General features: G+C 48.1%; 37 protein-coding genes and 2 tRNA genes. 26 read left to right on the forward strand and 13 right to left on the reverse strand.

The features are described 5' to 3' along the window. Positions 1-36 precede the first annotated feature (36 nt). The gene (locus ACQ661_RS11195; RefSeq protein WP_431668345.1) at positions 37-1,617 is read right to left on the reverse strand and encodes a serine hydrolase domain-containing protein; all 1,581 of its coding nucleotides are present in this window, start codon (positions 1,615-1,617) and stop codon (positions 37-39) included. A 110-nt stretch (positions 1,618-1,727) separates the two neighbouring features. Here ACQ661_RS11195 and ACQ661_RS11200 point away from each other — a divergent pair, with 110 nt between their 5' ends. After that, on the forward strand, positions 1,728-2,399 hold the full coding sequence (locus tag ACQ661_RS11200; protein WP_431668346.1) for a DNA-3-methyladenine glycosylase I: 672 nt from the start codon (positions 1,728-1,730) through the stop codon (positions 2,397-2,399). 51 nt (positions 2,400-2,450) lie between these two features. Here the strand turns inward: ACQ661_RS11200 and gorA are convergent, their stop codons facing one another. Next, on the reverse strand, positions 2,451-3,806 hold the full coding sequence (gorA, locus tag ACQ661_RS11205) for a glutathione-disulfide reductase (protein ID WP_431668347.1): 1,356 nt from the start codon (positions 3,804-3,806) through the stop codon (positions 2,451-2,453). A gap of 131 nt (positions 3,807-3,937) precedes the next feature. Here gorA and ACQ661_RS11210 point away from each other — a divergent pair, with 131 nt between their 5' ends. Beyond that, entirely contained in the window at positions 3,938-4,681 is a 744-nt protein-coding gene (locus ACQ661_RS11210; protein WP_431668348.1) for a M48 family metallopeptidase, read from the forward strand. 7 nt (positions 4,682-4,688) lie between these two features. On the opposite strand, the gene ACQ661_RS11215 is transcribed toward ACQ661_RS11210, so the two are convergent. Further along, complete coding sequence (locus ACQ661_RS11215) at positions 4,689-6,989, reverse strand: S9 family peptidase (RefSeq protein ID WP_431668349.1); 2,301 nt, start codon at positions 6,987-6,989, stop codon at positions 4,689-4,691. Between the two features lie 114 nt (positions 6,990-7,103). Here ACQ661_RS11215 and prlC point away from each other — a divergent pair, with 114 nt between their 5' ends. Then, on the forward strand, positions 7,104-9,182 hold the full coding sequence (gene prlC, locus ACQ661_RS11220) for an oligopeptidase A (RefSeq protein ID WP_431668350.1): 2,079 nt from the start codon (positions 7,104-7,106) through the stop codon (positions 9,180-9,182). A 58-nt stretch (positions 9,183-9,240) separates the two neighbouring features. Here the strand turns inward: prlC and ACQ661_RS11225 are convergent, their stop codons facing one another. Both ACQ661_RS11225 and ACQ661_RS11230 read right to left on the reverse strand, forming a co-directional pair. Then, on the reverse strand, positions 9,241-9,459 hold the full coding sequence (locus tag ACQ661_RS11225) for a DUF2970 domain-containing protein (RefSeq protein ID WP_153827081.1): 219 nt from the start codon (positions 9,457-9,459) through the stop codon (positions 9,241-9,243). A 19-nt stretch (positions 9,460-9,478) separates the two neighbouring features. Continuing rightward, complete coding sequence (locus tag ACQ661_RS11230; protein ID WP_110075477.1) at positions 9,479-9,778, reverse strand: hypothetical protein; 300 nt, start codon at positions 9,776-9,778, stop codon at positions 9,479-9,481. Between the two features lie 202 nt (positions 9,779-9,980). Here ACQ661_RS11230 and rpe point away from each other — a divergent pair, with 202 nt between their 5' ends. From rpe to ACQ661_RS11270, 8 genes are all read left to right on the forward strand, one after another. Further along, the gene (gene rpe / locus ACQ661_RS11235; protein ID WP_431668351.1) at positions 9,981-10,649 is read left to right on the forward strand and encodes a ribulose-phosphate 3-epimerase; all 669 of its coding nucleotides are present in this window, start codon (positions 9,981-9,983) and stop codon (positions 10,647-10,649) included. Positions 10,650-10,676: 27 nt separating this feature from the next. Next, a complete protein-coding gene (gene trpS, locus ACQ661_RS11240; RefSeq protein ID WP_110075475.1) occupies positions 10,677-11,681 on the forward strand; it encodes a tryptophan--tRNA ligase in 1,005 nt (334 codons plus the stop codon). A gap of 29 nt (positions 11,682-11,710) precedes the next feature. Beyond that, positions 11,711-12,322, forward strand: a complete 612-nt coding sequence (locus tag ACQ661_RS11245) for an anthranilate synthase component II (RefSeq protein ID WP_110075474.1) — start codon at positions 11,711-11,713, stop codon at positions 12,320-12,322. A gap of 181 nt (positions 12,323-12,503) precedes the next feature. Continuing rightward, positions 12,504-13,718, forward strand: a complete 1,215-nt coding sequence (locus tag ACQ661_RS11250; RefSeq protein WP_431668352.1) for an aspartate aminotransferase family protein — start codon at positions 12,504-12,506, stop codon at positions 13,716-13,718. Between the two features lie 18 nt (positions 13,719-13,736). After that, positions 13,737-14,762: an arginine N-succinyltransferase gene (gene astA / locus ACQ661_RS11255; RefSeq protein WP_153827086.1), complete on the forward strand. Its 1,026-nt coding sequence runs from the start codon at positions 13,737-13,739 to the stop codon at positions 14,760-14,762. Next, the gene (astD, locus tag ACQ661_RS11260) at positions 14,762-16,231 is read left to right on the forward strand and encodes a succinylglutamate-semialdehyde dehydrogenase (RefSeq protein ID WP_431668353.1); all 1,470 of its coding nucleotides are present in this window, start codon (positions 14,762-14,764) and stop codon (positions 16,229-16,231) included. The genes astA and astD overlap by 1 nt, the downstream gene beginning before the upstream one ends. A 48-nt stretch (positions 16,232-16,279) precedes the next feature. After that, a complete protein-coding gene (locus tag ACQ661_RS11265) occupies positions 16,280-16,681 on the forward strand; it encodes an OsmC family protein (protein WP_431668370.1) in 402 nt (133 codons plus the stop codon). 3 nt (positions 16,682-16,684) lie between these two features. Beyond that, positions 16,685-17,536 carry a 23S rRNA (adenine(2030)-N(6))-methyltransferase RlmJ gene (locus tag ACQ661_RS11270; protein ID WP_431668354.1) on the forward strand — a complete coding sequence of 284 codons (852 nt, stop codon included), beginning with the start codon at positions 16,685-16,687 and terminating at the stop codon, positions 17,534-17,536. Here the strand turns inward: ACQ661_RS11270 and ACQ661_RS11275 are convergent. Together ACQ661_RS11275 and ACQ661_RS11280 are read right to left on the reverse strand one after the other, a co-directional pair. Then, complete coding sequence (locus ACQ661_RS11275) at positions 17,529-18,419, reverse strand: phosphoribulokinase (protein ID WP_153827089.1); 891 nt, start codon at positions 18,417-18,419, stop codon at positions 17,529-17,531. The genes ACQ661_RS11270 and ACQ661_RS11275 overlap by 8 nt on opposite strands. A gap of 86 nt (positions 18,420-18,505) precedes the next feature. Beyond that, entirely contained in the window at positions 18,506-18,739 is a 234-nt protein-coding gene (locus tag ACQ661_RS11280) for a SlyX family protein (RefSeq protein WP_153827090.1), read from the reverse strand. Between the two features lie 86 nt (positions 18,740-18,825). Here ACQ661_RS11280 and ACQ661_RS11285 point away from each other — a divergent pair, with 86 nt between their 5' ends. Continuing rightward, positions 18,826-19,620, forward strand: coding sequence for an FKBP-type peptidyl-prolyl cis-trans isomerase (locus tag ACQ661_RS11285; protein ID WP_153827091.1), 795 nt, complete (start codon positions 18,826-18,828; stop codon positions 19,618-19,620). Positions 19,621-19,646: 26 nt separating this feature from the next. On the opposite strand, the gene rsd is transcribed toward ACQ661_RS11285, so the two are convergent. Then, entirely contained in the window at positions 19,647-20,117 is a 471-nt protein-coding gene (rsd, locus tag ACQ661_RS11290) for a sigma D regulator (protein WP_110075466.1), read from the reverse strand. Between the two features lie 88 nt (positions 20,118-20,205). Here rsd and nudC point away from each other — a divergent pair, with 88 nt between their 5' ends. From nudC to ACQ661_RS11310, 4 genes are all read left to right on the forward strand, one after another. Further along, on the forward strand, positions 20,206-21,024 hold the full coding sequence (nudC, locus tag ACQ661_RS11295) for an NAD(+) diphosphatase (RefSeq protein WP_153827093.1): 819 nt from the start codon (positions 20,206-20,208) through the stop codon (positions 21,022-21,024). Between the two features lie 61 nt (positions 21,025-21,085). Next, on the forward strand, positions 21,086-22,150 hold the full coding sequence (gene hemE, locus ACQ661_RS11300) for a uroporphyrinogen decarboxylase (protein WP_153827094.1): 1,065 nt from the start codon (positions 21,086-21,088) through the stop codon (positions 22,148-22,150). A 108-nt stretch (positions 22,151-22,258) separates the two neighbouring features. After that, entirely contained in the window at positions 22,259-23,314 is a 1,056-nt protein-coding gene (locus ACQ661_RS11305; protein WP_110075464.1) for an efflux RND transporter periplasmic adaptor subunit, read from the forward strand. Between the two features lie 3 nt (positions 23,315-23,317). Continuing rightward, positions 23,318-26,419 (forward strand): efflux RND transporter permease subunit, encoded by a 3,102-nt coding sequence (locus tag ACQ661_RS11310; protein WP_431668356.1) that lies wholly within the window; start codon positions 23,318-23,320, stop codon positions 26,417-26,419. Positions 26,420-26,447: 28 nt separating this feature from the next. On the opposite strand, the gene ACQ661_RS11315 is transcribed toward ACQ661_RS11310, so the two are convergent. Genes ACQ661_RS11315 through rsgA form a run of 3 tightly spaced genes read right to left on the reverse strand, consistent with a single transcriptional unit; the run spans position 26,448 to position 29,154 of the window. Beyond that, complete coding sequence (locus ACQ661_RS11315; RefSeq protein WP_153827096.1) at positions 26,448-27,176, reverse strand: glycerophosphodiester phosphodiesterase; 729 nt, start codon at positions 27,174-27,176, stop codon at positions 26,448-26,450. A gap of 41 nt (positions 27,177-27,217) precedes the next feature. Next, positions 27,218-28,087, reverse strand: coding sequence for an archaetidylserine decarboxylase (asd, locus tag ACQ661_RS11320; RefSeq protein ID WP_416380906.1), 870 nt, complete (start codon positions 28,085-28,087; stop codon positions 27,218-27,220). Continuing rightward, positions 28,084-29,154, reverse strand: a complete 1,071-nt coding sequence (gene rsgA, locus ACQ661_RS11325) for a small ribosomal subunit biogenesis GTPase RsgA (protein WP_313933319.1) — start codon at positions 29,152-29,154, stop codon at positions 28,084-28,086. The genes asd and rsgA overlap by 4 nt, the downstream gene beginning before the upstream one ends. A gap of 94 nt (positions 29,155-29,248) precedes the next feature. Between rsgA and orn the strand changes: the two genes are divergently transcribed. The 6 genes from orn to arsJ all read left to right on the forward strand — a co-directional run bounded on the left by orn (position 29,249) and on the right by arsJ (position 33,210). Beyond that, positions 29,249-29,797: an oligoribonuclease gene (orn, locus tag ACQ661_RS11330; protein WP_110075459.1), complete on the forward strand. Its 549-nt coding sequence runs from the start codon at positions 29,249-29,251 to the stop codon at positions 29,795-29,797. A 131-nt stretch (positions 29,798-29,928) separates the two neighbouring features. Continuing rightward, positions 29,929-30,004: transfer RNA gene (locus ACQ661_RS11335), tRNA-Gly, on the forward strand. Positions 30,005-30,016: 12 nt separating this feature from the next. Continuing rightward, positions 30,017-30,092: transfer RNA gene (locus ACQ661_RS11340), tRNA-Gly, on the forward strand. Between the two features lie 161 nt (positions 30,093-30,253). Then, a complete protein-coding gene (locus tag ACQ661_RS11345) occupies positions 30,254-31,006 on the forward strand; it encodes a metalloregulator ArsR/SmtB family transcription factor (protein ID WP_153827098.1) in 753 nt (250 codons plus the stop codon). Next, positions 31,003-31,998, forward strand: a complete 996-nt coding sequence (locus ACQ661_RS11350; protein ID WP_431668358.1) for an ArsJ-associated glyceraldehyde-3-phosphate dehydrogenase — start codon at positions 31,003-31,005, stop codon at positions 31,996-31,998. The genes ACQ661_RS11345 and ACQ661_RS11350 overlap by 4 nt, the downstream gene beginning before the upstream one ends. Beyond that, the gene (gene arsJ, locus ACQ661_RS11355) at positions 31,999-33,210 is read left to right on the forward strand and encodes an organoarsenical effux MFS transporter ArsJ (RefSeq protein ID WP_431668360.1); all 1,212 of its coding nucleotides are present in this window, start codon (positions 31,999-32,001) and stop codon (positions 33,208-33,210) included. It begins immediately after the preceding gene. Here arsJ and ACQ661_RS11360 read toward each other — a convergent pair. Next, positions 33,193-33,672: a hypothetical protein gene (locus ACQ661_RS11360; protein WP_431668361.1), complete on the reverse strand. Its 480-nt coding sequence runs from the start codon at positions 33,670-33,672 to the stop codon at positions 33,193-33,195. The genes arsJ and ACQ661_RS11360 overlap by 18 nt on opposite strands. Next, on the reverse strand, positions 33,672-34,043 hold the full coding sequence (locus ACQ661_RS11365; RefSeq protein WP_153827101.1) for a DUF423 domain-containing protein: 372 nt from the start codon (positions 34,041-34,043) through the stop codon (positions 33,672-33,674). Before ACQ661_RS11365 ends, ACQ661_RS11360 begins: the two co-directional genes overlap by 1 nt. Positions 34,044-34,089: 46 nt before the next feature. Here ACQ661_RS11365 and ACQ661_RS11370 point away from each other — a divergent pair, with 46 nt between their 5' ends. From ACQ661_RS11370 to maoP, 4 genes are all read left to right on the forward strand, one after another. Further along, entirely contained in the window at positions 34,090-35,373 is a 1,284-nt protein-coding gene (locus ACQ661_RS11370) for an acetyl-CoA hydrolase/transferase family protein (RefSeq protein WP_431668363.1), read from the forward strand. Positions 35,374-35,594: 221 nt separating this feature from the next. Further along, positions 35,595-37,691, forward strand: a complete 2,097-nt coding sequence (locus ACQ661_RS11375; protein ID WP_431668365.1) for a cytochrome D1 domain-containing protein — start codon at positions 35,595-35,597, stop codon at positions 37,689-37,691. A gap of 2 nt (positions 37,692-37,693) precedes the next feature. Then, positions 37,694-39,868 (forward strand): TonB-dependent receptor domain-containing protein, encoded by a 2,175-nt coding sequence (locus ACQ661_RS11380; RefSeq protein ID WP_431668367.1) that lies wholly within the window; start codon positions 37,694-37,696, stop codon positions 39,866-39,868. A 127-nt stretch (positions 39,869-39,995) separates the two neighbouring features. After that, positions 39,996-40,361, forward strand: coding sequence for a DUF413 domain-containing protein (gene maoP, locus ACQ661_RS11385; protein WP_431668368.1), 366 nt, complete (start codon positions 39,996-39,998; stop codon positions 40,359-40,361). The last annotated feature ends 22 nt before the right edge of the window (positions 40,362-40,383 follow it).

A 40,383-nucleotide genomic window follows, 5' to 3' on the forward strand; every position in this document is an offset into this window, starting at 1 on the left:
GCCATTTGGGCCCGTTTTTTTATCCCCCATAAGGGTTTAATGAGTTAACAGTTGTAGTGCTTGTTCATTCACTGAGGTGGCTTGGTTATTCAGTACTACCACGCCTTTAGAACCATCTAGATAAAAGCCCACAAAACTACTAAAGCCACCGGTTTGGCCATTGTGCCAAGCATAAGGGCGCTGCTCGTCGTCGTAACTTATCATCCATCCTAGTGCTTGCGCACAACAGCTACTTTGCTGCAGGCGTGGTTGTAGTAAGTTCATTACGATAGGGTCTTGGTTGGCAGATTTAGCCATTAAAAATTGCACATAGCGGCTCATGTCTTCGACCGTTGCCAGTACTGCTCCGGCCCCAGCTAAGCTCTGGAAAGTCCAGTGCGGTACTACCTGGCCCAAGCTATTATGGCCCTGCGCTAGGTTTAACGCGGGTGGGCTATCGGCTAAGGCTAATTGAGCGTGAGTCATGCCAGCTGGGGTAAATAAGACTTGCTTAAGCAAGATAGCTAAGCTGGTTTGTTGCCGCTTCGCAATAGCTTCGGCCAGCACACCATAAGCAAAGTTCGAATAGAGATGGCTGCCATCCGTGAGTTCTACCTCAGCTAAAGCTTCGGTTAATTCAGTCAGACCGTAGTGGGCATATGGATTGGTTGCCGCAGCACCATCAAAAAGATTTGCTGGCAGCCTTGGCAAGCCGCTGGTGTGGGTTGCCAGTTGTTCTAGCGTGATAGTACTGGGTGCTTGGCTAAAAATACTCTGTAATTTGGTCTTAGCTTGTACGCTATCGCTAGCAATGGCATCTGCCAATAAGTAGCTCACCATGGTTTTGCTCACCGAGCCTATTTCGTACAAGGTGGTCGCGTTGTGATTGCCGTAGAAAGTAGGTTTGAAGCCACTGGCGGTGACGATAGCAGCAGCTCCGCCTTGCTCTCCAAAACTTGGTTGCTGATAATCTTGATTGTTGGCAGCCACATTTTTTAGGAGGGTAAGCGGTAAGGTCGCACCCTGTTTAAATTCGCCTTGGTAACCACCACGAATGGCGCTACCGCGATAACTAGCTTGCAGCATTGGCGAGTTGAATTGTAGGGCCTCATCACTGATCTGTAAATTGCTGACGGGGATACCATAACTTTGCTGGCGCGGACTATCTAAGGTAGCGAGATAACCTTCAGCGAGCACTGCAACATGAAGCACCAACGGCAGTTGCGTCTCCTCATCAATCGCGAGATTGCCCCGATAGGCACCTTCAAAGTTCAAGCGATTGATAGCATCACCGGTTAGCTTATAAAAGGTGATGTCGTGATTTCGGCCTTGTTTAAATTGCCCGCTAAGGTTGCCATTCACAAGGTTGCCGGTAAAACTCAGGCTGGCACGGTCATCAGCAAAACTGACACTGGTAGCGGATAGGTTGGTGCGAGTAGGCTTGATATCAAACGCACCTTGGTTAGGACTATCGTAATATAACTGATTATCTCGTATGGTTAAGCCGAGGGTGATAGCAACTCCTGGTTGCACTTCTAATTTGGCGCGCCAGATACCATCAAGGTTGTTTGCTTGGGCGGGAGTACTCGCAGCAACCAACAGCGCCACAGCAATGAAAACTTGCAGCAGTTTACGCATAACACAGACTCTTTAGTTATTGTTAGAAAGTGAGTGTGATAGTTTATCCTAATGCTGATAGCAAAAGAGTCAACTTAACAGCTAGATTAGCTAACTTTGCAGAAAAACCAATGAACTTTACTTACTTTTACGAACAGGCCGTAAAGCGGCACGGTAAACCACTAGTGCAGCAGCGATTGCCAAAGGTAGCAACTGCTGAGCAATTAGTTGCTAGGTCTGATAATGATTATCTTGCAGAAATCACGCGTTGTGTGTTTCGAGCGGGCTTTGCATGGCAAGTTATTGAGCGAAAATGGGCGGGCTTCGAGGAGGCTTTTGCCGGCTTTTTGCCGCTTTATTGGCAGCAGGTGCCGCCAGAGCGCCTCGATGCACTTGCACAAGATGAGCGTATCGTGCGCAATCCACAGAAAATCGCCACGGTACCGGTAAATGCGCGAATGTTAGTCGACATAGCGGAGCAGCATGGCAGCTTTGGTCAGTTTCTAGCAAACTGGCCGAGCGCCGAACAGCATCTGTTACTCGCCTATTTAAAGCGGCATGGTGCCCGTTTAGGTGGCACTGCGGCCCAGCATGTGCTCAGACGAGTGGGGTGGGATGGGTATATTCTTACTCCCGATAACCTGACCGCGTTGAAAAATCATCGGTTACTGGATGCATCGCCTTACAGTAAACGTGGCGCGGCCCAAATACAGCATTGGTTTAATCAATGGCATGAAGCTACTGGATTACCTTATAGTCATCTATCGCGAATTCTGTCGATGAGTATTGATGTGCGGGGCTAATCGTTGAAGTGAGGCCAGGGGAGTATCCACTGGCCTCGCGGTTGTTCTGTATTAACCTCTCAGGGTGACAAACTCTTCAGCACTGGTTGGGTGCAGAGCGACGGTAGCATCAAAATCAGCTTTGGTTGCGCCCATTTTCATCGCCACGGCAAAGCCCTGTAAGATCTCGTCCATGCCTTCGCCAATGCCATGAATACCGATGACGCGCTGCTCTTTACCTACACAGATAAGCTTAAAAGTACTGAGTGCCCGATGTGGGGTAATGGCGTTATACATAGCAGCAAACTGTGAACGATAGACAGTAATATCATCGCCATGTACCTCGCGCGCTTCGGCTTCGGTAAGCCCAACCGTGCCAATTGGAGGGTGACTAAAGACGATGGTTGGTATTTGACTGTAATCCATGTGGGCGTCAGGTAAATCAGGATTAAACAGCCGCTCCGCTAGCAGCCGCCCGGCTTTAATGGCGACAGGCGTGAGTTGGGCTTCGCCAGTAATATCACCAACGGCGTAGATACCAGGAACATTGGTATTTTGATATTTATCGGTACGAATAAAACCCTGCTCATCGGCGTTAACGCCAGCGGCAGCTAAGTTAATCTTATCGGTTGCCGGAACACGTCCGATGGCCCAAATTAAACAATCGACATCAGCTAACTGACGGCCGTCTTCGCAATGCACCGTGAGTAAACCATCGGCTTGTTTTTCAACTTTAGCGACAATACAACCCGTGTGTAATTGCAGTTGATCTTGTTGCATGCGCTCTAACAAGGCATCGGTAATATCTTTATCAAAGTAGCGCAAAGGACGATCGCCACGCACTAATAAATGGGCGTCACTCCCAAGGGCGTGTAATACTCCGGCAATTTCAACGGCAATGTAGCCAGCACCAACGACCACGGCTTTTTTAGGGCGTTCTGTTAAGGCAAAAAAGCCGTCTGAATCTATCCCATGTTCAGCGCCTTCAATGGCTGGAATAAGCGGTCTGCCGCCAACGGCGATGGTGATATGGTCTGCAGTAATACGCTCACCATTTACCTCAACGGTGTTGGCATCGACAAAGGTAGCAAAGCCTTCAATGAAGTCGACCCCATTGCTCGCAAAACCACGTTGGTAGCCGCCATGAATACGCTCGATGTAGGCTTCGCGATTAGTCACTAGGGTTTGCCAGTCAAAACCTTGCTGCTTCACATCAAAGCCATAGGCTGAGCTATATTTGAGGGCTTCGGCGATATGGGCGCCATACCACATGACTTTTTTAGGTACACAGCCTACGTTAACACAAGTGCCACCTACGGCTTTCGCTTCGATAACAGCGGCTTTAGCACCGCGAATAGCGGCACGGTTGGCTGAAGCTATGCCGCCACTGCCGGCGCCGATGGCAAGGTAATCGTAATGTCGAGTCATGCGGGTACTCCTAATTCATGCAAGATTGCTGCTTTAATGATACAAATGAATGCTATGATCGCTGAAATTGTGGCAAGGTGCAATGCAAGGCGTACAGCAATTCACTCCTTAACAAGGAATTACGTAATCTCGTGTCAGTTCAGTCGTTACCAGCAACACAAAAACTGCCCAGCTACCAATTAGTGCGTAGCAAAAAACGCCGTTCTATCGCAATCAAAGTGGTACATGGGCAGGTACAGGTGCGGGCGCCGCAGCGGGTCAGCGACGCTGAAATAAACCGCTTGGTGCAGGCGAAAGCAACCTGGATTGCTGAGCACGTTGAGCGCCAGCAACAGCAACTGCAAGGGCTGGCGCCACGCCTGTGGCAATCGGGTGAGCGCCTGCGCTGGTTGGGGCAACCGCTGCAGCTCAAAGTAAGCCAAGCTGGGCGTAAAACCTGTGAGCGCTATGGCCGCGAATTATTTGTGACGGTAACTGCGCGCAGTAATTCGCAGCAGGAGCCCCGACGCACTGTTATCGCATGGTATCAACGACAGGCACTGCAATGGTTAGACGATTTTTTTGCACACTGGCCGGCTGAGCATGGCCTGCAGCCACAAAGTTGGTCGGTTGGTGATTTTACCAGTAAATGGGGTCATTGTACGCGGCAGCATCAGCTGCGCTTTAGTTGGCGATTGTGGATGGCACCTGCATGGATCGTGACCAATGTGGTGATTCATGAACTGTGCCATCTGCAAGAATTTAATCACAGCAAGGCATTCTGGCAGTTGGTGGCAAAACATTCAGCAAGCTACCAAGAAGCCGAACAATGGTTGCGCACTTACGGTAGTACGCTTATGCACAACCACTATTTAGACTACATCGATGCTGATTAGCACCAAGCTAGCGAGCTCCAGCGGGCAGGTGCTCTTGTAAAAACTCAGCCATCATGGTGCGTAAATGCAAGGTGGTACCAGCACCTTCGTAGATACCATGCGAGCGATTTGGATAAGCAAAATAGTCAAATTGTTTACCATGCTTAATCAGCTCATTAACGAGGCGTTCGCTGCCTTGAAAATGCACGTTGTCATCGCCGGTACCATGCACCAATAAGAGCTTTCCTTGTAAATTAGCAGCATGAGTAAGGGCGGACGTTTCACGATAGCTGGCCGCAGCCTCGGGTAGGAGACCAGAGTAACGTTCCTGATAAATAGTGTCATACAAAGTTAAATCAGGGACTGGTGCTAACGCCATCCCCAGGTGGTAGGATTCTGGGTAGCGGAATAACGCATTCAAGGTTTGCGACCCACCACCACTGTGACCCCAGATACCAACGCGGTCAGCATCAATAAAAGACCAACGTTCGAGCATCGCTTGTAAGGCATCGTGCTGATCGCGTACCGTGACTACTCCTAGTTGTTGATAAATCGAACGCCGCCACTCATAGCCTCGCGGTGAACGAGTTCCACGGTTATCAATAGAAGCAACTAAGTAACCTTGTTGAGCTAAATAGTTATGGAATAAAAAGCGTTCACCACCCCAACTATTGCTTACGGTTTGGCCCCACGGCTCACCATAGACATAGAACAAAATTGGATATTTTTTGCTTGGATCAAAATCTGCCGGCTTGATTAAGAAGCCATCGAGCAGCAAGCCATCTTGGGCGGCAACTTGAAAGAACTCAAAGTCACCGCGCTGCAGTTGGTCGAAGTTTTGCTGAGCGCTCTGATTGTCTTTGATAATACGCAGCGATTGGTGTTCAGGCAGCTTGATCATATCCACGACCGGCATGGTGTCGATATCTGAAAAAGTGTGCACCGCGTAGTTCGCATCCGCTGAAAGTTGATAGCTGTGGGTGCCAGGCTGAGCAGGTGTAAGGCGCTCAAGTTTACCACTGCCGTCTAAGCTGGCGCGGAACAAATAGCGTTCTAATGGGGTGTCAGGAGACGCAATAAAGTAGACCCAGCCACTAGTTGGATTAATTTGCAGCACTTCAATAACATCCCACTGCCCGCGAGTGATGGTACGAAGTCTACCCGTGTCACGTTGTACGACGTAAAGGTGACGGAAACCACTACGCTCACTTAGCCACGTAAATGCAGAGCCTTCATCAATAAATTGCACATCGTCTACATATTCAGCCCAGCTTTCTGTGGTTTCATCAAGCAGTTTCTGGACGGCACCGCTGTTAGCATTGGCGAGAAAAACAGTATTAACTGCTTGTGACCGAGTTAATTGTTGAATTAATAGTGAATCACTATTACCAGCCCACTGCATGCGGACTAAATAATGTTGGCGTGGATCACCTGGTACATTCATCCAAGTAGTGTTGCCGCCGCTAGCAGGCATCACCCCAATACGCATGGCGGCATTGGTTTCACCCACCTTAGGGTAGGGGAATTGCTTCAGTGTGGGATACAGGCTATCGGTATTATTGATCATGGTAAATAAGGGGGTGCCGGCGGTATCTAACTGCCAGTAGGCGATGGATTGGCCATCTGGACTCCACCGAAAACCATCACGTAAAAAGAATTCTTCTTCGTTGACCCAATCAAAGGTACCGTTAACGATCGTGTCGTTGCCGTCTTTGGTTAAAGCCGTTATCCGCTTGCTAGCAAGATCTTCGACGTAAATATTATTCTTCATCACGTAGGCCACCCGCTTAGCTTGCGGGTCAAACTTAGCGAATTGCAGTGTTGATGGCTCAGCGTTACCTCCAAGCTGCTGTAACTGCTTGGTCTTTAAATCAAACACCCAATAATCGCCCAACGTATGAGTGCGCCATGAGCGTTTGGTGTTGGTGAAGATGAGCAGCTTTTGGCCATCTTCAGACCAGCTGTAATCAGCAATGCTAAGAGGTTCTGCGTCGGTACTAGGGCGCAAATCTGCAGCTGCAACAAGCAGGGTGCGTTGTTGGGTTTCAGGATGGTATCGAACTAAATCTTGCCCCCCATCGGTGGCATTTTCAAGCACCGTGTAACCACTGCCGTCGGCTAACCAACGAGTAGGGCCGACGCCACGAGCTGCATAGTCAGAACTGTTATATAGCCGCTCAAACTGAATTTGCGAGCCATCTTCGGTAGCAACAACCGGGGCTGGTTGAGTGCTATCGCTTGGTAAGGAGCTACAGCCGGCAGCAATAAATATACTGGTTAATGCGATGACGCCGTGGCGTATCCAAGCACGAGAACTGCTATGTGTCATACGGACTTCCTGTTATTGTTAGGCCTTGTTAAATGCGCCAATCATCCCTACATAAGGATGATGAAACATCAACGACGCGAATTATTTATACAGCATTATTCAAGAGGATGCGCTATGAGTCAAAACCCTTTGCTCAGTGATTACCATTTACCGCCTTTTAGCAGCATTAAAGCGGAGCACATTGTACCGGCTATCACTCAGCGTATTGCAGACTGCAAGGCAACTATTGAGGCTGTATTAGGGCAACCTGAACGCACTTGGGAGGCTTTAGTAGCGCCACTCGAAGAGGTGGATGACAAGCTTGAGCGTAGTTGGGCACCGGTTTCTCATTTGAATGCCGTGGTAAGCTCAGCCGAGTTGCGTAGTGCCCACGATCAATGTTTACCGCTGCTCTCTGAATATGGCACCTATGTCGGCCAACACGAAGGCCTGTATCAAGCTTTTAAAACCCTAGCAGATAGCGCCAGTTTTACAGAGCTTAGCCAAGCCCAGCGTAAGGTTATTACCGATACTTTACGTGATTTTGAGTTGTCGGGGGTGGCGTTAACAGGAGCAGCGAAACAACGCTATGCTGACATTCAAGCAAGGCTTTCCGAATTATCCTCACAGTTTAGCAATAACTTACTAGATGCGACTGATAATTGGCATTTTTTAGTGACGCCAGAACTGCAACAGCAAGCCGACTGGTTAGCTGGGCTACCTGAAAGTGCGGTCGCTGCTGCGGCGGCAGCTGCGGCCGAGCACAATCAACAAGGCTGGCGCTTTGGTCTCGATATCCCCAGCTACCTGCCAGTAATGACGTATGCCGATTATGAACCGCTTCGACAAACCATGTATGAAGCCTTCACTACGCGGGCGTCGGATCAAGGGCCACAAGCTGGTCAGTATGATAACTCCGAACTGATGGATGAAATTTTGGCATTGCGGCATGAGTTGGCACAATTGCTTGGTTTTTCGAATTATGCCGAATTATCCCTTGCCACCAAAATGGCGGATAGCCCGGCTCAAGTTGAAGGCTTTTTGCAAGACCTAGCAGAGAAATCGTTACCTCAAGCTAAACAAGAGTATCAGCAGGTAGTTGAGTTTGCTGCGCTGCAAGGTAAGACTGACCTAGCAGCTTGGGATGTGGCTTATTACAGCGAAAAGCTGAAACAACAAGAATATGCTATCTCCGACGAAGAGCTACGGCCTTATTTTCCTGAGCAGCAGGTTATCAATGGTTTATTCCGCGTGGTTGAAACGCTGTTTGGATTAAAGATAGAGGCCAGCCAAGCTTTTGAAGGTTGGCATGAGCATGTACGCTATTACCAAATCAGTGACAATAATGGCGATCTGCGTGGTAGTTTCTTCCTTGATCTTTATGCGCGAAGCGGTAAACGCGGTGGCGCTTGGATGGCTGACTGTGCGGTACGCAGGATAACCACCCAGCAATCATTGCAACTACCGGTAGCCTTTTTAACCTGTAATTTTAATAAGCCCGTAGGTGACAAACCGGCCCTGTTTACCCATGACGAAGTGCTCACTCTGTTTCATGAATTCGGCCATGGTCTGCATCATATGCTGACCAAAATAGATGTTGCTGGGGTATCAGGAATCAATGGTGTCGCTTGGGATGCGGTGGAGTTACCGTCGCAATTTTTAGAAAATTGGTGTTGGGAGCCGGATGCTTTAGCGATGATCTCTGGTCACTACGAAACCGGTGAACCGCTGCCAACTCAGTTACTTGACAACATGCTAGCTGCACGGAACTTTCAATCGGCCATGCAAATGGTACGACAACTGGAGTTCAGTCTGTTTGATTTGCGTATTCATCGTGATTTCGATCCGCAACAAGAACAGCAAATTCAAACCATTTTAGATCAAGTGCGCGAGCAAGTGGCAGTGCGTAAGCCGCCGGCAAGTAATCGTTTTCAGCATAGCTTTGGACATATTTTTGCTGGCGGTTATGCAGCGGGTTATTACAGCTATAAATGGGCCGAGGTGCTTTCGGCAGATGCTTTTGCGCGTTTTGAAGAAGAAGGCATCTTTAATCGGCGCACGGGCCAAGACTTTTTGCGCAGCATCCTAGAACGGGGTGGCTCGCAGGATGCTATGGAGCTGTTCAAAGCATTTCGTGGGCGAGAACCACAAGTGGATGCATTATTGCGTCACAGCGGCATTACCTCGTTTGAGCAGTTGGTAGCCGCCGAGTAGGGTAAAGCACAAAAAAAGCCAGCAAAAAAGCTGGCTTTTTTGCTAATAGCAGTTGCTATCAACTCGCTAGAATCGTGTTAACAAGCAGTACTAAACCTAATACGAACAACACCGCAAAGACCACGCCAATGCCAATAAACAACAAGGGGTTGCCTTTGTTGAAATCGCGCTTGCGATTGGCTTCGGTTTGCACCCCAAACATGGCTGCTAGGACACTGACAATGACGGCCAATAAACCAGGTTTTTCAACATGAGTATTATCGACGCTAGGCAGCATAAGCAGGTCTACTTTTAGGTTATTGAAGTGGATTTTCGTAGTGGCGCTTAGACTTGTCTTTACTATTGAAAAGTAGCTCGAACAAATCTAAAAAGTGAAACTGCGTCGAGCGGCTTTGCCCAGTAAACCACGCATGCCAAGAAACTTGCTTGGCTGGCGCAACACAAGCTTCTAGTGAACTGTGCTGTTCACTGACATCTAATAACTGCTCGCACTGTTGGGTGTAATTGCTAGCTGTCGTTTGCCATGCTGGTGCTAGAAAAGCGCCAGACAAAATCGTGCCAGTAATAACTGCAATTATCATTAATCGCAACTTCATAACTGACCTCCATTTAAATAAGGGTTGATTCGGCTTTAGCTAAATTTATCGATGAGGTGAATCACGTAAATTTGGTTAACAATTAGACTACTAAAATAGCAGGAATAAGGTTCATTCGCCACTCTTAAAAACGCATTTTTTTGACTGCTAAGCGCACTTAGCTCTGTTACACTTAGTGGATATTTCGCTAGCAGAGGTTTTTATGGCTGACTATCTTATTGCTCCGTCTATTCTCTCAGCTGATTTTGCGCGGCTGGGTGAAGAGGTTGATGCTGTGTTACAGGCGGGCGCTGATGTTGTTCATTTTGATGTGATGGACAACCATTTTGTGCCGAACTTAACCATCGGCCCAATGGTATGTAAAGCGCTACGAGACTACGGTATTAAAGCTCCTATTGATGTCCATTTAATGGTACAACCGGTAGAGCGAATGATCGATGATTTTGCGACTGCTGGCGCTTCCATCATTACCTTTCACCCTGAAGCCTCAACCCATATCGATCGTTCTTTGCAGCAGATAAAAGCAGCCGGCTGCCAGGCCGGCTTGGTATTTAATCCGGCCACGCCCCTGCACTATCTAGATTATGTGATGGATAAACTCGACGTTATTTTGTTAATGTCGGTGAACCCAGGATTTGGTGGGCAGTCGTTTATTCCGTCGACGCTAGCGAAACTAAAACAAGTGAGGCAGCGTATTGATGCCAGTGGACGCGACATTCGGCTAGAAATTGATGGCGGTGTCAAAGTCGATAATATTGCCGAAATTGCGGCGGCAGGAGCTGATATGTTTGTGGCAGGTTCGGCGATTTTCAATCAGCCTGATTATGCAGCTGTGATAGCAGCGATGCGCAATGAGTTAGCTAAAGTTTAATGAATTATTTAATGGAATCTTTTCAGCATGAGTAAACCTATCGTATTAAGTGGCTGTCAGCCGTCAGGACAATTATCTATTGGTAACTACATTGGTGCGTTACGCCAGTGGGTAAAAATGCAGGATACTCATGATTGTCGGTTTATGTTGGTGGATTTACATGCCATCACGGTACGCCAAGACCCAGCTCAGCTACGTTCAGCCACACTGGATGGGCTAGCACTTTATATGGCGTGTGGGTTAGATCCTCAAAAAAGTGTGATTTTTGTCCAGTCCCATGTACCAGAGCATGCGCAGCTAGCTTGGGTGCTCAATTGTTACACCCAAATGGGTGAATTGAATCGGATGACCCAGTTTAAAGATAAATCAGATCGTCACGCCAATAATATTAATGCAGGTCTATACACATACCCAGCATTGATGGCAGCAGATATTTTGTTATATCAAGCGAACGAAGTGCCGGTGGGTAATGATCAGAAGCAGCATTTAGAGCTGGCGCGCGATGTGGCTACCCGATTTAATAATCTGTATGGCGATGTTTTTACCATTCCTGATCCTTTCATTCCAGAAGTGGGTGCACGGGTTATGAGCTTGCAAGATCCGAATAAAAAGATGTCAAAGTCAGACGACAACGAGAACAATTTTATTGGCTTGTTAGAAGACCCGAAAAAAATCGAGAAAAAATTAAAACGAGCTGTAACTGATTCAGATGAGCAGGCACGGATTTATTTTAATCCAGAAGAGAAGCCGGGCGTTTCAAATTTACTGTCGATTATGTCGGCTGCTACGGGGCAACCTATCGCTGAGTTAGTACCTAGTTTTGAGGGTAAAATGTACGGACATCTGAAAAAAGAAACCGCAGAAGCTGTGGTTGCCATGTTGGAGCCTATTCAGCAGCGTTATCATGAGTACCGTAATAACCTTGATTATTTGAATCAGGTGATGGCAGCGGGAGCTACTGCCGCGAGTGAACATGCGGCAGCAACTCTGCGTAAAGTCTATGATGTGATTGGTTTTGTGCCACGCCCTTAAGTTCGAGACAAAAGTAGTGAGACGCGCTGGTGTTATTACTGATCGATAATTATGACTCCTTTACTCACAATGTCGCGCGCTACTTTTGGGAGCTAGGTGCGAACCTAAAAGTAGTGCGTAACGATCAGATAACCCTTGCTGAAATCGCTGCGCTACCACTGACTGGTTTGGTGATTTCTCCAGGCCCTTGCACGCCAGATGATGCTGGGATTAGTCTTGCCGCTATTAGAGAATTTGCAGGACATGTTCCGATTCTAGGCGTGTGTTTAGGGCATCAAGCCATCGCGCAGGTGTTTGGCGGGAAAGTCGTGCGTGCCGGCACCGTCATGCACGGTAAAACTTCGTTGTTGCAGCATCAACAGCAAGGGCTGTTTGCCGGTTTGCCTACTCCATTCAAGGTGGCTCGTTATCATTCCTTGCTGGTACAGCCAGACAGCCTGCCGCCAGAATTAGTGGTTGATGCTTGGGTTGAGACTGCTGCTGGCGAGATCGAAATCATGGCACTGCGACATCAGCAGCTTCCGGTCTGGGGCGTGCAATATCATCCTGAGGCGATAGAAACTGAATTCGGGCATGAGCTATTTGCCGCCTTTTTACGCCATTGTCAGGCTCCCGATGAAACCCAGTTAGCAACGCCTTAAGAACAACTTAATATGCAGCAAAAGGGCTAGCTGATGCATAATTATGCAGCGGCTCTGCAAGCTTAGCTAACCACCTCTCTAGCCCGCATTTTTTCTACGCTGTAAGCACGACAACGGTGCTTTTTTCTGCGATAATAGCTGCACTTAAAAGTGCTTTAATCGATAACAAAACGAGGCAGCTATGACTAATAAATTATCCGTAACTCGCGCCACCTTTGATGACGTGATGGTACCCAACTACAACCCAGCGCAGATGATTCCAGTGAAAGGCGAAGGGTCACGCGTGTGGGACCAAGCCGGTACTGAATATGTCGATTTTGCCGGTGGTATTGCGGTGAATTGTTTAGGCCATTGCCACCCAGCGATGGTGCAAGCGTTAACTGAGCAGGGCAACAAACTGTGGCATTTAAGTAACGTTTTCACTAACGAGCCAGCGCTGCGCTTAGCGCAAAAGTTAACTGACGCTACCTTTGCCGACCGGGTTTATTTCGCAAACTCAGGCGCAGAAGCGAACGAAGCCGCATTAAAATTGGCGCGACGTTCGGCGTTAGATAAATTCGGACCAGAAAAAGACCAAATTATTGCCTTTAACAAAGGTTTTCACGGCCGTACGTTCTTTACTGTAACAGTAGGTGGTCAAGCTGCTTATTCGGACGGTTTTGGGCCAAAACCTGGTGCCATCGAGCACGTTGATTACAACAACTTGGCTGCACTAGAAGCGTTAATGTCTGATAAGACTTGTGCGATCATGATGGAACCTTTGCAGGGTGAAGGTGGTGTTATTAGCCCTGATGCAGAGTTTGTCAAAGGCGTGCGTGAGTTGTGTGATAAATACAATGCGTTGTTGATTTTTGATGAAGTGCAAACAGGTTTTGGGCGTACCGGTAGTTTGTATGCTTATCAACAGCTTGGCGTAACCCCAGATATTTTAGCCTCAGCTAAGTCGCTAGGTGGTGGCTTCCCGATCGGTGCTATGTTGACGACAGCAGAGATTGCCGCTCACTTAAAACCTGGTACTCACGGCAGCACTTACGGTGGTAACCCGTTGGCTTGTGCTGTTGCTGAAGCGGTATTCGATGTAGTGAACACCGATGACGTGTTAGCTGGTGTGAAACAACGCGAACAGTTGTTCAAAACCACCCTACAGCAAATCAACGAAAAATACGGTGTGTTCCAAGATATCCGTGGCCAAGGTTTGTTGTTAGGTGCGGAGCTAACTGAAAAATTCGATGGTAAAGCTCGCGACTTTTTAAATGCATCAGCCGCTGAAGGTGTGATGGTACTAGTGGCCGGGCCAAGTGTGATTCGTTTTACGCCGTCGTTGATTATTCCAGAGCAAGATATTCTGGAAGGGTTAGCGCGCTTTGAACGAGCTGTTGCCAAGCTAGCTGGCTAATCCTCACGGAGACACTTTATGTTAGTGGTTCGTCCGATAGCGCCGCAGGATTATGCGGCGCTTTATACCTGTGCAGTTGAGTCTGGACATGGTTTTACCTCGTTGCCAGTTGATGAAACCTTACTCCAACGTCGTATTGCCAGAGCTCAAGAAGCCTTTGCCCGTGCTCATGTGAGTGAGCCTGGTGAAGAAGGCTACTTGTTTGTTATGGAAGATACCAAGTCAGGAGAGATTGTTGGCGTCAGTGGTATTGAAGCCGCAGTTGGCTTAACCGATTCTTTCTATCATTATCGGCTAGGTAAAGTCGTTCACCACAGTAAAGAGCTGGATATTTATAACGCGCAAGAAACCTTAACCTTGTGTAATGACTACACAGGTGTGAGCGAGCTATGTACTCTCTTTTTGCGCGAGCCGTTTCGCAAGAATATGAACGGTCGGGTGCTATCGCGCTTTCGGATGCTGTTTATGGCTGAATTTAGACAGCGCTTTAGTCCATTGGCTATTGCTGAGATGCGTGGTGTATCAGATGAAAATGGCGAATCTCCTTTCTGGGGATGGTTGCAGCAGCATTTCTTTCGGATGGATTTTACCCAAGCTGACTACCTTACCGGAATTGGCGAGAAAGCCTTTGTCGCACAATTGATGCCGCAGCATCCGGTGTATGTAAGTTTGCTACCACCGGAAGCACAGGCCGTTATCGGTCAAGTGCATGAGAATACGCGACCAGCCTTAAAAATGTTACAAGCTGAAGGATTTCGTTGTCGTGGCTATGTCGATATTTTTGATGCCGGACCTACCGTAGAAGCTGAAGTAGCAAATATTAAGAGTGTACGTGAGAGTAAGCGCTTACCAGTTAAAATCGGGCCGGTAACAGAATCAGCCCGTTACATTGTATGTAATACCCGCGTTGCGGATTTCCGCGCGATTCAAGCTCGCATTCAAGTACATGATGATCACGTGGTGATGGAAGCACGCCATAGCACCGCGTTGCGCGTTGAAGATGGTGACCAGGTGCGGATTGTCAGTCTGACAGGAGAACAGTAATGACCGATAAGAACTTATTTATTAATGGCGAATGGGTGAGTGGCGAAGGCGATTTATTTAAATCAATCAACCCAGCGCGTGATGAGATTATTTGGGAAGGCAAGGCCGCCTCAGCCGAACAGGTTGATACAGCAGTGCTGGCCGCTCGCGAAGCTTTTGTTGCTTGGGCCGAACGTAGCTTTGAAGAGCGCCTAGCTATTTGTAAGCGTTTTGCTGAATTACTAGAAGAAAACAAACAAAAATTTGCCCATATTATTGCTGAAGAAACAGGTAAGCCGGTATGGGAAACCTTAACCGAAGTCGCTGCAATGATTGGTAAAGTTGCGATTTCTGAGCGAGCTTATCAAGAGCGTACTGGTACCGTTGAAAACCCCATGGCAGGTGGTAAGGCTTTTGTGCGTCATAAGCCTCACGGGGTGGTTGCAGTTTATGGTCCGTATAACTTTCCTGGGCATTTGCCTAATGGCCACATTGTACCCTCGTTACTAGCCGGTAACACGGTAGTCTTTAAGCCCAGTGAAATGACCCCCAAAGTGGCCGAGTTTACGGTAAAACTGTGGCAGGAAGCGGGCATCCCTAAAGGTGTGATCAACTTAGTGCAGGGTTTGGTTGAAACGGGTAAATCATTGTCTGCACACATGCAGATTGATGGCCTATTCTTTACCGGGTCTTCAGGCACTGGTCATGTATTACACAAGCAATTTGCAGGGCGTCCAGATAAGATTTTAGCGCTAGAAATGGGTGGCAATAACCCACTACTAGTGAAAGACGTAACTGATATTGATGCTGCCGTGCACGATATTGTGCAATCAGCTTTCGTTACCTCTGGCCAACGTTGTACTTGTGCCCGTCGCTTGTTTATCGAAAAAAGCGCTAATGGCGACGCCATTTTGAAACGTCTGATTGAAGTTGCCGAACAGATTGAAGTAGGCGACTACGAAGCCGACCCACAACCTTTTATGGGTGCGATGATTTCTGCTAAAGCAGCCAGCGATATGGTGAAAGCGCAAAATGATTTGATTGATGCGGGCGCTAAAGTATTGTTAAAAATGCTCCAAAAAGATCATCACTTGGGCTTTGTCACGCCAGGCATTTTGGATGTGACTCAGGTGAAAGAAATGCCTGACATCGAGCATTTTGGGCCGTTACTAAAAGTGTATCGCTATACCGACCTTGATGCTGCCATTGCTGAAGCGAACAACACTCGCTATGGTTTGTCGGCTGGTATTTTGTGTGATAGCGAAGAAACCTATCGCTACTTCTTTAGACGCATTCGCGCCGGTATTGTGAATTGGAACAAGCCTATCACCGGAGCCAGCAGTGCGGCACCGTTTGGTGGTATTGGTGCAAGTGGTAACCATCGTGCCAGCGCTTATTATGCAGCTGATTACTGTGCTTACCCCGTGGCGTCAGTGGAAGCCGAGCAGGTGGTAATGCCGGAGAAATTAGCGCCGGGCTTAAATTTTTAATTGCGATAAATGATCTCTCACAAGTAGGAGCAACCTATGGCAGCAGCAATGCAAGCAGTAGTGAACTGGCGTGACGGTTTAGTGTTTGAGGCTAAATCAGGATCAGGCCACAGCCTGTTAATGGATGGCAATAAAGCTGAAGCTGCCAGCCCCATGGAATTAGTGTTAATGGCTGCTGGAGGTTGCTCTTCGGTTGATGTGGTATCGATTCTTGAAAAGGCTCGTCAGCAAGTCTCTGCAGTACGCTGCGAAGTGAAAGGCGAGCGGGCCGATGCAACGCCAGCCGTGTTTACTAAAGTGCATTTGCACTTTGTGGTAACCGGCACAGATATTGCGGATAAACATGTTGAGCGTGCGGTTGCTTTGTCGGCAGACAAGTACTGCTCGGTAGCTAAAATGCTAGAGGCCTCAGTGACCATTACCCACAGTTTTGCAATTGAGAATTCATAACTGATGAACTACCGTCATAGCTATCATGCTGGAAATTTTGCTGATGTGGTCAAGCACAGCCTACAATGGTTAGTATTAGACTACTTAGGTCAAAAAGATAAGCCGTACTGGGTGTTGGATACTCACGCTGGTATTGGTATGTATGACTTACAGGGCGAGCAAGCACAGAAAACTGGCGAAGCCACCGATGGCATAGCGCGGTTACTAGGCCGTGATGATATCCCTGCGGTATTACAATCCTATGTTGCTCAGGTGCAGCAACTTAACCCTACCGGTGAGTTGCGTTGGTATCCTGGTTCGCCATGGTTTTCAGCAGAGCAATTGCGCGCGCAAGACCAACTGGTACTGTGTGAGTTGCATCCTCAAGATAGCTTGGCATTAGCTGCTAACGTTAAACAGGAATTTGCTACTGCCGGTAGTATCAAAGTCTTAACTGAAACCAATGGTTATGCCGCGTTGAAAGGATTACTACCTCCACCGATTAAGCGCGGGTTAGTGTTGATCGACCCACCGTTTGAGCAGCGCGATGAGTTACAAACCTTAGTTGCCGCTTTGGATGCCGCCACCAAGCGCTGGGCTACTGGCGTTTACGCCGTGTGGTACCCGATCAAAGACCCGCTTAGTATTGGCGACTTTCATCAGCAGGTAGCGCAACTCAAGCATGTGCAAAAGGCTTATGCCGTTGATATCTTAATTCGGGATGCGCAAGGCCCGCAGACCTTAAATGGTTGCGGCATGCTATTCATAAATCCGCCGTTTGGGCTGCTACAACAGGTGGATGAGGTGATGAACTACTTAACCCCGTTACTTGCTCAGGGGCGAGGCGCACAGTGGCAGGGGGTATGGCTTACTTAAGCCATTCCACGGTGCCGCCGTTGGCCTTTTTCTCAAGAATTTCTTCAATCAATGGCGTTAGGATTAACTCCATTGCAAACACCATTTTGCCACCAGGCACCACCAAGGTATTCACCCGCGACATAAAGGCGCCATCGATCATCTGTAAGTAATAAGGGAAATCGACGTGCTTCATCCCGCGAAAACGAATAACCACAAAACTCTCGTCTAAACTCGGAATATCTTTAGCGCTAAAGGGGTTGGATGTATCTACCGTTGGTACCCGTTGAAAGTTGATATGTGTACGCGAAAATTGCGGCACTATGTGGTGAATATAATCATCCATACTGCGAATAATGCTTTGCGTAACAACTTCTCTGGAATGGCCACGCTCGGAGGTATCGCGAAGCAGCTTTTGAATCCACTCCAAGTTGACGATAGGAACCATGCCAATTAACAAGTCTACATGTTGTGCAACATCATAATCTGCACCTGCAACACCACCATGAAGGCCTTCGTAGAACAATAAATCGGTGTGCTGGGGCAAGGGCTCCCAAGGGGTGAAGGTACCAGGTGTTTGGTTATAAGGCACAGCATCATCGAAACTATGCAAATAGCGTCTTACTTCGCCATTTCCGGTTTGGCCATACTCTCTAAAGAGCGCCTCTAACCGGGCAAAATCATTGGCTTCTGGGCCAAAATAGCTGATATGACGGCCTTGTTCTTGGGCTTTGCGTATGGCTAATTCCATTTCTGGACGTGAATACCGATGAAAGCTATCACCTTCCACGCACGCCGCATGAATACGTAAGTTACGAAAAATATGTCGTAACGCTTGACTGGTGGTGGTGGTGCCGGCGCCTGATGAACCGGTGACGGCAATGATAGGATGCTTGACCGACATGAGTCCTCCGCAAAGTTGAATGATTGTTATACGGACTCATTGCCGCGGGGTCAAGTTTTGTGCTGTACCTTCAAAAAATGTAGCAATTAGTAGTGTGGGGGGATCTCATCCTCGGGTTTTAAGCCATCGCTATCGCCGCGCTCTTGCAGTTGTTGGAACTTTTCCGACATAACTTGCATCTTACGCTGCAAGTTATGTAGCTGATCGGCTTGTTGAGTTACGAGTTGGTTTAATGTTTCAATAGTATCGTCTTGAAACGCTAATTGACTCTCTAAGTTCGCAATTCGATTAATCACATCATGATCGTGTTGAGCTGCCATAGGCAAACGCCCCTATTTATGTGTAGTATAGTTAGCGCGACGAATTACAACGTACTCTGACAGAGAATTCAATCCTGGAGAATAGAATGATGCAATTTAAAAAGCCTTTAGCGCTGGCCTTGGTAGCGCTTGCTGTATCTGGCTGTATGCAACAACAAGAAGAAGCGAAACCAACGGGCCCAGTGAGCTACCAAGTAAGCGAAACTGCCCCGGTAGATGAGCGCGAGAAAATGGCTTATGCCTTAGGTTCTTCGGTAGGTACTTTTGTTGGCAAAACATTAGACCGTCAAGAAGAGGCAGACTTTTTACTTGACCGTGATCTGGTTATCACGGGTTTTGTTGATGCAGTAAAAGCTGAGGCTAAACTTAGCCAAGCAGAAGCTGAAGAATTATTGATGACCATGCAAGAAGTTGTGACTGAGCAGCGTCAGCAAGTTCTAGGTGGTAAGGCCCAAGCTGAAGGCGAAGCCTATCTAGCTGAAAATGCGCAACGCGAAGGCGTAACTGTCACTGAATCAGGCCTGCAATACGAAGTGATTAGCGAAGGTGCTGAAGGTGGCGCGCAGCCAACTGAAACTGATATCGTAGAAGTACATTACGAAGGAACCTTAATCAACGGCGAAGTGTTTGACAGCTCAGTTGAGCGTGGTGAACCAGCTGTATTCCCACTTAACCGTGTTATCGCAGGCTGGACTGAAGGCGTGCAGTTGATGAGCGTGGGTGATAAGTTCCGCTTTGTGATTCCAGCGGCGCTAGCTTATGGTGAGCGTGAAGTGGGTAATGGTTTGATTCCGGCTAACTCAACCTTGATTTTTGAAGTTGAGTTGCTAGACGTGAAACAAGCTCAAACTGCAGAAGACAACGCAGTAGACGCTGGTTAAGCCCAAGCGTCTACAGCAAGGAGCCATTAGAGCAGTTGATGCTGCTCTAGTGTGCTCAGTAATCTATCTTCAAATTCCATCCGTAGTTCTAATGCTTCGCCTAAGTGCGATAGATGCTGGTCGAACTGTTGTAACCCATTGTCTTCATTGATTTCGCCGTAAGCGTCATTGAAGTCTAGCGCAATTTCGGTGGTGTCGCTAATTAACGGAAAAACTTCGTTAGCTAATTCACGGGTACTTTGTGGTGCTTGTTGACTGTTGCGGATGATCTGGTCATACACTTCAAAGTGACCGGCCGATACGTAATCCATCAATAGCTCGCAAAAATGACGGATATCCTGAGCTGCCGGGAGTGCTTGTGAATCGCGTTCATAGGGCGCTAGGCCAGCTAATTTAAAATAATCCACTAATACTGCCTGTCGTTCTTGTAGCCAGGTATCTATAGCCTGATGAGCGCCACTCCAGCGTTGTTTGGCGTGTTCGTTGCGTTTTAACATGCAGTTCTCCGTTTGAATCATAGTCATCAATCTACTGATGATGCTAAGCTATCGTCAACTATTTTTGTTTGAAAAGGATAACATAAGCATGTCAAAGCCGTACCAAAAGCCTGCTGCTGACGAGCCAGCTTGGTGGTTTATTGTATCCGCGGGCGAACTACTGCTCAGTCCTACCGATAATCGACCTCCCCATGGGCAGTTAGATCAGTTGCCTTTGCCAGACTTGAATGACTATAAAGTGGTGTTCATTGGCGAGTTGCGTGAGCGCAATTGCTATTTAGTGATGGCTGATTTTGGCGACGCAGAATTTGCTGCGTTGGGCGATTTTCATAGCCTGCGTGAGGTGTTGGTGCAGCAAGATGATGATATGTTTGCCATGGCCGCGCGGGCTAAGCAAATAGCAGATTATCTGCAAACCCACCGTTTTTGTGGTCGCTGTGGAGCACGGATGCAAGCAGTTGACTGGGAATTAGCCATGCATTGCCATAGCTGCCAGCATCGTTGTTACCCGCGTATTTCACCTTGCATTATTGTAGCCATTAGAAAAGGCCGTAAGGTGCTGTTAGCGCGCGGTAAGCGCCATCCCGAAGGACTGTTTTCAGTCTTGGCTGGGTTTGTTGAGGCGGGCGAAACCTTAGAACAAACGCTAGCCCGAGAAGTTATGGAAGAAGCCGGTATTGAAATCAAAAATCATCGCTACGTGGCGAGTCAGTCCTGGCCTTTCCCGCATTCGTTGATGATAGGCTACACCGCTGAGTGGCGTAGTGGTGAACTCAGGCTTGACCCGTTTGAACTCGAGCAAGGCGATTGGTTTGATATCGACCAGCTGCCGCGAATCCCGTTACCGGGTACCATCGCCTATAAGCTAATAATGCAATTAAAAGCTGAAATTGATCAGGAAAAATAAGCCATTCGCTGGTAAAATAGCCGGCTAATATCAAGCCGGTTTAATTGGAATAGAGATTCTCATGACTGAATTAAAAAATGACTTGTACTTACGTGCTTTGTTGCGTCAACCCACCGAGCGCACGCCGATCTGGATGATGCGTCAAGCTGGTCGCTATTTACCAGAATACCGCGAGGTACGTAAGCAAGCCGGTGATTTTATGGCTTTGTGTAAAAACCCAGAGCTAGCTTGTGAGGTGACTCTGCAACCATTACGTCGGTTTGGTCTTGATGCTGCGATTTTGTTCTCAGATATTCTTACTATCCCAGATGCGATGGGCTTAGGTTTGTATTTTGAAACCGGCGAAGGTCCTAAATTTGAGCGGCCATTACGTGATTTAGCGGCTATCGAAAAACTAGCGGTGCCAGATCCTGAGTTAGAGTTAGGTTATGTGATGGATGCAGTGCGTACCATTCGCCGTGAGCTAAAAGGTCAGGTGCCATTGATTGGTTTTTCGGGTAGTCCATGGACCTTAGCGACCTACATGGTTGAAGGTGGCAGCACCAAAAACTTCAGTGTCGTGAAAAAAATGATGTTCGCTGAACCTCAAGCGATGCACTTGTTGTTAGATAAGCTGGCGCAGTCAGTGACTAGCTATTTGAATGCGCAAATCGCAGCCGGTGCGCAAGCGGTAATGATCTTTGATACTTGGGGTGGCGTACTAAGCCCACGTGACTACCGTGAGTTTTCGTTGCGCTACATGCAGCAAATCGTCAGTGGATTAACGCGCCACGCCGACGGTCGCCAAGTGCCAGTAACCTTGTTTACCAAAAATGGCGGCGCCTGGTTGGCCGATATGGCAGCAACGGGGTGTGATGCTTTAGGGGTGGATTGGACCACTGATTTAGCTACTGCACGCAGTTTAGTTGGCGACAAAGTTGCACTACAAGGCAACATGGACCCAAGTATTTTGTACGCCTCGCCAGAGCGAATTCGCGCAGAAGTTGCAACCATCTTGGCAAGTTATGGTCAAGGTACAGGGCATGTGTTTAACCTCGGTCATGGAATTCACCCTGAAGTGAATCCAGAACATGCTGGCGCCTTTATTGATGCCGTACATGAGCTGAGCCCGGCTTACCATCGTTAAGAGTTTGCGGTAAAGCCCGCTTATTCGGCGGTAAGCGGGCGCTCCTTACCACAGTACTGCGTTACAATAAGGGTATCTTATTTTTGTAAACGTAGTACTAGAGGGTTTATGGCCGCACGGAACGTCTTTAATCCAGTCAGCATTGTTGTCCTTATTCTGGCGGCAGCAGTAGCATACTTTTATTGGTTTGCTGAAGTTGCGCCCAAAGAAGAACGTCCACAAAACCCCGTCCCGGTTGAAGTGCAATCTGCACAAATCAGCGAATTCAGAGATGTGATTGAAGCGCTAGGTACGGCGCAAGCAAATGAATCCATCGTGGTGACTGCCCAAGCCCAAGAAATAGTGATGGCGGTGCACTTTGATGATGGTGATTTTGTTGAGGCCGGGCAGTTGCTCGTGGAGCTAGACTCACGTGAAGAAACCGCACGGGTGCAAGAGCTTAAATTCCGTTTAGCCGAGGCCAACCGTCAGTATCAACGTTTAGTAGACTTACGTCGGCAAAATGCGGCATCGCAGCAACAAGTAGAAACTCAAGATGTGTTAGTGAAAGAGATCATCGCTTCGTTAGAAGTGGCGGAAACGCAACTCGCACAAAAACGGATTGTTGCTCCTTTCAGCGGCCAACTCGGTATTCGCTATGTAAGTGTCGGCTCGTTAGTCGCGCCTGGCGACCAAATTACTACGCTTGATGACACGTCACCGATTAAATTAGATTTTAATGTTCCGGAACTTTATTTTGCTAGCTTGAAAGTTGGCCAAGAAGTTGCGGCTCGCAGTGGTGCCTACCCCGGCGAAGAGTTTCGTGGCGTGATCCGCAGTATCGACTCGCGCGTTGACCCATTAACTCGTTCCATTTTAGTTCGAGCTAACATTCCCAACGAAGACAATAAATTACGTCCCGGCATGTTATTGCGGGTGAACCTATTGCGTAGTGTGGACGAAACCATGATCTTGCCAGAAAAGGCGATTGTTCCAGTTCAAGATCAAACCTACGTGTATGTGGTCACCAGCGACAATATGGCCAAGCAAGTGCCAGTTACCGTTGGCCGTCGTAAACCCGGTATTGTTGAAATATTGGATGGGATTAAACCTGGTGACAAGGTGGTTACTGAAGGCATGGTGCGTTTGCGCGACGGTGTTGCAGTCAAGATTCGGGAGGACTAAGCCATGATTTTGTCAGACCTCTCGGTTAAACGACCGGTTTTTGCAGCGGTAGTTAATATTCTGCTGATCGTGTTTGGTATTGTCGCTTTTACCATGCTGCCATTACGCGAGTACCCAGATATTGACCCACCGGTAGTATCGATAGACACCAATTACACTGGGGCCTCTGCTGATATCGTAGAAACTCAAATCACTCAGGTCATTGAAGACCGGATTAGCGGTATCGAAGGGATCAAAAGCATCAACTCTAGCAGCCGAAATGGCCGCTCTCGGATCAGCATCGAGTTTGAATTAACTCGTGATATTGATGCCGCCGCAAATGATGTGCGAGACCGTGTATCGCGCGTATTAGATAACTTGCCAGAGCAAGTTGACCCGCCTGAAGTTTCCAAAGCTAACTCAGATGAAAGTACCATCGTTTGGTACAACCTGCGTAGTGAGAGCATGTCGGTACTAGAGCTTACTGACTATGCCGATCGCTACATCGCCGATCGTCTCTCCGTTGTAGACGGCGTAGCGCGGGTGCAACTTGGTGGTGAACGGCGTTACGCCATGCGCATCTGGCTAGACCGCGACGCCATGGCGGCACGTAACATCACTGTCACCGATATAGAAAACCGCTTACGGTCTGAAAACGTGGAATTGCCAGCTGGTGAAGTGGAGTCGATTGACCGCGAGTTCACGGTGCGGGTGGCTCGAACTTACCTTACCCCAGAGCACTTTGAACGGCTCACCATCAAGCGTGGCGACAATGGGCAATTGGTTCGTTTAGCTGAAGTTGCGCGGATCGAAATGGGGGCCGAGAACGATAAAACTGACTTCCGCGGTAACGGCATCAACATGGTGGGTATCGGGATTGTGAAACAATCCAAAGCCAACACCTTAGATGTGGTTGAAAATGTGAAGCGGGAGATTGCTATTATTGAGCAAACTCTGCCAGAAACCATGTTTATCGTGCCTAGCTACGATTCATCTATCTTCATCAAAGGCTCGATCGACGAGGTTTATAATACCTTGGGTATTGCGATGGCGTTGGTCGTGGTGGTGATTTACTTGTTCTTGGGTAATATCCGCGCCACCTTAATTCCGGCCTTAACCGTTCCGGTAGCTATTATTGCCTCTTATATTGCGCTCTTTGCGATGGGCTTTTCGATCAACTTACTGACGTTGCTAGCATTGGTACTGGCTATCGGTTTAGTCGTCGATGACTCGATTGTGGTGTTAGAAAATATTTATCGTCGGATTGAATCTGGCGAGCCACCTTTATTAGCGGCCTATCGCGGTGCTCGTGAAGTAGGTTTCGCAGTCATTGCAACTACGTTAGTGCTGATCTCGGTGTTTGTTCCATTAGCCTTTTTAGATGGCAACATAGGGCAACTGTTTACTGAGTTTGCCTTGGCTATTGCTGCGGCTGTGGCATTCTCAAGTATTGCGGCATTAACCTTGTCGCCCATGCTCAGCTCTAAAATTCTGCGCAAAAAAGAGCGCTCGAGTAAGTTCGGGCAGCTCATGGACCGCGGTTTTGAGAAGCTAGAAAACGGGTATGTCAAACTACTTAAGCGAGTGTTGGCTTATCCGTGGATGTCTGCAGCGTTAGTGGTACTGTCCGGTGTGCTAGCCTTTGGCATGATGAAGTTCATCGAGCAAGAATTTGTACCACCAGAAGACCGAGGCACTTTCTACGTGATGGTGCGCAGTGCCGAAGGTGCTTCATTTGAGTCAAATTCCGCCCATATGCGTGAAATTGAAAGTATTTTATTACCTTATTTAGACCAAGGTAAAATTGACCGGTTAATTATTCGGTCACCGGGTTGGGGTGATTCAGCAGGTATTGCGATTGTTGGAGCGGTACCTTTTGAAGAGCGCGAATGGTCAAGCTTTGAGTTGATGGATGAGGTATCCAAGCAACTTAGCGACGTGACTGGGGTGCGAGCCTTTGCCTTCATGCGCAGCGGTATTAGTGGGGGGAACGGGCGTCCGGTGCAGTTTGTCTTGCAAGGTAATACTTACGAGCAATTGGCTGCTTATGCCCAGGTGGTGATAGAAAAAGCTAGCCAGAATCCTAACTTGCTAGATTTAGATACCGATTACAAAGCGACCTTGCCGCAATTACTGATTCGGATTGACCAAGAGCGGGCTTCCGACCTTGGTGTATCGGTGGGAGATATCGGTCGTACCTTAGAAACCATGTTGGGGCAACGGCGTGCAACCACCTATTTGGATCGCGGTGAAGAATACGATGTGATTTTAGAAGGTGAGCGTTCTGACTATCGTAGCCCTACTGCCATCGATAATATCTACGTGCGTTCAACTTCTACTAATCAGCTGATCCCGTTATCGAACTTGGTGACGGTAGATGAACAGGCTACGTCTGGCTCACTCAACCGCTATAACCGTATGCGTAGTATTACCATTGAAGCCAACTTGGCCGAAGGTTACTCGCTGGGTGAAGCCCTAGGCTATCTAGAAAACATCGTAAAAGCTGAACTGCCTGATGATGTCTCGATTGACTATAAAGGCGAGTCACTGTTGTACAAAGAAAGCGGTAGCTCGGTTATTTTCGTGTTTGTACTAGCCTTGCTGATTGCGTACTTGGTGTTAGCAGCACAATTTGAAAGCTTTGTGCATCCGTTGGTGATCATGTTGATGGTGCCAGTGGCAGTGTTAGGTGCCGTTATCGGCATGTACGCAGCAGATATGACCATCAATATTTACAGCCAAATCGGCATTGTCATGCTGATTGGTTTAGCGGCTAAGAACGGTATCTTGATTGTGGAGTTCGCCAACCAGTTGCGAGATGCCGGTATGCGTTTTGATGATGCGTTAATTCGCGCCTCACAGCAGCGCTTACGGCCAATCGTGATGACGGCCTTCACCACCTTGATGAGTTCGGTTCCATTGATACTGGGATCGGGCCCTGGCGCTGAAAGTCGGATGGTGATCGGGGGCGTTATTTTTAGTGGGGTAGCCTTATCAGCCTTCTTAACCATCTTTGTTATTCCTGGGCTGTACTCACTCCTTGCACGTAACACGACTTCGCCAGAGCAGCTTGCGAATGAGTTAGCTGAGCTGGAGCAACAACATCCGGATACACGGGCCCACTAATGCTATTGATGACGTAACTGGATGCCCATTAATCCAGTTGCGTCGCTTCTCTTGCGGTTACCGGTAAGCCGCGCAATACATTAGCCGCCAATTGCGGGTTGTTCGTGAAAATCCCATCCACACCCATCGCTTGTAGTTCCCGCATGTCCTCTGGCTCGTCTACCGTATAGACCAAGACTTTGAGTTGCCGCCGATGGGCGTCAGCAATAAAGGCAGGGGTAACAAAATCGACATCAATATGTACTGACCAAGCATTGAGTTCACTCGCAAAAGCTGCGTAATGAAGCCCACATGAGGACGTGAGTGCACCAATTCTGAATTGCGGGTGGTCGCGTTTAAACTGCTGCAACCAATGGTGATTAAAGCTTGAAATAATGAGTTGTGAGAACTTGAAGTGATGTTGCTTGATGGCATGCAATAAATGCTTGCTCAAGCCACGCTGGATATCCGCACCTTTGAGCTCAATATTGACGGCACAACGACCATTAATGAAGGCTAGTGCTTCAGCCAGGGTGGGCACCGGTTGCTGCCCAAATACTTGCAGTTGGCGTACCTGGGCTAGGCTTAGATCACTTAAGCGCCCCGGCTGGGCTGCTAAGCGTGCTAGGTAACGGTCATGGAACACAATCCATTCATCAGCCAAGGGATAGACATCTAGCTCAATGCCATCGGCCTGCGCATCGATGGCTGCCGCAAAAGCGGCCAGAGTGTTTTCTGGGGCCGCGAAGCTAGCACCTCGATGCGCAAAAATAAGCATGCTAACTCATCCTTACTTGGCGATAGGTTATGGGTAAATGGCTAGTCGTCCAAGGTGCCTAAGAGCTCACCCATGCGGGTGACAGAACCAGGCTCTAGCTCATCCGCAAAATCAATCATGTCGTCTGGAAAGGTCAGGATAACCGTAGAGCCAAGTTTGAAGTGACCCATCTCTTCACCTTTTTTCAGCACGATGGCTTGCTCACCTGAGCTCGGATAGTTCCAGCTGTGGACGCTAGGTCCGCGTGGAGGGGTTACGGTACCCGACCATACGGTGCCAATGCTGGCGACAATGGTGGCACCGACCAAGACCATCGCAAAGGGACCGTGCTCGCTATCAAAAATACAGACCACGCGTTCGTTGCGCGCAAAGAGATTGGGTACATTGGCAGCGGTGAAAGGATTTACTGAGTACAAATCACCCGGCACATAAATCATTTTGCGCAACACGCCATCACAAGGCATGTGAATACGGTGATAATCTTTCGGCGCTAAATAAATGGTCGCAAAATCACCACTTTTAAATGGATGGGAGTCTCGTGGATCACCACCAAGCAGTTCAGTTAAGCTGTAATCGTGCCCTTTAGCTTGAAAAATCCGGCCATCTTCGATATCGCCTAACTGGCTAATAGCACCGTCGACCGGATGAGCAAACTCATGCTCTGCAGCTGCTTTTAAGGGGCGCAATTCAGGTTTGAGCTGGCGCGTGAAAAACTCATTAAAGGTTTTGTAGGCGCGCGGATCTTCGTGCAGCGCCTCGCTCATATTGATCTTGTACTGGCGGATAAACCAACGAATAAATAGCTGGGTAAACCAACCGGCCTTGGCTGCCGCAAAACGGCCCACTAAGCGAGATAGCGCATGCTTGGGGGTCCAATGTTGAGCTTGAATTTTTACCGAATCCCAGTTCACGATTTTTTTCCTCGAGGTGTTACGCGCGATGGCTTTTTCAGCGTCATCGACTCAATGATACGGTGAAAATTGTACATGCGCAGCGCATATAAATCACCTGTTTCTACGGCCTGTTGTAACGCACACTCAGGATCATCTAAGTGTTTGCAGTCACGAAATTTACAACGCCCTAAATAGGGTCGAAAATCTTTAAAGCACCAAGCCACGCGTTCGGGCTCTAAGTGCCAAAGGGCAAACTCCCGAATACCAGGCGAATCGATTAACACACCGCCATTGGGCAGCGGGTAACGCGTAGCAACCGTTGTGGTATGTTGACCTAAGCCAGAGTTATCTGAAACGGCGCCTACTTCTGCGTCTATTTCGGGCAGTAATGCGTTAACAAGTGAGGACTTACCAACCCCAGATTGACCGACTACGATAGAGACATGGTCATCTAACACCTGTTGCAAACTGATCAGGCTAGCGGCTTGTTTGGCGCTTACTTGTAGTACCTGATAGCCAATCGCCTGATACATGGCCAGTGCAGATTGAATCTCAGCAGCTGCGTCGGCTTCAATGTCAGCTAATAAGTCAGCTTTATTGAGAATGATCACTGGGGTGACTTCAATGTCCTCACAAGCGACTAAGTAGCGATCAATGATTTGCGTTGAAAAAGCCGGCAATACGCTAGACACAATCAAAATCTGATCGACATTTGCGGCTACGGGCTTCAAGCCATCATAGTAATCAGGACGGCTTAGTAAGGAGCTGCGTGGCTGTACCGCCTCGATCACACCGACTACATCGTTGGTGCTCTGTTGCAAACGCCGCCATACCACCACATCACCACACACTAAGGAGTCTACCGAGCGGCGAATATGGCAACGTAGATCGGGCTCGGTGGGGGTGCAGATAATGGCCTGCTGGCCAAAGCGGCTAACCACAGTTCCTGCTTCAGGCGCTCCTAAACTAGAGGCATCTGTCTCTAACTCAGGCGTGGCTGGGGCTTCAGCTTGTTGCAGACGCTTTTGTTGATTGGCCTGCATCCGTCGTAGTTGACCTTTATTGAGCTTGCGTTGTTTCGCCATGTAAAATTAATTCCGCTAAACACTAGCCATAATCATACATTATTACGCACAATAGTGCTTTAAACTTCATCAGCATAGCCGTTAAGGAACTACTATGAGCGCAGCCGCACGGTTGATTTGGATTGACCTCGAGATGACAGGGCTTGAGCCTGACCATGACCATATCATTGAAATCGCCACCATCATCACCGATTACCAGTTGAACGTACTGGCTGAAGGGCCCGTCTTAGCGGTGTATCAACCGCCAGCTCATTTGGCCAAGATGGATGATTGGAATGTGCGCACGCACACGGGTTCTGGTTTAGTGCAGCGAGTGCAAGAAAGCACCTTAGATGATGCTGCTGCCGAGCAGGCGACTATTGAGTTTCTACAACAGTGGGTTACCCCTGGAACATCGCCCATGTGTGGTAATAGTATCGGTCAAGATCGCCGTTTTTTAGCGCGTCATATGCCTAAACTTGAGCAATTTTTTCATTATCGCAATTTAGATGTTAGTACGGTAAAGCAACTGGCGAAATACTGGGCGCCAGACGTGGCCGCCGGCTTAACGAAACAGGGCGCCCATACCGCTCTAGCAGATATTCGTGAATCGATAGAAGAGCTCAAATATTATCGTGAGCATTTTTTCAAATTACCCGAATAGCTCAGAATTGCGACTGGATTGTTGGTAATTAGTACAACAATCGACGGAAATCCGCACAAAGCGTCATAAACATGCAAAAAAGGGGTTGACGAAAAAAGGCGAATCCGTAGAATACGCCCTCGTTGACGATTGCGAGAATAGCTCAGCTGGTAGAGCACAACCTTGCCAAGGTTGGGGTCGCGAGTTCGAATCTCGTTTCTCGCTCCAACGTCGACATCTGCGAGAATAGCTCAGCTGGTAGAGCACAACCTTGCCAAGGTTGGGGTCGCGAGTTCGAATCTCGTTTCTCGCTCCAAATTCCGAAAACCCGAAAGCTTCAGGCTCTCGGGTTTTTTTGTGCCTGTTATTTAGCCTATTTAATTTATAAATGCATATATATGGAAATCCATATATATCTTGCATTACATACGGATTTCCATATATGATGAGCCTCATGAAGTTAACCATGAGGTAGCAATGAAGGTCTTATTCCTATGTACTGCTAATTCTGCACGGTCATTGCTCGCGGAAGCCATTATGCGGCAATTTGCTGATCCTGAAGATGTGATTGCCAGCGCTGGCACGGCGCCTGCTCAGATCAATCCAGCCGTGATCTCAACCTTGTCCGCCATGAATATCGATACCAGCGGTTTACGTGCAAAACATCTGGATGAATTTGCAGATAGTCGTTTTGATTATGTGATTAGTTTATGTGATAGGGCACGACATGAGTGTCAAAGCGACTATTCAGGTAGTCAGTTCATTGCTTGGGATTTTCCTGATCCTGCCAGCAGTAACGATAGCCAAGCTTTTCAACGCACCGCGCAAGAGCTCAGTGAGCGGATTCGGATGTTCTTGTTGATTCAACGCAAGCGAGCGGGACAAGCGCATTTATTTAATCGCCCCGAAGAACTTTTTAAGGTACTGGCGGATCCGTTACGACTCACCATGATTTGCATACTCGTCAGTGGCACGGAGCGCTGTGTGTGCGACTTGGTAGAATTGACCGGAATGTCGCAGCCTAAGGTCTCTCGCCATTTAGCGCAATTACGAGATTACGGTTTGTTGTTAGACCGTAAAGATCAGCGCTGGGTTTATTATCGCTTGAATCCGGCGCTGCCCGACTGGATGAAAAAAGTAATCGCTGCTACTGCAGATTACAATCCACAGCTAGCAGTAGCCCAACATAGTGCGTGCGTTACTAACGCTACGCCAAAGGAGGAAGTATGACAGTAAAAGTAGGTATTAACGGATTAGGACGAATTGGTCGCTTGGCCTTACGAATTGCCTGGCAAAATCCAGCCTTAGAAATTGTTCAAGTCAACGACCCTGGCGCTGCAGCAGAGACCTTTGCGCATTTGCTCAATTTTGATTCCGTACACGGCCGCTGGGAGCATGAAGCAAGTGCGGTGGATGGAAACTTACAGATTGGCGGCAACATCATCAAGTTTTCACAATACAAAACTATCGCAGAAAACGATTGGTCAGGTTGCGATATCGTGCTTGAAGCGTCCGGCAAAATGAAGACGGTAGCTGTGCTCAACGAATACCTGCAGCAAGGCGTGAAGCGAGTGGTGGTGTCTGCACCAGTCAAAGAACCAGGTGCGTTAAATCTAGTGATGGGAGTTAATGACCATCTTTATGATGCTGCGAAACACCGGATTATTACCGCTGAATCCTGCACCACCAATTGTTTAGCGCCAGTGGTGAAAGTTCTGCAAGATAACATAGGTATCAAGCACGGCTCGATCACCACGATTCATGATTTGACCAACACCCAGAGTATTCTAGATGCACCACATAAGGATTTACGTCGTGCACGTGCTTGTGGCATGAGCTTGATTCCAACTTCGACCGGTTCGGCCACCGCGATAGTGGAAATTTTCCCCGAGCTGAAAGGTAAGCTTGATGGCCATGCGGTGCGAGTGCCATTGGCGAATGCCTCGCTAACCGACTGTGTGTTTGAAGTGAATAGAGCAACCACAGTAGCAGAGGTGAATGGTTGGCTAAAAGAGGCTGCTGAGCATCAATTGCAGGGGATTTTAGGCTACGAAGAACGGCCTTTAGTGTCCATTGATTACAAAACCGATCCACGCTCGAGCATTATTGATGCCCTATCAACCCAGGTTATTAATGGTACCCAAGTAAAAATTTACGCATGGTATGACAACGAATGGGGCTATGCCAACCGTACCGTTGAATTAATTGAGAAGGTGGCGTAAATGCTGCAGCAGTTATCACCAGCTGTGCGTCAATACTTACTAGTCACGGGTAATTATTGGGCCTTTACTCTCACCGACGGTGCCTTGCGCATGCTGGTGGTGCTGCACTTTCATCAGTTGGGCTACAGTGCTTTAGCGGTAGCTATGCTGTTTGTTTTTTATGAGCTGTTTGGGGTGATTACCAATTTAGTTGGTGGTTGGTTAGGGGCCCGCTGGGGCTTGAATCGCACCATGAATATTGGTTTAGCTATTCAGCTGATAGCTTTAGCGATGCTGTTAGTGCCAAGCCACTGGCTCACAGTGCTCTGGGTCATGTTGGCGCAAGCCTTATCGGGCATCGCCAAAGATCTTAATAAAATGAGTGCTAAAAGTACCATCAAATTGCTGGTGCCAGACACCCAACAAGGCCAGTTGTATAAGTGGGTGGCGATATTAACAGGTTCTAAAAACGCCTTAAAAGGAGTCGGCTTTTTTGCCGGTGGGCTATTGCTCACTTTACTTGGCTTTCAAGGTGCCGTATTGGTGATGTTGAGCATGTTAAGCGCGGTATGGTTAGCCAGTTTGTGGTTGTTGCGCAGCGATACCGGCAAAGCCACCTTTAAACCTAAATTCCGTGATTTACTCTCCAAAAGTAAACCCATCAATATTTTGGCTTTGGCAAGAATGTTGCTGTTTGGTGCTCGGGATGTTTGGTTTGTTGTGGCGTTGCCAGTCTATCTAGCTAGTCATTTGCAATGGCAGCATTGGCAGGTAGGGAGTTTTCTCGCAGTTTGGGTTATAGGATATGGTCTAGTGCAAGCTAGCGCACCTCAGTTCACTGCAAAGTCAGCAGCTACGCCAACGCGACAAGCAATAGGTTGGGGCGCTGCATTAACGGTCAGTCCGCTGCTATTGGCTTTGGCTTTGTGGCTGCAACTGCCGTTAGCGACCAGTATGATGCTGGGGTTAGGTATCTTTGGTATCTTGTTTGCGGTGAACTCATCCATACACAGCTATCTTATCGTAGCCTTTGCTCGTAGCGATGGTGTTTCTTTGGATGTAGGTTTCTATTACATGGCCAATGCCATGGGGCGGTTATTAGGCACGCTACTGTCAGGTTGGGTTTACCAACAATGGGGATTTATCGCCTGTCTCATTATTTCCACGGTATTGTTGTTTGGCTCGACGCTAGTAGTCGCCAAATTACCTGCCCTATCAGGGCCGCAACAATAGTACCAACAACGGTTGTCGCCATGGTCGTAGCTCAACTTGGCGGGTGTCGAGTGCGATCGCGGTGACTAAAAACTCGGAGCCATGTCGTACAAACTCGCTGGTAAGTAAGTAGGTATCGGTACCACTTACATGCTTGAGTTGTTTAACATTATCGGCGTGGGTTGGGTGTTGCAGCCAAGCTTTGAGTTGAGCGGGAGTGGGTAAATACCCCTGCAGTTCAGCGCCAGGCAATTGACGAAAATCAAAAGCCGAGAGTAATTGAGGATCACCTTCGCAGTTATGACCTCGCACCTGTTGCCCATAGAAACATACTGGGATAGGGCCTGTAGATGCTGAGCTAGAGGGCGGTGAACTAGCCAGCTCGTTAGCCAGTACCTGCGGACTAAAACAAACCAGTAGCAGCCCAGCGCAGGCGCTAATAAAGTTGTTACTGGGCTGTTTAGCAGTTGCTGCTGAGGCCATTAAATTTCCTTCAGCATGGCCCAAAATAGCCAGATCCAGCCAACGATAAAACATAAGCCACCCACGGGAGTTATCGGTCCAAAAAATTTATGACCTGTCAGTGCTAGCAAATATAAGCTACCCGAAAATAAAATAATCCCTGCTAATAACAGCCAACCGCCGGTGCGTAAACCACCTGAATTCGGATACGGAATCATCAACACAGCCACCATGAGTAATCCCAATGCGTGGTAGATTTGATATTGGACGCCAGTATTAAACACCGCTAGCATGTCTGCAGTTAACCATGTTTTTAGGCTATGTGCCCCAAATGCTCCAAGAATTACCCCAATAGCCATATTGATTGCACCGAGCATAACGAATAACTTCATAGCTATGAACCTTATCTTATTTTGATACTGCCCCAAAGGAGCCACCATGTTGGTACAGAATGCCGCAGAAGCACTTGCTATTCTAGAGGATAACGATGTTATTTGGTGTCAATCTATGGCAGCAACCCCTTACAAATTGCTGCAAGGCCTAGCAGAGGTCGCGCTACATCGACAAAACTTAACGTTACTGCAATTGCATACAGAACATAGTGAGATTCTTTCCGATCCTGCTTTAGTTGGCCATTTGCGCCAACGAGCCTTCTTTGTCGGTAAGTCTACTCGCGCTGCCGTGCAGCAAGGATTAGCCGACTATGTGCCGATGTTTTTATCTGAAATTCCTAAGTTATTTCGCTCGGGTGAGCAGCCCCTTGATGCCGTGTTAATTCAGGTATCGCCACCTGATGCGCATGGCTATTGTAGTTTGGGGATTTCAGTTGAAGCTACCCGCGCCGCGTTGCAGGTGGCGCGTAAAGTCATTGCTTGGGTGAACCCGCACATGCCACGTACCCACGGTGATTCTTTTATTTCGATTAATCAGATTGACCGTTATTTTGAATCGGCAGCGCCGATGCCAATCCATCAACAACCGGCTCAGAATGCGGTGACGCAAAAAATCGGCGAGCGTGTAGCTGGACTGATTAATGATGGCGATTGCCTGCAGATGGGGATCGGTGCTATTCCCGATGCAACCTTAGCTTGCTTGGGCAATCACAAAGACTTAGGTATTCATACGGAGATGTTCTCTGATGGGGTATTGCCCTTGGTGGCAAGCGGCGTGATCAATAACTCCCGTAAGCGCAAGCATCGTGGTCGTATCGTTACCACGTTCGCCATGGGGAGTCAGAAGCTTTACGATTTTGTGCATGATAATCCACAAGTTGCCTTTTTAGACGTTGAATATACCAATGATACCTCGGTGATTCGCCAGAATAAGCAAGTGATGGCGATTAATAGTGCCTTACAAATCGATCTCAGCGGCCAAGTGTGCGCTGACTCTATGGGAACTAGTATTTACTCAGGTGTGGGCGGGCAGATGGACTTTGTTCGAGGTGCTAGCCTGTCGGAAGGTGGGCGTTCAGTGATTGCTCTTCCCGCGACCGCCTGTGCTGGTAAAGTATCACGGATCAGTTCGTTGTTGAGTCCGGGCGCTGGCGTTGTTACGACGCGCGCCCACGTACATTATGTCGTGACTGAATTTGGCGTGGCTAACTTACGTGCTAAGAGTTTATCTGAGCGTGCTAGCCAATTGATTAGCATCGCCGCCCCTGAATTCCGTGAACAATTAGCTAAGGCTGCATGGGATGATTGGGGTTTAAAGGTATCGATTTAATATTTTGCGCAATGATAACGTTAGCTGCTGAGTTGATTATTCTCCGTTAAGTCGGCCGCCATCGAAGCTATAAGCGGAGTGCCTACTACTCTATTGTAGGTACTCCCTCTAGCACAGGTGTCTCCCTCCCTTCAGTGACATGGATCAAATTTTAACCAACGTCTACGCTTAATATTAGACACGGTAGTCTCATGATTCATCTGTCCAAAGGAGGACCTTCGATGAAAGCTTTAACTAACCACTCTTTAAAACCAAAGTTGTTCCCGAAAGTATCTTTAATGGCTGCGACCTTAGGCTTGATGTTTTTTGCATCTAGCAGTCCAGTGCTGGCTGATGATGATGGTAAAAAAGCCTATGAAACCAATTGCCAAGCTTGTCACCAAGCAACAGGTAAAGGTCTAGCTGGTGCTTTTCCTCCGTTAGCCGGTAATCCACATGTTACTGGTGATAAATTACACGTTGTGCGCACCGTATTGAAAGGTATGACAGGCCCGCTTGAAGTCAATGGCCAGAAGTACAATGCGGTGATGCCCCCCATGCAGCATATCAGTGACGAAGAAATTGCTGATATTGCTAACTATGTGCTCAATAGCTGGGGTAACAAAGGTGCCAAGGTTACTGAGCAAGAAGTAGAAAATGTGCGGGTAGAGTTAGGCCTTAAAGATCGTGCCGAAGGTCAACCTCACTCAGGTTCTACTGCTGCTGAAGTGGGCTATAAAGGTGCTCCATCACCGATTGCTGGTGGCAAGATGATGAAAACTGCTGGCGCCCCAGATATTAGTGAAGAAGAGTTTGCGCAAGCCCAAGAAATTTACTTCCAACGCTGCGCTGGTTGTCATGGGGTGTTACGAAAAGGCGCAACTGGCCTACCTTTAACTACTGATATCACGCAGAAGAAAGGCACGGATTATCTTAAAGCCCTGATTAACTTCGGGTCACCAGGTGGTATGCCAAACTGGGGTACCTCAGGTGAATTAACTGAGCAGCAAATTGACATGATGGCGCGCTTCTTACAGCACGAGCCACCTACTCCTCCTGAGTGGGGCATGAAAGAGATGAAAGATAGTTGGGTGGTGCACGTGAAGCCAGAAGATCGCCCAGCCAAGCCTCAGCATGATTATGACGTAGATAACATGTTTGCGGTTACGCTGCGTGATGCCGGCGAAGTAGCCATTATTGATGGTGCTAGCAAAAAAGTACTCAACTACGTGAAAACTGGGTATGCGGTGCACATCTCTCGTGCTTCTAGCTCAGGTCGTTATTTCACCACCATAGGTCGTGACGGTAAGATTGATTTGATCGATTTATACATGTTCCCGCCACAAGTAGTCGCAGAAATTAAGATTGGTCTTGAAGCTCGCTCAGTAGAGAACTCTCGTTATAAAGGTTACGAGGATAAGATCGCGATAGCTGGTGCTTATTGGCCGCCACACTATGTACTTATGGATGGTCAGTCGTTAGAGCCGAAGAAAATTGTATCGACTCGCGGTATGACTGTGGATACTCAAGAGTATCACCCAGAGCCTCGAGTAGCTGCAATTGTTGGTTCGCATAAACACCCTGAGTTTATCGTTAACGTGAAAGAAACCGGTCAAATTAAACTGGTGGACTATTCAGATATCGATAACTTAAGCGTGACTACTATTGATGCGGCGCCGTTCTTACATGACGGCGGTTGGGATCGGTCTGGTCGTTACTTTATGACTGCTGCCAACGAGAACGACACCATTGCAGTAGTGGATGCGTTAGAGCGTGAATTAGAAGCTCTAATTCCGGTAAAACGGATTCCGCACCCAGGTCGTGGCGCTAATTTTGTTGACCCTAAATACGGTCCGGTTTGGGCAACTAGTGCATTAGGTAATGCAGATATCACGCTGATTGGTACTGACCCTGAGCAGCATAAAGACAACGCCTTTAAAGTTGTCCGCGTGTTAGAAGGTCAAGGTGGTGGTTCGTTGTTCATCAAAACCCACCCGAAATCAAAAAACCTTTGGGTAGATACTCCATTTAACCCTGATGCAAAAATTGCTCAGTCGGTAGCTGTCTTCAATATTGACAACCTAGACGCTGGTTTTGATACCTTACCGATTGGTGAGTGGGCTGATTTAGGTCCGGGTCCAAAACGGATCGTGCAACCTGAATACAACATGGCCGGTGATGAAGTTTGGTTCTCGGTATGGAGTGGTCAGGAAGAAGAGTCGGCGATTGTGATTGTGGACGACAAAACTCGTAAGCTGAAGCATGTCATTAAGGGTGAGAAAATGGTCACTCCAACTGGCAAGTTTAACAACTACAATACTCGCAACGAGGTCTATTAATAGTGAAAAAAACAGCGCTCTATTGCGCAATGGCTGGGCTCACTGTAGTAGCCCAGCCAGCGCAAGCTCTTCAACAGGATGTGACTAGTAGTAACGCTGATATAGAAGTGATCACCGTGGTTGCCCATCGGCAGCCACGGCAACTTTCTGAAGTGGCTGGCACAGTTTCAGTTCTTAGCGAAGAACAAATGCAGCGCGACTTGGTGCTTAATGCAACCGACTTAGTGCGCTATCAAGTAGGAGTAGAAATAGATGACGGTGGTAGTAGGTTTGGTGATAGCGGTTTTCGTATCCGTGGTATTGGTGGTAACCGCACCGCAATCGTCATAGACCAAGTGCCAGTAGCCGACCAGTTTTCGGTTGGAGCATTTTCTGATACCGGTCGTGGCTTAATGGAACTAGGGCTGGCAAGCCGTGTTGAAATCCTACGCGGACCGGCGTCCACCTTGTATGGCTCTAAAGCTTTGGGCGGGGTGGTTGCGATTAGCTTACTTGAGGCCGATGACGTGCTATACGGCAGCAACTACGGTACTCGGTTGCAGTTAGGCTATAACAGCGATAGTCATCGTGCCAAAGTGATGGCTGCGCAGGCCTATGCAAATCAGTCCGGCTCCTTACTGCTAGCTGCAGCATTACAGTATGGGCAAGAATTACGAAGCGAGGGGGTCGCTGCTAGTGACCGTGACTTGCAACATCATCGCCAACAAGGACTATTAGCTCGATTAGCAACGGATGCGAGCTGGGGCCGCTGGCAATTTACCTTGGACGCTTTGCAAGAGAGTCGAGATACGAATATCCGCTCTGGTTTAGGTGAAGGTCGCCAAGCATCGACCACTTATTTGGCTGGTGATGATGCTCGGCAGCAGTGGCGTGCTCTGATCGATTTAGAGATGGAACCGCAAGCATGGGCCGATACCGGCCAGTGGCGGTTATATTATCAATACAGCGATACCGAACAAGACTCCCATGAAGAGCGTATGCTGTTACCCGAGCCGTTGCTTATTCAGCGCGATTTTGAATTTACCCAGCGTACCGCTGGCATCGGTGCTGACTTAGCTAAACAGTTCGACAGTGTCGGCTTTGCCCATAGACTTGGCTACGGCTTTGAATGGATTAGTTCAAGCTTAGTTGATGAACGTGACGCTTTACAAACCAATTTAACCACTCAAGTTAGCACCAATGTTTTATTAGGTGAGACTTTCCCGCTGCGTGATTTTCCGCGTAGCAGAGTGACAGAGTTTGGGATGTATGTGCATGACGAAATCGAACTCTGGGAGCAGGGACCGGTTATTAGCCCTGGGGTAAGATACGAGAACTACCGTTTACGGGCTCGTCATGATGCCCTGTTTGAATTGCGCTATCCACAATCTACGGTTACCGATTTAACCGAATCTGCGTGGCTACCTAAGTTTGGTATAGTGTGGCCGGTAAGCGAGCAGGTTGAATGGTTTGGGCAATACGCACGTGGCTATCGGGCGCCGCCTTTTAGTGATGTTAACGTGGGCTTGTATTATCCACAGTTTCGAGTCTTGGCAATTGCCAATCCTGATTTGAAAGCCGAACGTGGTTATACCTTTGAAACAGGTTTACGCGCGCGTTTAACCGGTCACTCAATAACTGCGGCCGTGTTCCACAATCGTTATAGCGATTTTATTGAGAGTCGCGCCAGTTTGGGCTTTGATCCGGTTCGGCAATTATTGATATTTCAATCGATTAACCGCGATAAAGTGGTGATTGAAGGGGCTGAATTTGAGTGGCAAGCAGACTGGAATCGGCAGTGGAGTAGTCAGCTGGCATTAGCATACAGTCGTGGTGAAGATCGTGAAACAGGCCTCGCCATAGCTGATGTTGCGCCACCTCAAGCTATCCTAGAAGTGAGTTATAGTAATGACGACTGGGAATCGCGCTTGGTCCTCACGGCAGTGCGTGGGCAACGTGAATTACAAGATGCCGATGGCAGCTTATTGTTCTCAGCGCCTGGTTACGCCACTGTGGATTGGGTGAATCGCTGGTTTGTAGCTGATGACTTAAGCATCGGTGCAGGCTTGTTCAATTTAACCGATAGACGCTATTGGAAAAATTCCCGAGTTAGTGGGTATCCGATAGCAGATCCTAGTCTGGAAGTCTTAGCAGAAGCGGGATTGCATGCTGGAATAACGGTTAATTATCAATTCTGATTAGCGCTGCCGCAAAATTAATTTAAATAAATCTGTTGACAACAGCTCATTTCGCCTCTATATCGTCACTGACGAATAGAGGCGTCGCAGTTTTTCTGGAGTTGTTGGTCTGGAGGATAGGCACATCATGGCAACATTAAACCGTGAACAGATTATTAAGAAGCCGTTTAACGACTTCAAAAACTACCCTTATGGGTTTGCCCGCTCAGGTGATTTTTCTATCCGTGAAAGCGATTTATTAGCTAAACACGGCAGTATGATTGCTGCATTAATGAGTGGCGAAATTGAACCGCAAACGGCTGAAGAGCAATCCTTGTTGGCAGTTGCGCGTGGTGAAAAGGCCGCCGATACTGCGGTAGAAAAGGCTTGGTCTAAGTATCAAGCTTGCATTAACCGACCTAAAGTTGGCAGTATGTATGGTCGTAGCCGATACACCGATGACGCATTTGAGGTGAGCGGTGGCGATGATGACGATTTAGTGGTTGAAGATTAATCAAAAAAAGCTGGCGAAAGCC

The organism is Pseudidiomarina sp. WS423 (genome assembly GCF_050750165.1).
In the GTDB taxonomy this organism is placed as follows: Bacteria; Pseudomonadota; Gammaproteobacteria; order Enterobacterales; family Alteromonadaceae; genus Pseudidiomarina; species Pseudidiomarina fusca.

Bases quoted from the DNA above. Each gene is read 5' to 3' on its own strand.
- astD (WP_431668353.1), top strand. From the start codon at position 14,762: ATGACCGATAAGAACTTATTTATTAATGGCGAATGGGTGAGTGGCGAA.
- ACQ661_RS11310 (WP_431668356.1), top strand. From the start codon at position 23,318: ATGATTTTGTCAGACCTCTCGGTTAAACGACCGGTTTTTGCAGCGGTA.
- prlC (WP_431668350.1), top strand. From the start codon at position 7,104: ATGAGTCAAAACCCTTTGCTCAGTGATTACCATTTACCGCCTTTTAGC.
- ACQ661_RS11360 (WP_431668361.1), bottom strand. From the start codon at position 33,672: ATGGCCTCAGCAGCAACTGCTAAACAGCCCAGTAACAACTTTATTAGC.
- ACQ661_RS11225 (WP_153827081.1), bottom strand. From the start codon at position 9,459: ATGCTGCCTAGCGTCGATAATACTCATGTTGAAAAACCTGGTTTATTG.
- gorA (WP_431668347.1), bottom strand. From the start codon at position 3,806: ATGACTCGACATTACGATTACCTTGCCATCGGCGCCGGCAGTGGCGGC.
- ACQ661_RS11285 (WP_153827091.1), top strand. From the start codon at position 18,826: ATGATGCAATTTAAAAAGCCTTTAGCGCTGGCCTTGGTAGCGCTTGCT.
- orn (WP_110075459.1), top strand. From the start codon at position 29,249: ATGAGCGCAGCCGCACGGTTGATTTGGATTGACCTCGAGATGACAGGG.
- nudC (WP_153827093.1), top strand. From the start codon at position 20,206: ATGTCAAAGCCGTACCAAAAGCCTGCTGCTGACGAGCCAGCTTGGTGG.
- ACQ661_RS11345 (WP_153827098.1), top strand. From the start codon at position 30,254: ATGAAGGTCTTATTCCTATGTACTGCTAATTCTGCACGGTCATTGCTC.
- ACQ661_RS11230 (WP_110075477.1), bottom strand. From the start codon at position 9,778: ATGAAGTTGCGATTAATGATAATTGCAGTTATTACTGGCACGATTTTG.
- arsJ (WP_431668360.1), top strand. From the start codon at position 31,999: ATGCTGCAGCAGTTATCACCAGCTGTGCGTCAATACTTACTAGTCACG.
- ACQ661_RS11275 (WP_153827089.1), bottom strand. From the start codon at position 18,419: ATGTCGGTCAAGCATCCTATCATTGCCGTCACCGGTTCATCAGGCGCC.
- astA (WP_153827086.1), top strand. From the start codon at position 13,737: ATGTTAGTGGTTCGTCCGATAGCGCCGCAGGATTATGCGGCGCTTTAT.
- hemE (WP_153827094.1), top strand. From the start codon at position 21,086: ATGACTGAATTAAAAAATGACTTGTACTTACGTGCTTTGTTGCGTCAA.
- ACQ661_RS11195 (WP_431668345.1), bottom strand. From the start codon at position 1,617: ATGCGTAAACTGCTGCAAGTTTTCATTGCTGTGGCGCTGTTGGTTGCT.
- rpe (WP_431668351.1), top strand. From the start codon at position 9,981: ATGGCTGACTATCTTATTGCTCCGTCTATTCTCTCAGCTGATTTTGCG.
- trpS (WP_110075475.1), top strand. From the start codon at position 10,677: ATGAGTAAACCTATCGTATTAAGTGGCTGTCAGCCGTCAGGACAATTA.
- ACQ661_RS11375 (WP_431668365.1), top strand. From the start codon at position 35,595: ATGAAAGCTTTAACTAACCACTCTTTAAAACCAAAGTTGTTCCCGAAA.
- ACQ661_RS11370 (WP_431668363.1), top strand. From the start codon at position 34,090: ATGTTGGTACAGAATGCCGCAGAAGCACTTGCTATTCTAGAGGATAAC.
- ACQ661_RS11270 (WP_431668354.1), top strand. From the start codon at position 16,685: ATGAACTACCGTCATAGCTATCATGCTGGAAATTTTGCTGATGTGGTC.
- ACQ661_RS11265 (WP_431668370.1), top strand. From the start codon at position 16,280: ATGCAAGCAGTAGTGAACTGGCGTGACGGTTTAGTGTTTGAGGCTAAA.
- ACQ661_RS11350 (WP_431668358.1), top strand. From the start codon at position 31,003: ATGACAGTAAAAGTAGGTATTAACGGATTAGGACGAATTGGTCGCTTG.
- ACQ661_RS11250 (WP_431668352.1), top strand. From the start codon at position 12,504: ATGACTAATAAATTATCCGTAACTCGCGCCACCTTTGATGACGTGATG.
- rsd (WP_110075466.1), bottom strand. From the start codon at position 20,117: ATGTTAAAACGCAACGAACACGCCAAACAACGCTGGAGTGGCGCTCAT.
- maoP (WP_431668368.1), top strand. From the start codon at position 39,996: ATGGCAACATTAAACCGTGAACAGATTATTAAGAAGCCGTTTAACGAC.
- rsgA (WP_313933319.1), bottom strand. From the start codon at position 29,154: ATGGCGAAACAACGCAAGCTCAATAAAGGTCAACTACGACGGATGCAG.
- ACQ661_RS11215 (WP_431668349.1), bottom strand. From the start codon at position 6,989: ATGACACATAGCAGTTCTCGTGCTTGGATACGCCACGGCGTCATCGCA.
- ACQ661_RS11365 (WP_153827101.1), bottom strand. From the start codon at position 34,043: ATGAAGTTATTCGTTATGCTCGGTGCAATCAATATGGCTATTGGGGTA.
- ACQ661_RS11305 (WP_110075464.1), top strand. From the start codon at position 22,259: ATGGCCGCACGGAACGTCTTTAATCCAGTCAGCATTGTTGTCCTTATT.
- ACQ661_RS11280 (WP_153827090.1), bottom strand. From the start codon at position 18,739: ATGGCAGCTCAACACGATCATGATGTGATTAATCGAATTGCGAACTTA.
- ACQ661_RS11200 (WP_431668346.1), top strand. From the start codon at position 1,728: ATGAACTTTACTTACTTTTACGAACAGGCCGTAAAGCGGCACGGTAAA.
- ACQ661_RS11315 (WP_153827096.1), bottom strand. From the start codon at position 27,176: ATGCTTATTTTTGCGCATCGAGGTGCTAGCTTCGCGGCCCCAGAAAAC.